General features: G+C 69.8%; 44 protein-coding genes and 1 tRNA gene (2 of these 45 running past the window's edge). 21 read left to right on the forward strand and 24 right to left on the reverse strand.

Annotation, left to right across the window (positions count from 1 at the left end; all coding sequences use genetic code 11):
- The 4 genes in view from EOE66_RS10310 to EOE66_RS10325 are tightly spaced (at most 9 nt apart) and all read left to right on the forward strand, a layout consistent with a single transcriptional unit that may run on beyond the window.
- On the forward strand, positions 1-5,611 hold the 3' end of the coding sequence (locus EOE66_RS10310; RefSeq protein ID WP_164885069.1) for a YDG domain-containing protein. It extends 8,480 nt beyond the left edge of the window; 5,611 of the gene's 14,091 nt are visible here — the last part of the coding sequence; its start codon lies beyond the left edge, outside the window; the stop codon is at positions 5,609-5,611.
- A 9-nt stretch (positions 5,612-5,620) separates the two neighbouring features.
- On the forward strand, positions 5,621-7,036 hold the full coding sequence (locus EOE66_RS21790) for a hypothetical protein (RefSeq protein WP_164885070.1): 1,416 nt from the start codon (positions 5,621-5,623) through the stop codon (positions 7,034-7,036).
- 8 nt (positions 7,037-7,044) lie between these two features.
- Positions 7,045-8,265, forward strand: coding sequence for a CsgG/HfaB family protein (locus EOE66_RS10320; RefSeq protein ID WP_128228606.1), 1,221 nt, complete (start codon positions 7,045-7,047; stop codon positions 8,263-8,265).
- Positions 8,262-9,659: a hypothetical protein gene (locus tag EOE66_RS10325; RefSeq protein WP_128228607.1), complete on the forward strand. Its 1,398-nt coding sequence runs from the start codon at positions 8,262-8,264 to the stop codon at positions 9,657-9,659. Before EOE66_RS10320 ends, EOE66_RS10325 begins: the two co-directional genes overlap by 4 nt.
- Here the strand turns inward: EOE66_RS10325 and EOE66_RS10330 are convergent, their stop codons facing one another.
- The 4 genes from EOE66_RS10330 to cysQ all read right to left on the reverse strand — a co-directional run bounded on the left by EOE66_RS10330 (position 9,660) and on the right by cysQ (position 13,781).
- Positions 9,660-10,841, reverse strand: a complete 1,182-nt coding sequence (locus EOE66_RS10330; RefSeq protein WP_128228608.1) for a cystathionine beta-lyase — start codon at positions 10,839-10,841, stop codon at positions 9,660-9,662.
- A gap of 20 nt (positions 10,842-10,861) precedes the next feature.
- Positions 10,862-12,280 (reverse strand): 30S ribosomal protein S12 methylthiotransferase RimO, encoded by a 1,419-nt coding sequence (rimO, locus tag EOE66_RS10335; RefSeq protein WP_128228609.1) that lies wholly within the window; start codon positions 12,278-12,280, stop codon positions 10,862-10,864.
- Between the two features lie 49 nt (positions 12,281-12,329).
- Entirely contained in the window at positions 12,330-12,899 is a 570-nt protein-coding gene (phaR, locus tag EOE66_RS10340) for a polyhydroxyalkanoate synthesis repressor PhaR (protein ID WP_128228610.1), read from the reverse strand.
- Between the two features lie 93 nt (positions 12,900-12,992).
- A complete protein-coding gene (gene cysQ, locus EOE66_RS10345; RefSeq protein WP_128228611.1) occupies positions 12,993-13,781 on the reverse strand; it encodes a 3'(2'),5'-bisphosphate nucleotidase CysQ in 789 nt (262 codons plus the stop codon).
- 186 nt (positions 13,782-13,967) lie between these two features.
- Here cysQ and EOE66_RS10350 point away from each other — a divergent pair, with 186 nt between their 5' ends.
- Positions 13,968-14,156, forward strand: coding sequence for a hypothetical protein (locus EOE66_RS10350; RefSeq protein WP_128228612.1), 189 nt, complete (start codon positions 13,968-13,970; stop codon positions 14,154-14,156).
- On the opposite strand, the gene EOE66_RS10355 is transcribed toward EOE66_RS10350, so the two are convergent.
- The 7 genes from EOE66_RS10355 to EOE66_RS10385 form a co-directional block, all read right to left on the reverse strand.
- Positions 14,135-17,353, reverse strand: coding sequence for an efflux RND transporter permease subunit (locus EOE66_RS10355; protein ID WP_128228613.1), 3,219 nt, complete (start codon positions 17,351-17,353; stop codon positions 14,135-14,137). The genes EOE66_RS10350 and EOE66_RS10355 overlap by 22 nt on opposite strands.
- A gap of 9 nt (positions 17,354-17,362) precedes the next feature.
- A complete protein-coding gene (locus EOE66_RS10360) occupies positions 17,363-18,571 on the reverse strand; it encodes an efflux RND transporter periplasmic adaptor subunit (protein WP_128228614.1) in 1,209 nt (402 codons plus the stop codon).
- Positions 18,572-18,730: 159 nt separating this feature from the next.
- Positions 18,731-19,705 carry a branched-chain amino acid ABC transporter permease gene (locus tag EOE66_RS10365; protein ID WP_205702673.1) on the reverse strand — a complete coding sequence of 325 codons (975 nt, stop codon included), beginning with the start codon at positions 19,703-19,705 and terminating at the stop codon, positions 18,731-18,733.
- Between the two features lies 1 nt (position 19,706).
- Positions 19,707-20,591, reverse strand: coding sequence for a branched-chain amino acid ABC transporter permease (locus tag EOE66_RS10370; protein ID WP_128228615.1), 885 nt, complete (start codon positions 20,589-20,591; stop codon positions 19,707-19,709).
- 25 nt (positions 20,592-20,616) lie between these two features.
- Positions 20,617-21,831 carry an ABC transporter substrate-binding protein gene (locus tag EOE66_RS10375; RefSeq protein WP_128228616.1) on the reverse strand — a complete coding sequence of 405 codons (1,215 nt, stop codon included), beginning with the start codon at positions 21,829-21,831 and terminating at the stop codon, positions 20,617-20,619.
- 47 nt (positions 21,832-21,878) lie between these two features.
- Positions 21,879-22,583, reverse strand: a complete 705-nt coding sequence (locus EOE66_RS10380; protein WP_128228617.1) for an ABC transporter ATP-binding protein — start codon at positions 22,581-22,583, stop codon at positions 21,879-21,881.
- Positions 22,583-23,356 carry an ABC transporter ATP-binding protein gene (locus tag EOE66_RS10385; protein WP_128228618.1) on the reverse strand — a complete coding sequence of 258 codons (774 nt, stop codon included), beginning with the start codon at positions 23,354-23,356 and terminating at the stop codon, positions 22,583-22,585. The genes EOE66_RS10380 and EOE66_RS10385 overlap by 1 nt, the downstream gene beginning before the upstream one ends.
- 174 nt (positions 23,357-23,530) lie before the next feature.
- Here EOE66_RS10385 and EOE66_RS10390 point away from each other — a divergent pair, with 174 nt between their 5' ends.
- Positions 23,531-23,914 carry a TraR/DksA family transcriptional regulator gene (locus EOE66_RS10390; protein WP_128228619.1) on the forward strand — a complete coding sequence of 128 codons (384 nt, stop codon included), beginning with the start codon at positions 23,531-23,533 and terminating at the stop codon, positions 23,912-23,914.
- Between the two features lie 34 nt (positions 23,915-23,948).
- Entirely contained in the window at positions 23,949-24,329 is a 381-nt protein-coding gene (locus tag EOE66_RS10395; protein ID WP_128228620.1) for a hypothetical protein, read from the forward strand.
- A gap of 34 nt (positions 24,330-24,363) precedes the next feature.
- Here the strand turns inward: EOE66_RS10395 and EOE66_RS10400 are convergent, their stop codons facing one another.
- Entirely contained in the window at positions 24,364-24,774 is a 411-nt protein-coding gene (locus EOE66_RS10400; protein WP_128228621.1) for a PRC-barrel domain-containing protein, read from the reverse strand.
- A 177-nt stretch (positions 24,775-24,951) separates the two neighbouring features.
- Here EOE66_RS10400 and EOE66_RS10405 point away from each other — a divergent pair, with 177 nt between their 5' ends.
- A complete protein-coding gene (locus EOE66_RS10405; RefSeq protein ID WP_128228622.1) occupies positions 24,952-25,365 on the forward strand; it encodes a DUF2177 family protein in 414 nt (137 codons plus the stop codon).
- Between the two features lie 76 nt (positions 25,366-25,441).
- On the opposite strand, the gene EOE66_RS10410 is transcribed toward EOE66_RS10405, so the two are convergent.
- The 3 genes from EOE66_RS10410 to EOE66_RS10420 form a co-directional block, all read right to left on the reverse strand.
- Positions 25,442-25,518, reverse strand: a tRNA-Val gene (locus tag EOE66_RS10410).
- 68 nt (positions 25,519-25,586) lie between these two features.
- Positions 25,587-27,854 (reverse strand): RelA/SpoT family protein, encoded by a 2,268-nt coding sequence (locus tag EOE66_RS10415; RefSeq protein ID WP_375137472.1) that lies wholly within the window; start codon positions 27,852-27,854, stop codon positions 25,587-25,589.
- The gene (locus tag EOE66_RS10420) at positions 27,851-28,717 is read right to left on the reverse strand and encodes an alpha/beta fold hydrolase (protein ID WP_128228623.1); all 867 of its coding nucleotides are present in this window, start codon (positions 28,715-28,717) and stop codon (positions 27,851-27,853) included. The genes EOE66_RS10415 and EOE66_RS10420 overlap by 4 nt, the downstream gene beginning before the upstream one ends.
- A gap of 65 nt (positions 28,718-28,782) precedes the next feature.
- Between EOE66_RS10420 and EOE66_RS10425 the strand changes: the two genes are divergently transcribed.
- Positions 28,783-29,553, forward strand: a complete 771-nt coding sequence (locus EOE66_RS10425) for a 3-hydroxybutyrate dehydrogenase (RefSeq protein WP_128228624.1) — start codon at positions 28,783-28,785, stop codon at positions 29,551-29,553.
- 15 nt (positions 29,554-29,568) lie between these two features.
- Here the strand turns inward: EOE66_RS10425 and EOE66_RS10430 are convergent, their stop codons facing one another.
- On the reverse strand, positions 29,569-30,345 hold the full coding sequence (locus EOE66_RS10430; protein ID WP_128228625.1) for an SIMPL domain-containing protein: 777 nt from the start codon (positions 30,343-30,345) through the stop codon (positions 29,569-29,571).
- A gap of 162 nt (positions 30,346-30,507) precedes the next feature.
- Between EOE66_RS10430 and ompR the strand changes: the two genes are divergently transcribed.
- Genes ompR through EOE66_RS10450 form a run of 4 tightly spaced genes read left to right on the forward strand, consistent with a single transcriptional unit; the run spans position 30,508 to position 33,389 of the window.
- Complete coding sequence (gene ompR / locus EOE66_RS10435; protein WP_054139894.1) at positions 30,508-31,242, forward strand: osmolarity response regulator transcription factor OmpR; 735 nt, start codon at positions 30,508-30,510, stop codon at positions 31,240-31,242.
- Positions 31,243-31,283: 41 nt separating this feature from the next.
- A complete protein-coding gene (locus tag EOE66_RS10440) occupies positions 31,284-32,633 on the forward strand; it encodes an ATP-binding protein (RefSeq protein ID WP_245478989.1) in 1,350 nt (449 codons plus the stop codon).
- A gap of 31 nt (positions 32,634-32,664) precedes the next feature.
- Positions 32,665-33,123, forward strand: coding sequence for a DUF2778 domain-containing protein (locus EOE66_RS10445; protein ID WP_128228626.1), 459 nt, complete (start codon positions 32,665-32,667; stop codon positions 33,121-33,123).
- Positions 33,120-33,389: a hypothetical protein gene (locus EOE66_RS10450; RefSeq protein WP_128228627.1), complete on the forward strand. Its 270-nt coding sequence runs from the start codon at positions 33,120-33,122 to the stop codon at positions 33,387-33,389. The genes EOE66_RS10445 and EOE66_RS10450 overlap by 4 nt, the downstream gene beginning before the upstream one ends.
- Positions 33,390-33,392: 3 nt before the next feature.
- On the opposite strand, the gene ispF is transcribed toward EOE66_RS10450, so the two are convergent.
- Entirely contained in the window at positions 33,393-33,896 is a 504-nt protein-coding gene (gene ispF, locus EOE66_RS10455) for a 2-C-methyl-D-erythritol 2,4-cyclodiphosphate synthase (protein ID WP_128228628.1), read from the reverse strand.
- A 19-nt stretch (positions 33,897-33,915) separates the two neighbouring features.
- On the reverse strand, positions 33,916-34,620 hold the full coding sequence (gene ispD, locus EOE66_RS10460; RefSeq protein ID WP_128228629.1) for a 2-C-methyl-D-erythritol 4-phosphate cytidylyltransferase: 705 nt from the start codon (positions 34,618-34,620) through the stop codon (positions 33,916-33,918).
- A 125-nt stretch (positions 34,621-34,745) separates the two neighbouring features.
- Between ispD and mfd the strand changes: the two genes are divergently transcribed.
- Positions 34,746-38,186 (forward strand): transcription-repair coupling factor, encoded by a 3,441-nt coding sequence (gene mfd / locus EOE66_RS10465; RefSeq protein ID WP_128228630.1) that lies wholly within the window; start codon positions 34,746-34,748, stop codon positions 38,184-38,186.
- Positions 38,187-38,235: 49 nt separating this feature from the next.
- Here mfd and EOE66_RS10470 read toward each other — a convergent pair whose 3' ends face one another.
- Positions 38,236-38,646 carry a VOC family protein gene (locus tag EOE66_RS10470; protein WP_128228631.1) on the reverse strand — a complete coding sequence of 137 codons (411 nt, stop codon included), beginning with the start codon at positions 38,644-38,646 and terminating at the stop codon, positions 38,236-38,238.
- 142 nt (positions 38,647-38,788) lie between these two features.
- Between EOE66_RS10470 and serB the strand changes: the two genes are divergently transcribed.
- Positions 38,789-39,526, forward strand: coding sequence for a phosphoserine phosphatase SerB (serB, locus tag EOE66_RS10475; RefSeq protein WP_128228632.1), 738 nt, complete (start codon positions 38,789-38,791; stop codon positions 39,524-39,526).
- 33 nt (positions 39,527-39,559) lie between these two features.
- Here serB and EOE66_RS10480 read toward each other — a convergent pair whose 3' ends face one another.
- The 5 genes from EOE66_RS10480 to EOE66_RS10500 form a co-directional block, all read right to left on the reverse strand.
- The gene (locus EOE66_RS10480; RefSeq protein WP_128228633.1) at positions 39,560-40,588 is read right to left on the reverse strand and encodes a hypothetical protein; all 1,029 of its coding nucleotides are present in this window, start codon (positions 40,586-40,588) and stop codon (positions 39,560-39,562) included.
- 124 nt (positions 40,589-40,712) lie between these two features.
- Positions 40,713-42,782 carry an alpha/beta hydrolase family protein gene (locus tag EOE66_RS10485; protein WP_128228634.1) on the reverse strand — a complete coding sequence of 690 codons (2,070 nt, stop codon included), beginning with the start codon at positions 42,780-42,782 and terminating at the stop codon, positions 40,713-40,715.
- An 88-nt stretch (positions 42,783-42,870) separates the two neighbouring features.
- Entirely contained in the window at positions 42,871-43,929 is a 1,059-nt protein-coding gene (locus EOE66_RS10490) for an extracellular solute-binding protein (protein WP_128228635.1), read from the reverse strand.
- Positions 43,930-44,061: 132 nt separating this feature from the next.
- Positions 44,062-47,997, reverse strand: coding sequence for an ATP-dependent RNA helicase HrpA (gene hrpA, locus EOE66_RS10495; protein ID WP_128228636.1), 3,936 nt, complete (start codon positions 47,995-47,997; stop codon positions 44,062-44,064).
- Positions 47,998-48,036: 39 nt separating this feature from the next.
- Positions 48,037-48,420 (reverse strand): VOC family protein, encoded by a 384-nt coding sequence (locus EOE66_RS10500; RefSeq protein ID WP_128228637.1) that lies wholly within the window; start codon positions 48,418-48,420, stop codon positions 48,037-48,039.
- A gap of 115 nt (positions 48,421-48,535) precedes the next feature.
- On the opposite strand from EOE66_RS10500, the gene argA reads away from it, so the two are divergent.
- The 6 genes from argA to rpoD form a co-directional block, all read left to right on the forward strand.
- On the forward strand, positions 48,536-49,873 hold the full coding sequence (argA, locus tag EOE66_RS10505) for an amino-acid N-acetyltransferase (RefSeq protein ID WP_128228988.1): 1,338 nt from the start codon (positions 48,536-48,538) through the stop codon (positions 49,871-49,873).
- A 14-nt stretch (positions 49,874-49,887) separates the two neighbouring features.
- A complete protein-coding gene (locus EOE66_RS10510; protein WP_128228638.1) occupies positions 49,888-50,160 on the forward strand; it encodes an oxidative damage protection protein in 273 nt (90 codons plus the stop codon).
- Between the two features lie 93 nt (positions 50,161-50,253).
- Entirely contained in the window at positions 50,254-50,568 is a 315-nt protein-coding gene (locus tag EOE66_RS10515; RefSeq protein WP_128228639.1) for an H-NS histone family protein, read from the forward strand.
- 58 nt (positions 50,569-50,626) lie between these two features.
- Positions 50,627-53,713 (forward strand): putative bifunctional diguanylate cyclase/phosphodiesterase, encoded by a 3,087-nt coding sequence (locus EOE66_RS10520; protein WP_245478990.1) that lies wholly within the window; start codon positions 50,627-50,629, stop codon positions 53,711-53,713.
- Positions 53,714-53,722: 9 nt separating this feature from the next.
- The gene (dnaG, locus tag EOE66_RS10525) at positions 53,723-55,567 is read left to right on the forward strand and encodes a DNA primase (RefSeq protein ID WP_128228640.1); all 1,845 of its coding nucleotides are present in this window, start codon (positions 53,723-53,725) and stop codon (positions 55,565-55,567) included.
- Positions 55,568-55,806: 239 nt separating this feature from the next.
- Positions 55,807-57,671: the 5' portion of an RNA polymerase sigma factor RpoD gene (gene rpoD, locus EOE66_RS10530; protein WP_128228641.1), read on the forward strand. 478 nt of this gene lie beyond the right edge of the window; only the first 1,865 of its 2,343 coding nucleotides appear in the window; it begins with the start codon at positions 55,807-55,809; the stop codon falls past the right edge of the window.

Raw genomic sequence — 57,671 nt, forward strand, 5'->3', positions numbered from 1 at the left:
GCCAGTCACGGTGGCCGGCCTGAGCCTGAGCGGTGCCGATGCGGGCAACTACAGCATCAATGGCAGCCAGGGCGTCACGGTCAACATCACGCCGCGGCCGCTGACTGCGGTGTACACCGGCATCAGCCGCGAATACAACGGCGGTGTCAGTGCCGCCGTCAGCGTGGCTTCGCCCGATGCCGTGGCCGGCGACGTGCTCACCTACACGCAGAACGCCATCTACACCGGGCTGGACGCGCGCAACGTCGGCACCAACAAGCCCATCGCGGTGACGAGCATCGTGCTCGGCGGAACCGACGCCGCGAACTACAGCCTGCTCAACACCTCGGCCAGCACCACCGGCAGCATCACGCCCAAGGGCATCACGGTCAGCTACACGGGGCTCTCGCGCGCCTACAACGGTCTGGCCGACACCAGTGCCAACGTCACCGGCACCTCCTCGGGCCTGGTGGCGGGTGACCAGGTCGGCTTCTCGCAGACCGCCACCTTCGCCGGCAACGGCGCCGTCGGCACGGGCAAGGCCGTCAACGTGAGCGGCATCACGCTCACGGGTGCGCAGGCGGCCAACTACAGCGTGCTCAACAGCACCGCCACCACCACCGCCAGCATCACCCCGCGCCTGATTGGCGTGACGGGCGTGCTGGCCACCAGCCGCGTCTACGACGGCACCCTCACCGTGCAGCTCAGCACCGCCGGCGCCACGGTGCTGCCCAGTGGCGTGCTGGCCGGTGACACGGTGAGCGTGGTGCTGCCCTCCGGCGGCATCACAACGGGCACGATGGCCACCAAGGATGCCGGCACGAACAAGCCCGTGACGATCTCGGGCCTCACCCTGACCGGCGCGTCGGCCGCCAACTACGCGGTGGGCGGAGAAGGCCTCACCGTCAACATCACCCCGCGCCCGCTGACGGCCACCTACAGCGCGCTCGATCGCGTCTACAACGCCGGCACCACCGCCACCGTGACCGGCACGTCCGCCGACATCCTGGCCGGCGATGTTGGCGCACTCACCATCGTCGCCAGCGGCGCCTTCACCGACGGCAAGAACGTCGGCACAGGCAAGGCGGTGGCCGTCAGCGGCGGCTTCCTCAGCGGAGCCGAGCGCAACAACTACAGCCTCGTCAACCCGACAGGCACCGCCACCGCCAGCATCACGCCGCGGCCGCTGACTGCGAGCTACACCGGTGGCACCCGCGTCTACGACGGCAGCGTCACCGCGCCAGTGACGGCCAGCGACGCCGCAGTGCTGGCCGGCGACCAGCTCGGCTTCACGCAGACCGCGGTTTTCACCGGCGCCGGCGCCAAAAACGTCGGCAACGGCAAGGCCATCGCCATCAGCAACATCGCGCTCACGGGGGCCGATGCGGCGAACTATGTGCTGCTCGGCACCACCGCCAGCGCGAGCGGCCGCATCACGCCCAAGCCGATCAGCATCGACGGCATCACCGGCGCCACGGCCACGCCGCGCGTCTACGACGGCACCACCACGGTGGCCGTGGTGGTGAGCGGCGGCGGCACCATCGCGCCCAGCAGCGCAGACATCGTGTCGGGTGACACCGTCACCATCAACCTGCCGGCCGGCGGCATCACCACCGGCACCATGGCCAACAAGAACGCCGGCACCGGCAAGGCCGTGGCGGTGGACGGGCTCACCCTCACGGGCGCCGATGCCGGCAACTACGTGGTGGCAGCCACCACCGGCATCACGGTGGACATCGCTCGCAAGGCGCTGAACGCCGCCTACACCGGCGTGAACCGTGTCTATGACGGCAGCACCGTCGGCAGTGCCACGGGCACATCGGCCGACATCGTCTTCGGCGATACCGTGAACATCACCGCGACCGGGGTGTTCACGGGGGACGGTGCACGCAACGTCGGCACGGGCAAGACGCTCAGCCTGCTCAACGGCACGCTGACGGGAGCCGACGCCGCCAACTACGCGCTCGTGAACACCTCCGGCAGCACCACCGCCAGCATCACGCCGCGGCCGGTGACACCGGCCTACACCGGCCTGGCCAAGGTCTACGACGGCACCACCAGCGCGCTGGTGCAGGCCACGGGTGCGGGCTTCATCAGCGGCGACGCGGTGCAGCTCAGCCAGACGGCCGTGTTCACCGGCAACAAGAACGTGGGCACGGCCAAGCCCATCGCCGTGAGCGGCATCACGCTGCAAGGCGCCGATGCGGCCAACTACAGCCTCACTGCCACCTCGGCCGCCACCACCGGCAGCATCACACCGAAGCCGCTGCGCATCGACGGCCTGACCGGCGTGAGCGCCACCGACCGCGTGTACGACGGCAGCACCACCGTCAACGTCGTCGTCAGCGCCAGCGGCCCGATCGCACCCAACCCGCAGGACGTGGTGGCTGGTGATGTCGTCACCGTCACCGCACCGCCCACCGGCAACACCACGGGCACGATGGCCGACAAGCACGTGGGCAGCAGCAAGCCCGTGGCCGTGGCCGGGCTCAACCTGGGTGGCGCCGATGCGGCGAACTACAGCATCACCGCCACCAGCGGCGTCACCGTCAACATCACGCCGCGCCCACTGACGGCCGTGTACACCGCCACCACGCGCGAGTACGACGGCAGCACGGCGGTGGCCGTCACCGGCAGTTCGGCCGACATCGTGGCGGGCGACACGCTCACCATCGCGGGCACGGGCGCCTACACCGGCAACGGCGCACGCAATGCAGGCACGGGCAAGACGGCCAACGTGCTGAGCATGGCTTTCAGCGGTGCGGATGCGGCCAATTACAGCCTCGTCAACCCCACCGGCACCGCCACCGGCACCATCACGCCGCGCGCGCTGGTGGTCAGCTACAGCGGCGGCACCCGCGTCTACGACGGCACCACCGCAGCCCCCGTCAACGGCAGCGTCGACCGCCTCGTCGCCGGCGACGACGCGCGCCTGACGCAGACCGCCGTGTTCACGGGCAATGGCGCGAAGAACGTCGGCACCGGCAAGGCCGTGGCCGTGAGCAACATCGCGCTGACCGGCACCGATGCAGCGAACTACACGCTCAACGTCAGCAGCAGCAGCACTGCGGCGAATGTGACGCCCCGCCCGCTGCGCATCGACGGCTTCACCGGCGTGGTGGCCTCAGACCGGGTCTACGACGGCACCACCGCGGTGGCCATCACCGTGCAGGGCGGTGGTTCGCTCGGCGCGAACGCGGCCGACCTCATCACCGGCGACGACGTGACCGTGGTCGCGCCGCCCAGCGGCAGCACCGCCGGCACGCTGGCCGACAAGAACGTCGGCACCAACAAGCCGGTGACGGTGGCTGGCGTCACGCTCAGCGGTGCCGATGCCGGCAACTACACGGTGGCCGCGGCCACGGGCGTGACGGTCAACATCACGCCCCGGCCGCTGACCGCGGTGTGGACCGGCCTGAGCCGCGTCTACGACGGCAGCACGGCCGCCAGCCTCAGCGGCAGCTCGGCCGACATCCTGGCCGGCGACGTGCTCACCTTGTCGGCCACCGGGCAGTTCACCGGCAATGGCGCCCGCAACGCCGGCATAGGCAAGAGCATCAGCTTCAGCAATGCCCTGCTGGCCGGTGCAGATGCACTGAACTACCTGCTCACCAACCCCAGCGGCACCGCCACGGCCGACATCACGCCGCGCACCCTGAACATCAGCTACACGGGCGGCACCCGGGTCTATGACGGCACCGCAGTGGCCCCGGTCAGCGCCACGCTGGGCGGGCTGGTGGCAGGTGACACCGTGGCCACTGCGCAGACCGCGGTGTTCACAGGCACGGGCGCGAAGAACGTGGGCGACAACAAGGCCGTGCAGGTCAGCGCCATCACCCTGCAGGGCGCCGACGCCGGCAACTACGCGGTGGCCAGCGACACGGCCAGCGCCACGGCGAGCATCACCCCGCGGCCGCTGAACGTCAGCGGCCTGTCGGGCCTGCAGGCGGTGAACCGGGTCTACGACGGCACGCGCGACGTGCAGATCACCGGCACGCTGGTGGTGGGCAGCACCTCCGGCAACGTCATCCCGGGTGATGACATCAGCGTCAACCTGCCCGGTGGCAGCGTCAACACCGGCACCATGGTCGACAAGAACGCCGGCAGTGGCAAGGCCGTGGCGATCAGCGGCCTGTCGCTGGGCGGTGCGGATGCCCTCAACTACCAGATCACCGGCACCGCGGGCCTCACCGTCGACATCGCGCCGCGCCCGGTGGCCCTGCTGGGTGTCGCGGCACTCAACCGCCTCTACGACGGCACCCGCGTAGTGGCCCTGGACACCAGCGGCGGCAGCCTGCAGGGCGCGCTGGCTGGCGACAACCTGCAGTTGCTCACCAGCGGTGTCACCGGCACCGTGGCCGACAAGAACGCGGGCACCGGCAAGGCCGTCACGGTCTCGGGTGCCGGCTTCGGGCTCGGCGGCAGCGACGCCCCGAACTACAGCCTGCTGGCCAGCGGCCTGACGGTGGACATCAGCCCGCGCAGCGTGGTCGTCACGGCCACGGGCGTGGACAAGGTCTACGACGGCAACAACCTGGCCCAGGTGGTCTATGGCAACGATGCACTGGCCGGCGACGACCTTCGCGTCAGCGCCGCCAGCAGCCGCTTTGCCAGCGCGAACGCCGGCAACGGGGTGGCCATCGCGGTCAACGGCCTCAGCCTGGGCGGCGCCGATGCCGGCAACTACCGCATCGACACACCCACGCTCGGCACCAACGCCAACATCCTGCGCAAGGCCGCCACGCTCACGGCCAACAGCCCGCCTGACAAGGTCTACGGCGAGACCATGGGCCTGCCCGGCTCGGCCTTCAGCGTCTCGGGCCTGGTGCAGGGCGAGAGCCTGGGCAGCGTCACGCTCAGCAGCGCCGGCGCCGAGGCCCGCGCCAACGTGGGCAGCTACGCCATCACGGCCAGCAACGCAGGGGGCGGCAACGTCAACCTGGACAACTACCTGCTCAGCTACGTGCCGGGCACGCTGCGCGTCACGCCCCGGCCGCTGACCGTGGCGGCCAACAGCGTGGTGCGCTTCGACGACGGGCAGAACCCGTCGAGCTACGGCTTCAGCACCAGCACCGGCGGCCTGGTCAACGGCGACAGCATCGGCGCCGTGGCCGTCACCGCACCGGCCGCCAGCCAGGGCGCCAAGGGCGTCTCGGTGTTCACGCTGCAGGCCGCCGGCGCGCAGTTCAGCAGCGGCAGCGCCAGCAACTACAGCATCAGCTACGGCAACGGCCTGCTGCTCGTGCTGCCCACGCCGCCGCGTGTGGACGACGTCAATGCCGGCGGCGGCGATGGCCCGCAAGGCCTGGCCGTGCTGGCCGACCCCGTGGCGGTGGCGGCGGCAGAAAAGCTGCTCACCCAGCTGGCGGCCCAGATCACCGCGCCTGCAGAGGGCACAGGCGCCCGCCCGGCCACCGGCGGCGGCCCCGGCGAAGCCGCTCAGCCCCTCACGCCCGAAGCGGCCACCGCTGCGGCCCAGGCCGTCGCCGCGCTGCTTTCGGGCGACCCGGCGCGTGTCAATCTGCCGGCGCTGCAAGGCCTGCCGCTGCTGAGCTTCGAGCCCAGCCTGCGCAGGCTGCTGGCCGGCGCCGCCAGCTTCCGCAACCCGCCTGCGACGCCGCCCGCCCCCTGAAGGCCCGCCATGCCCCTGAACGTCATGCCCGAACCGTCGCACGCCAACCCGATGACCGCCCACCCCCTGCCTGCACCCGGCCTCGGTGCCCTGCCCTCGGCGCGACGGCGCCTGGCCCGCCTGGGCCTGGCCTGCCTGCTCCCCCTGCTGCAGGCGCTGCCGCTGGCCGCGGAGGCCGCACCGCTGGACGACCTGCGCCGTCAGGTGGAAGCGGGGCAGTTCGAGCAGGCCTACGCCAGCGCCCAGGCCCAGCCGCAACTGCTGGGCGACGTGCACTTCGATTTCCTCTTCGGCGTGGCTGCCGTCAACACCGGTCGCATCCCCGAGGGCCTGCTGGCACTGGAGCGCCACCTCGCCGCCGTGCCAGCCAACGACCGCGCACGGCTGGAACTGGCGCGCGGCTACTTCCTGCTGGGCGAATACACCCGGGCGCGCAGCGAGTTCGAGTTCGTGCTGCGCTACAACCCGCCGGCGGGCGTGCGGGGCAACATCAACGGCTTCCTGCAGGCCATGCAGTCGCGCGAGGCGGCCGACCGCCGCGCCAGTGCCCGCCTGTATGCCGAGGTCGGGCTCGGTCATGACAACAATGTCAACGGCGGCACCTTCCGCGATGAACTGCAGCTCGTCTTCGGCACCATCAGCCTGGAAGGCAGCCCCTCGCGCCAGGTGGCCGACAGCTACGGGCAGGTGGCGCTGGGCGGCCAGCACCAGACGCGTGTGACGCCGCGGCTGTCGGTCTTCGCGGGGGCCGACCTCGACCACCGCGGCAACGCCGACGAAACCGCCTACAACCTCACCAACGCCGGCGTCTACATCGGCTTCACGCAACTGAGTGCCGGCGCCTTGTGGCGGCTGACGCTGGGCAGCAGCACGCTGCAGGTGGGCGGCAACCGCTACCGCAGCACCACGCAGCTGGGGCTGGAGAGCAACCTCTCGCTGGCGGCCGACCTCTCGATGCTGGCCTTCTCGCAGTACGCCGAGTTCCGCCATGCCGAGGCCGACCGCGTGCGCGACGCCCGCGCCACCACGCTGGGCGTGATGTTCACCCAGGGCTTCCCGCAACTGCCCGGCGCGCCTTCGGTGGGCCTGCGCCTGAGCTGGACGCACGAGGACAACCAGCGCCTGCGCGCCGACCTCGACCGCCACGTGCCGCTGGTGCGCGTGTTCGGCGCGATGACTCCGATGCCGGGCATGCGCCTGAGCGTGGGGCTCACCGCCTACCGCCAACTCTTCGGCGGCACCGACATCGGCTTCGGCACCGAGCGCAAGGACAGCGCGCTGGCCGCCGACCTGGTGGCCAGCTATGCACTCGACGAACGCTGGTCGGTGCGTGGCGACGCCGTCTGGTCGCGCAACCGCTCCAACCAGGGCCTCTACGACAGCAGCCGCAAAGCGGTGTCGCTGAAGCTCCGCTACCAGTACTGAGGACAGCGATGACCCGCCTCATGAGTTTCCGCAGCACCCCTCTGTACGGTGCCCTGCTGTTGGGCCTGGGCACCGGCCTGGGCCTGCCGTCTGCACTGGCACAGACTGCTGCCGCAGCGCCTGTGGTTCAGCCCGTCGAAGTGCTGCTGGTGCAGACCCAGGGCGATGTGCGCATCAATGGCACGCCCGCCCGCACCGGGGCCCTGCCACCCGGGGCACTGGTGCAGACAGGCTTGGACGGCCGCGTGCAGATGCGCACCACCACGGGCGCGCTCATCGCAGTGCCTGCCGGCAGCGAAGTGCGCCTGGCCGAAACCAGCAACACCGTCACGCTCAACGCCGGCGGCCTGCGGCTGAGCACCGGCAGTGCCGAGTGGCGCGTCGCGATGCCGGAACGCAGCATCCGCACGCGCGGATATCTCAAGCTGCAGGCCTGCCAGGCCGGGTGCACGCTGCCCCCGGGGCTCTACGGGCGCATCGCCTTGGGCGAGGCGGTGCTCGAATACCAGGGCGGTCGTTCGGTGCTGCGCACCCGCGCCTTCCGCTGGGCCGATGCCGCCAGCCGCCCGGAAGTGCTGGCCGATGCGCCCGCGCTGCTGGACGACGGCAACACCCAGGCCGAGGCCACCCGCGTGCGCACCGAGGTGGCGGCCACGCTGCAGGCCGGCATTGCTGCCTTCCGCGACGGCCAGGACGCTGCCGCCACGCAGGCCTTCGAACGCGTGCGCGCCCTGGCGCCGGGCGAGACACTCGTGCCGTACTACCTGGGTCTGCTGGCCTTGAAGCGCGCCGACAACGCAGCAGCCCTGCAGCTGCTGCAGCAATACGCCCGTGAAGACCCCGAAGGCGCTGCAGCGCGCGAAGTGCCGCAGACATTGACGCTGCTGTCCAGCGTGCAACTGCAGCAGGAAGTGGCCAGTGCCGTGGCGCGCGAGGCCGAGGTCGCGGGCTCGCCGCCCGAGCCCGGCAGCATCGCCGTGCAGGCTTTCGTGAACAAGGGCGACGCCAACTTCCGGGCCATGGCCAAGGGCTTGGCCGCGATGATCATCGCCGACCTCAGCAAAGTGCCCGGCCTGAAGGTGCTGGAGCGAGAGAAGGTCCAGCTGCTGGTCAACGAGGCCAAGCTCGGCGACAGCGGCCTGGCCGACACCGCCTCGGCGGTGCGCTCGGGGCGCCTGATGCGCGCCGAGAAGGTGGTGGTGGGCAATTTCGAGGTGCAACAGCCATGAAGACCGTGCAGACACGTGCCGCCGCAGCGGCCACCGCGCTGGCCCTGGGTGCGCTCTGCGCCTCGCAGGCCCACGCGCAGACGGCGCCAGCAGCAGCCCCAGCGGCGGGCTTTTCGCTCGAAGGCGCCGTCATCGACAGCCGCAACGCGCGCAGCCTGGGTGTCATCAACGAGCGCGGCGACATCAACGCGCTCTTCCGCGCGCAGAAGGCCATGACCTTCGGCATCCTGCGCGCAGCCGGCATCCCGCTGGACCAGCTCTCGCCCGAGGTGCGGGCGCGCATCGAGCGCTTCGCCACCACCAACCTGGAGGCCTTCCGCGCTTTCTCGCAGGGGCTGGACCTGAAAGACCAGGGCCGCTTCGCCGAAGCCAAGGCCGAGTTCGCACGCGCTGCGCAGCTCGACCCCGGCTTTGCACTGGCGGCCGAGCAGCAGCAGGCCATGCCCGAGGTGAGCCTGGGCAGCGGCGTGCAGACCCGCGCCGTGCTGATGGCCGCCGCCGGTGCGGCGGTCGACCGCGGCCGCGCCGCCTTCGCGGTGGACACCGCGCGCGCCGTGGCCGCACTGGCCGCAGGGCAGACCGTGGTGACGGTGCCGCTGGCCAGCACCGCCGAGCAGGCGCGCACCAGCGACTTCAGCACCACGCCGCCGGGTTCGGGCACGCAGTTCGTGCCCAACATCGTGGCCGGCATCGCCTACACGGCGCAGCTGCCCGGCCTGGGCACGGCGCAACTGTCCACCTTGGGCGAATGGCGCTCTGACAGCTTCCGCGTCAGCACCGGCACCAACGGCACGGTGCTGGAAGCGCTGGGCAGCACAGCCAACCCTGTGGCGCAGATCGGGGGCGCCACGGCGCAGCCGCTGGGCAACGCCACCTTGGCCGACGGCAGCGTGGCCTACTGGGGCGCCTGGTCCTCGGCACCGGGCGCGAGTGCCACGGTCACCGTCAGCGGCACCCCGCTCGTGGCGCCACAGCTCGGCCCGGTGAGCTACCTGCTGGCCGACGCCACGCGCACCATGCCCGGCACGGGCACGGCGGTGTTCTCTCCGCGCGGTGGCACGCTGGGCAACGCCACCGGCACGGTGGCGGTGAACTTCGCCACCCGCGCGGTGGAACTGCGCAACCTGGGCTTCAACATCGGCACGCTGAACTTCAGCGGCTTGAACGGCAACGCCACCTTCGACACGCGGATCGCGTCGGGGGGCTTCGGCGGCAACTACAGCAGCGGCCAGTGCACGGGCTGCAGCGCCTTCACGCCGCTGTCCAGCAGCTTCAGCGGCAACTTCGTCGGCCGCGATGCCGATGGCTTGGCCTTCGCCACCTTCCTGCTCACGGGCGGGGGCGGCACCGCGGCCGGCGTGCACCTCTTCACGCGGCCACCAGCGCAGCCCTGATCAGCGCAAGGCGCGCTCCAGCGCCTGCGCCAGATCGGCCTGCAGGTCGGCCACCGACTCCAGGCCGATCGAGAAGCGCACCAGGTGGCCGTGCAGGTGCGGCTGATGCGCGGCGGACGCGCTGCGCATGGCGGTCAGCTCATAAGGCACCACCAGGCTCACCGGCCCGGCCCACGAATAGCCGATGCGGAAAAGCTGCAACGCATCCACGAAGGCCTCCACCTGCTGCGTGCTGTAGCGCTCGTGCAGCATGACCGAGAACAGCCCGGCCGCGGCCGTGCAATGGCGCTGCCAGTGTTCATGACCCGGGCTGCCGGGCAGCGCCGGGTGCAGCACCTGCGCCACCTCGGGCCGCTGGCCCAGCCAGGTGGCCAGCGCGCGCCCGGCGGCGTCTTGCGCGGCGTAGCGCAGCGGCATGGTGGCCAGCGAACGCAGCACCAGTTCGGCGTCGTTGCCCGCCACGCCCAGGCCCAGGCGCATGTGCGTGAGCTTGATGCGTTCGTGCAGCGCCGCGTCGCGCGTGACCACGCTGCCCATCAGCACGTCACCGCCACCGCTGGGGAACTTGGTCAGCGCCTGCATCGCAATGTCGATGCCGTGCTCGAAGCCGCGCAGCGCGATGCCGGCGCCCCAGGTGTTGTCGAGTGCCGTGGCCACGCCGCGTGCCTTGGCGGCCGCGGCCAGCGCAGCCAGATCGGGGAACTCCATCGTCACCGAGCCCGGCGCTTCCAGCCACACGAGCTTGGTGTTCGGGCCCAGCAGTGCGGCAAAGCCCGCCGCATCCATCGGGTCGTAGAGCCGGTGCGTGATGCGCCAGCGCGCGAACTCGCCCCGGGCCAACTGCAGGCTGGGGCCGTAGACGTTGTCGGGCAGCAGCACCTCGTCACCAGCCGACAGCAGCGCCTGCCCCACCAGCGCCACCGCGGCCAGGCCGCTGGGCGCGAGCACGCATTCGGTGCCGCCTTCCAGCGTGGCGATGCGCTCTTCCAGCGTGAAGGTGGTGGGTGTGCCGTGCAGGCCGTAGGTGTAGCCGTTCTTGTTTCGCCAATCGCGCGCGCGCAAGGCGGCCACGTTCGGGAAGACCACCGTGCTGGCCTTGTGCACGGGCTCCTGCGGCGCCGCGAAGCCCGCTGGTGGCTTGTAGGCGTGGTGGATGAGTTCGGTACTGAGGTCGCGGGCCATGCTGTCGTGTCGCTGCTGGCTCAGACCGGCACGCCGACGAGGTCGTGCCCCTCGGCCGCCACGATGCGGGCGCGCGTGAACTCGCCCACCTTCAGCGTCTTGCTGGCCTTTTCGGGCGGCAGCAGCCGCACCACGCCGTCGATCTCGGGCGCGTCGGCATAGCTGCGGCCCACGCCGCCCTTGCGGCCGAGCGCCGGCGCGTGGTCCACCAGCACCTGCATGGTGGCGCCCACGCGGCGCTGCAGGCGTTGCGCCGAGACGGCTTCGGCCACCGCCATGAAACGTGCGCGGCGCTCTTCACGCACCTCTTGCGGCAGCATGCCGGGGATGTCGTTCGCCGCCGCGCCCTTCACGGGCGAGTAGGCGAAGCAGCCGGCGCGGTCGATGCCCGCTTCTTGCACGAAATCGAGCAGGGTCTGGAACTCTTCCTCGGTCTCGCCAGGGAAGCCCGCGATGAAGGTGCTGCGCACCACGATCTCGGGGCACAGCTCGCGCCAGCGCTGCAGACGTTCGAGGTTTTTCTCGCCGCTGGCCGGGCGCTTCATGCGCTTGAGCACATCGGGGTGGGCGTGCTGGAAAGGCACGTCCAGGTAGGGCAGCACGCGGCCCTGGGCCATCAGCGGCAGGATCTCGTCGACGCTGGGGTAGGGATAGACGTAGTGCATGCGCACCCAGGCGCCGAAGGGTTCGGCGATCTCGCCCAGGCGCGTGGCCAGTTCGAGCAGCCGCGTCTTCACCGGCTGGCCGTCGTGGAAGCCGGTGCGGTACTTCACGTCCACACCGTAGGCGCTGGTGTCCTGGCTCACCACCAGCAGTTCCTTCACGCCGCTCTCGAAGAGCGCGCGGGCTTCGTTCAGCACGTCGCCGATGGGGCGCGAGACGAGGTCGCCGCGCATGCTGGGGATGATGCAGAAGGTGCAGCGGTGGTTGCAGCCCTCGCTGATCTTCAGGTAGGCGTAGTGGCGCGGCGTGAGCTTGATGCCGGCCACACCGCGAGCCTCGGGCACCAGGTCGATGAAAGGGTCGTGCGGCTTCGGCACGTGCAGGTGCACGGCGTCCATCACCTCCTGCGTGGCGTGCGGGCCGGTGACGGCCAGCACCTTGGGGTGCACGGCCTTGACCAGGTTGCCGCCGTCGTCGCCGGCCTTTGCGCCCAGGCAGCCGGTGACGATCACCTTGCCGTTGGCGGCCAGCGCCTCGCCAATGGTGTCCAGGCTCTCCTTCACCGCGTCGTCGATGAAGCCGCAGGTGTTGACGATCACCAGGTCGGCGCCGGCGTAGGTCTTGGAGGTTTCGTACCCCTCTGCGCGCAGTTGCGTGAGGATGAGTTCGGAATCGGTGAGCGCCTTGGGGCAGCCCAGCGAAACGAAACCCACGGTGGGCGCCTTGGCGGCGTTCTGGGCGCTGGCGTTACCGGCGTCGGTGGTGGAAGCATTCATCGCGCGATTTTCATGCATCGCGCTGCCGCTGCGCCGCGGCCGGCGTGCCTTACTTCTTCGGCGGCGCAAAACCCGGCATGCCGGGGAAGAGCCCACCAGCGGCCTGCAACTGCTCGAAGACGCTGCGGCTCTGCTCCAGGTAGCTGCCCATGATGTTCTGCAGCGCCGGGGCCTGGCCGGTCATGAACTGCGTCCAAACCTCGGGGCTCAGGTGCTTGGGGTCGTACAGGCCCTTGCTCTGGTTCAGGAACTGCGCCTGCAGTTCGCTGAAGGCCTGCAGGTTCTTCTCGATCATCGTGCCCATCACGCCCTGCATGGCATGGCCGTAGAAACGGATGATCTGCGCCAGCGCCGGCGTGGTGAACATCGGCACGCCGCCCGACTCTTCTTCCAGGATGATCTGCAGCAGGATGCTGCGCGTGAGGTCTTCGCCGGTCTTGGCGTCACGCACCTCGAACTCCTCCGACGAGAGCACCATCTGCTTCACATCGGCCAGCGTGATGTAACTGCTGGTGCGCGTGTCGTAGAGCCGCCGGTTGGGGTACTTCTTGAGCGTACGCACCGGGCTCGCTGCGGCCTTTTCGGAGGCGGGGGCCTGGGTGCGGCGGCTGGACGGCATGCGGGCGTTCCTCGGGGCTGGCGCTTCGAAGCGCGTCCCCGGCATTCTAGGAGTCGGCCTCTTCAGCCCAGCCGGGGGCTTACCCCCGCGACCTCAGGCGGGGCCGCTCCCCGCCCAGGCCACGAAATGCGGGTTCTCGTAGCCGGGCTTGCCGTAACGCAAAGGCGCGCCGTCCAGCGTGCAGACGCGGCCGCCGGCAGCGGCGAGCACGGCATGACCGGCGGCGGTGTCCCACTCCATGGTGCGGCCCAGACGCGGATAGACGTCGGCCTGGCCGCAGGCCAGCAGGCCGAACTTCAGCGAAGACCCCGCATTCACACGATCGGCCACCGGCAGGCCACCAGCCACTGGGGCCAGGCCGCTCTGCAGCCAGGCCTGCAGAGCGGCCTCGTCGCCGTGCGAGCGGCTGGCAGCAAGGCGCCAGCCCGCCGCCGGCACCGCCTGCACCTGCAAAGCGCGCCTCTGCCCGGCCTGCTCGCACCAGGCGCCCTGCCCTGCGATCCCCGCGTAGAGCACGTCGCCCACGGGCTGCAACACCACGCCGAGCACCGGTTCGCCTTCGTGCACCAGCGCGATGTTCACCGTGAACTGGCCGTTGCGCTGCACAAACTCTCGCGTCCCGTCCAAGGGGTCGACGAGCCAGAAAGTGCGCGCTGCGGCCGGAGCTTGCCCGCGCGCAGCAGCCTCCTCGGCCACCACCGGCCACGCCGGCGTCAGCGCCTGCAGCGCGGGGGTGATGAGCGCCTCGGCCCGCTCGTCCGCCAAGGTGACGGGCGAGGTGTCGGCTTTTGCGCCCACGTCGAAATCGCTGGCATAGACCTCGAGAACCAGGGCCCCGGCTGCACGCGCCAAGGCCTCGACATCCGTCAGCAGGCGGGTCATCCCGGCGCTGCTGCTCGGCAGGGTCCAGGCCGGGTCCCGTGGACCCTCATTCAGGGGGGAAATCATCGAAACCGCCTCCGGCCGTGGGGCTGCGTGGGAATTCGTCACGGCCGGGCGGGGCCCGATTTCACCGCAAGGACACAGGGCTGTGTCCCAATCCCGTATACCTTGAAACGAGTACCGAACGTGAACAACGGAACTGCCATCGCTCCCCTGCCGCCCGTTCGTCGCCAACGCCCGCTGCCCACCGAACCCATCGTGTTCGCGCTGGCGCTGACCCTGCTGACACTGGCCATCAACCTGCAGCCGCAGGCCGAGCGCACCAGCACGGCCAAGGCCCCGGCGCCCACCACTCAGGTGGCCACGGCGCGCTGACGCCCGTTGCGCTTGCCGCCCGGCCCGAAGCCGAGCACACGCGCCACCAGGCGCCACACGAGGCGCAGCCCCACCAGCGTGGCCAGGGCCTCCAGGAAGGTCACGACGAAGGCGAAGAACGGGTTCCAGCGCGCCTCGCGCTGCCTGTACTTGGACACCATGTTGTCGCGCGACACCTCGATGCTGTCGTAGAAGCTCGGCACCACCAGCAGCGTGAGCAAGGTGCTGGTGATGGTGCCCCCGATGATGGCCACGGCCATCGGGCGGTAGAACTCGCCACCCTCACCCACCCCGATGGCCACCGGCAGCATGCCGGCCACCAGGGCAAAGGTCGTCATCAGGATGGGCCGCAGGCGCTTGCGGCCGGCGGTCATCAGGGCCTCCTCGCGGTTCACCCCTTCCGCCTCCAGCACGCGGGCCGCATCCAGCAGCAGGATGGCGTTCTTGGCCACCAGGCCCATGAGCATGATCACCCCGATGAAGCTCATCAGGTTCAAGGTGCCCTTGGTCATCAGCAGCGCCACCACCACGCCAATCAGCGACAGCGGCAGCGAGAGCATCACCGCCAGCGGCGCCGTGAAGCTGCTGAATTGCATCACGAGCACGAGGTACATCAGCGCGATGCCCGAGACCAGCGCGATGCCCATCTGCTTGAAGACCTCCTGCTGGTCTCTCGAAGCGCCGGCCAGTTCCAGCCCGTAACCGGGCGGGTAGTTCATCGCGCGGGCCAGCTTCAAGGCCTCGGCCGTCACCTCGCCGGGTGAACGACCCTGCACGTTCGCGGCCACGCTGATCGTGCGCTTGCCGTCGTTGTGCTGGATCTGGCTGGGGCCCTTGCCCATGGTGACGGTGGCGATCTGCTCCAGCGGCACCATGCGGTTGCTGCCGCTCACGGCGATGGGCAGTCGCTCGATGTTGCCGGCGTCCACGCGGTCTTGCGGATGCAGGCGCACGGCCACGTCGCGCGTCTCGCCGCTCGGATCGACCCAGTCGCCTACTTCCACACCGGCGAAGGCCACGCGCAGCGCCTGCGCCGCATCGTTCACGCTGATGCCCAAGGTGTTGGCCAGCCCGCGGTCGAGCTCGATCTTCATCTCGTCCTGCGGGTCTTGTTCCGACAGGCCCACGTCCACTGCACCCGGCACGGTGCGCAGCTTGTCCATGAACTGGCCGGTGATCTCCAGCAGTTGCCGCGTCTCGGGCCCGGTGAAGCGGATCTGCACCGGCTTCTGCGCGCCGTTGTTCAGGTCGTCGAGCACCACGTACTCGGCGCCCACCAGGCGCGCCGTGATCTTGCGCAGGTCGGCCGCGATGGCCTGCGCGCTGCGCTGGCGCTGCGTGCTCTTGCCCACGTCGACATAGATGCGCCCGCCGCCCGGGTTGACGAAGCTGTTGGTGGCCTTGGTCTCGGGAAGCGTGCGCGCCAGCGCGGCGGCGGCTTCCACCTTCAGGCGCGCGTACTCCAGGCTGCTGCTGGCCGGGGTGCGCACATCGATGGCCACCGTGCCGGCGTCCGAGGCCGGCAGAAAGCTGGAGCCGCCCCACTTGACCTGCAGGCCGATGGCCGCGACGAAACTGAGGAAGGCGAACACCGCCATCCAGCGCCGGTGGTGCAGCGCCCAGGCGATGACGCGGCCGTAGCGGTCGGCCTGGTGGTCGAACCACAGGTTGAAGCGCTCCAGCACGCGGCTGATGCCGCGCTTGGGCGCCTTGTGGTGGCCCACCGGGTCGCCCCAGTAGGCCGAGAGCAGCGGGTCGAGCGTGAAGCTGATGAACAGGCTCACCATCACGGACGCCACCACGGTCAGTGCGAAGGGCCGGAACCACTCGCCGCTGACGCCGGGCATGAAGGCCACCGGCACGAACACCGCCACGATGCTGAAGGTGGTGGCCGCCACCGCCAGACCGATCTCGGCGGTGCCGTTGAGCGCCGCCGTGCGGCGGTCTTCACCCGCCTCCATGTGCCGCACGATGTTCTCGCGCACGACGATGGCGTCGTCGATCAGCACGCCGATGGCCAGGCTCAGGCCCAGCAGGCTCATGAAGTTCAGCGTGAAGCCGCACAGCCACACCGCGATGAAGGCCGCGATCACGCTGGTGGGCAGGCTCAGCGCGGTGATGAGCGTGCTGCGCCACGAGTTCAGGAAGATGTAGACGACGAAGATCGTCAGGCCAGCGCCGAAGACCAGCGCATGGATCACGTTGTAGAGGCTGTTGGCGGCGTTCTCGCCGCCGTCCTGCGTGACCTCCAGCTTGGTGCCGGCGGGCAGCGTCTTGTTGATCTCCGCCACCATCTTGCGGATCTCGTCGGCCACGCTGACGGTGCTGGCCTCGCGCGTGCGCGTGACCGACAGGCCCACGTTGGGGTTGCCGCTGCGCACCGAGAAACTCGTCAGCTCGGCGAAGCCGTCCTTCACCTCGGCCACCTGGGCCAGGCGTACGAGCTCGCTGCCGCGGCGCTTGATGACGATCTGCCCGAACTCGCCCGGGCTCTCGATGCGGCCCACGAGGCGGATGCTCTGGTCCTGCAGCGTGCCGCGCACCTTGCCCACGGGCGCGGTGGCGTTCTGCGCGCGCAGCGCGGCCACCACCTCGGTGACGCTGACCTCGTACTCGCGCAGCTTCTCGGCGCGCAGCAGCACGCTGAGTTCGCGGCGCAACGCGCCATTGACGTTGACCACCGCCACGCCGTTGACGCCGCGGAAGCGGTCGGCCAGCTCGTCTTCGGCCAGGCGCGAGATCTGCGCGTGGGTGAGCGTGGTCGACGACAGCGCCATCTGCATGATGGGCTGGGCTGCCGGGTCGACGCGGCGCAGGATGGGCTCGCGCATCTCCACCGGCAGCTTGTAGCGCACCGAGGCGATGGCGTTGCGCACCTCGTCGGCCGCCTCGATCATGTTCTTGTCGAAGTTGAAGATCAGCAGCAGCTGGGCGCTGCCTTCGCTGCTGGTGCTGCGCACGTCGGTCACGCCGGCGATACCCTGCAACGCCTTCTCGATGCGGTTGACGACCTCGCGCTCCACCGTGTCGGGGCTGGCGCCGGGGTACGGGATCTGCACCACCAGCAGCGGTTGCTCGACATCGGGCGTCTGGTTGACGCGCAGCTTGCTCAGCGCCAGCAGGCCCAGCGCCATCAGCGCCAGGATGATGACGATCATCGCCACCGGGCGCTTGATGCTGAATTCAGAGAGGAACATCGCCCGACCTCACTTGGCCGCAGAGGCCGTTGCAGCCACCGCCGAGGGCGCGGCCCCCGCAGCGGCCAGGGGCTTGGCGAATTCGAACTTCTGGCCGTCCACCAAGGAGCTGCCGGGCGCGCGCAGGATGCGGTCGCCGGCCACCAGGCCCGAAAGCACCGGGCTTTCGCCCGTGCGCGGGTCGCGCTCGCCCAGGCGCAGCGCCACCTTCGAGAGGCTGTTGCCGTTCAGCTTCCAGGCGTGGGCGAGTTCGCCCGACCGCACCACGGCCTGGCCGGGCAGGCTCAGGCCTTCGGTGCCGCCCGTCTCCACGCGGCCCTCGGCAAAGAGGCCTGCCACCCGCGGCGCCTGCGCCGGCGTGGCGAAGGCCACGATCACCTCCACCTGCCGCGTGACGGCATTGGCCGCGGCCTCGATGCGCTGCACCTTGCCCGTGAAATCGCCCTGCGCAAAGCCGTTGACGCGGAAGCTGACCGGCTGCCCGAGCTTCAGCTCGTGCATGCGGTCGGCCGACACCAGGCCCTCGAAGCGCATGCTGCGCGGGTCGATCACCTTCACCAGTTCGCGGCCGACCTGCACGGTGTCGCCCACCGAAGCCTTGCGCTCGCTCACCACACCGGCAAACGGTGCGCGCACCACGGTGCGGGCCATCTGCTGACGTGCGGAGACCACGCGCGCCCGCGCCGCCACCAGGTCGCTCTGTGCGTTGTTGCGGCGCACCTCGGCGTCTTCCAGCGCCTGGGTGGAGGTCATGCCCTGGGCCTGCAGCGTCTTCAGCCGCGCGACCTGGCGCTCCACCTGCTCGAAGGCCTGGGTGGACGCGCGCAACGCCTCTTCGGCCGAACTCAGGCTGTCGCGGATGGCGGTGTCGTCCAGCTTCATCAGCGTGTCGCCGGCGTTGACGGTGTCGCCGTTCTCCTTCATCACCTGCAGCACCACAGCGGCCACCTCGGCGCGCAGGTCGGCGCGGCGTTCGGGTTGCAGCGAGCCGCTGATCACGGGCCCGCTGGCCAGGCGGCTGGGCTGCAGCGTGAGCAGGTCTTCCGGGGCCAGCAGCAGCACGGGCGCGGCGGCCTTGGCCGCCGAGGCCCCCGAGGCCGCAGCCGACGGGCCACCGGCACCGGGCTTGCCGCATCCCGCCAGCGTGGCGGCCAGGGCGGCGGCCAGGGCGATGGCGAGGGCTCGTTGACGAACGGGGGCTTGCAGGTTGGGGCGCATGGCTTCAAAGGCACGCGCAGGCGTGCCGGCAGACAGGTCAGAAGCCGCGAGCGTAACGGCGCCCTGCCCCTGCGGGCAGGGGTCTGCGACGAAAGGGGCGCTGGGCGGGGCGAATGGTGAAGCCGAACGACGGGCGCCCGGGCATCAGGCCCGATGCCCTCAGGGCTGCTTGGGTTGTCGGCGCCTGAGCCAGGCCAGCAGTTCGCCGACGAAGCCGCGGCGGAAGCCGACGACGCAGACGACGAAGATCACGCCGATGATGACGGTGACCCAGGAACCGACGCGGTCGGCCAGGAAGTTCTGCAGACCGATGATGGTGAAGGCGCCCACCACGGGGCCGGCGAAGGTGCCCATGCCGCCCAGCAGCGTCATCAGCACCACCTCGCCCGAGAGCGACCAGTGCGCATCGGACAGCGTCGCGAAGCCCAGGGCCACCGTCTTCAAAGCACCGGCCAGGCCGGCCAGGGTGGTGCTGAGCACGAAGGCCAGCAGCTTGTACTTGTCGACGTCGTAGCCCAGCGAGATGGCGCGCGGCTCGTTCTCGCGGATGGCCTTCAGCACCTGGCCGTAGGGCGAATGCACGATGCGCACCACGCCCAGGAAAACGCCCACGAAAGCGGCCAGCACCACGAAGTACATGACGAGGTCGCTCTGCAGCGGAATCAGCCCGAACAGCGTGCCGCGCGGCACGCCCTGCAGGCCGTCTTCACCGCCCGTGAAGGGTGCCTGCAGCCAGACGAAATAGATCATCTGCGCCATGGCGAGCGTGATCATCGCGAAGTAGATGCCCTGGCGGCGGATGGCGATGAAGCCGACGATGGCGCCCAGGACCGTGCCCGACAGTGCGCCGGCCAGGATGCCCAGCTCCGGCGAGAAGCCCGCCGAGCGCACCAGCCAGCCGGTGACATAGGCCGCGGCGCCCAGGTAAGCCGCGTGGCCGAAGCTCAGAAGCCCGGTGTAGCCGAGCAGCAGGTTGAAGGCGCAGGCGAAGATGGCGAAGCACAGCGCCTTGATCATGAAGATCGGGTAGACGCCCAGGAAGGGCGCAGCGATCAGCAGCGCCAGGCCCACGCCCCAGGCGATCTTGCTCCAGCGCTGGATGTCCACGCCACCGCTTTCGGAAGAAGTGCTCATCTCACTTCTCCTTTCCGAACAGGCCCGCCGGCCGGATCATCAGCACGATGGCCATGATGACGAAGACGACGATGCTGGAGGCCTCGGGGTAGAACACCTTGGTCAGCCCTTCCACCAGGCCCAGCACCAGCCCGGTGAGGATGGAGCCGAGGATGGAACCCATGCCCCCGATCACCACCACCGCGAAGACGATGATGATCAGGTTGCTGCCCATCAGCGGCGTGATCTGGATGATGGGCGCGGCCAGCACCCCGGCCATCGCGGCCAGGCCGGCGCCGGCGCCGTAGGTCAGCATCACCATCATCGGCACGTTGACGCCGAAGGCCTGCACGAGAGACGGGTTCTCGGTGCCGGCCCGCAGGTAGCTGCCAAGGCGCGTGCGCTCGATGATGAACCAGGTCACCAGGCAGATGAACAGCGACGCGAAGATCACGAAGCCGCGGTAGTTCGGCAGGATCATGAAGCCGAGGTTGGTGGCGCCCTGCAGCAACTCAGGCACCGGGTACTGCTGGCCCGAGACGCCGAACTGGTCGCGGAACACGCCTTCGGCGATGAGCGCAAGGCCGAAGGTGAGCAGCAGGCCGTAGATGGGGTCGATCTTGTACAGCTGCTTGAGCAGCGTGCGTTCGATCACCACGCCCAGGGCGCCCACCACCAACGGCGCCAGCAGCAGGCTCCACCAGAAGCCGATGCCGGCGTACTCGGCGCCCAGCCAGGCGACGTAGGCGCCGATCATGTAGAGCGCCCCGTGCGCGAAGTTGACGATGCCCAGCAACCCGAAGATCACCGCCAGCCCGAGGCTGAGCATGGCGTAGAACGAGCCATTCACCAGGCCCAGCAGCAGCTGGCCCATGAAGGCCTGGATCGGGATGCCGAAGATTTCCATCGCGCGCGGGGTTCAGCTCAGGCGGTCACTTCCACAGGGGGCACTTCGATTCGGCCTTGGTCGTCCAGGCCTCTTCACCCTTGAAGGTCTGCACCACGTTGTAGTAGTCCCAGGGCTCGGTGCTCTTGTCGGGGCTCTTGACCTGCATCAGGTACATGTCGTGGACCATGCGGCCGTCACCGCGGATGAAGCCGCCCTTGGCGAAGACGTCGTTGATCTTCGTTGCGCGCATCTTGGCCAGCACCTTGTCGGCGTCGTCGCTGTTGATGGCCTTCACCGCCTGCAGGTAGTTCAGCGCGGCCGAGTAGTCACCGGCCTGGATGCTGCTGGGCATGCGCTTGAACTTCTCGAAGAACTTGCGGCTCCAGGCGCGCGTCTCGGCGTCGCGGTTCCAGTACCAGCTGTCGGTCAGGTACATGCCCTGCGTCGTCTTCAGGCCGAGGCTGTGGATGTCGTTGATGAAGACCAGCAGGCCTGCCAGCTTCATCGTCTTGGTGATGCCGAACTCGTTGGCCGCCTTGATGCTGTTGATGGTGTCGCCACCTGCGTTGGCCAGGCCCAGGATCTGCGCCTTGCTGCCCTGCGCCTGCAGCAGGAAGCTGCTGAAGTCGCTGGCGGCCAGCGGGTGCTTCACGGCGCCGACGATGGTGCCGCCGGCAGCCTTGACGACGTTGCTGGTGTCGTTCTGCAGTTGCGCGCCGAAGGCGTAGTCGGCCGTCAGGAAGTACCACGTCTTGCCGCCCTGCTTCACCACGGCGTTGCCCGTGCCCTTGGCCAGCGCCACGGTGTCGTAGGCCCAGTGCACCGTGTAGGGGTTGCACTGCTCGTTGGTCAGCGCGGCCGTGGCCGCGCCGATGGCGATGAAGACCTTCTTCTTCTCGGCCGCCACCTTGGCCATGGCCAGCGCGGTGCCCGAGTTGGTGCCGCCGATCAGCATGTCCACGCCTTGCGTGTCGAACCACTCGCGCGCCTTGGCAGCGGCCACGTCGGCCTTGTTCTGGTGGTCGGCGTAGAGGACCTCGATCTTCTTGCCGGCGATGTTGCCGCCCATGTCGGCCACGGCCATGCGGATGGCCTCGACGCCGCCCGCGCCGTCGATGTCGGAATACAGGCCCGACATGTCGGTGATGATGCCGATCTTGATCGTGTCACCCGAGATCTGCGCCTGGGCAGGCGCAACAGCGCCCAGCGTGGCGGCACAGGCCAGGGTGCAGGCGGCAGCGATCTTCTTCAGTTGCATGTGAGTCTCCTCTTGGCGGGTCAGGGAAGGCGGCGCCCAGCGTGGGGCTAGACGCCGAGATACTCGTGCAGGCGCTCCATGCGCGAAGGCAGTTCGGCCTGCGTGAAACTCTGGATCACCTCGCCGTGTTCGACGACGAGAAAGCGGTCGGCCAGCGGCGCCGCGAAACGGAAGTTCTGCTCCACCATCAGGATGGTGTAGCCCTGCTTCCGCAGCGTGCTCACCATCTCGGCGAGCTTCTGCACGATCACCGGGGCCAGGCCCTCGGAGATTTCGTCCAGCAGCAGCAGGCGCGCGCCAGTGCGCAGGATGCGCGCCACGGCCAGCATCTGCTGCTCACCCCCGCTCAGCCGCGTGCCCTGGCTTTGTGCCCGCTCCTTCAGGTTCGGGAACATCGCGTAGATCTGATCCACGCTCATGCCACCGCTGCCCATCGTGGGCGGCAGCATCAGGTTCTCTTCGGCCGACAGGCTGCTGAAGATGCCGCGCTCTTCGGGGCAGTAGCCGATGCCCAGGCGCGCGATGCGGTGCGTGGGCATGCCGATGGTCTCGGTGCCGCGCACCTGGATGCTGCCCTTGCGGCTGCCGATGAGCCCCATGATGGCGCGCATGGTGCTGGTGCGGCCTGCGCCGTTGCGGCCCAGCAGCGTGACGACCTCGCCCTCGTGCACGTCGAAGCTGATGCCGTGCAGGACGTGCGATTCGCCGTACCAGCCGTGCAGGTCTTTCACCGAGAGGAAAGGCGTTCCCATCAGTGGGCTCCTTTCAGTTCGGTGTTGGCGCTGCCCATGTAGGCCTCGATCACGGCCGGGTTCTTCGAGACCTGCTCGTAAGGGCCCTCGGCCAGCGTCGCGCCGCGCTGCAGCACGGTGATGGTGTCGGCGATGCTGGCCACCACGCTCATGTTGTGTTCCACCATCAGCACGGTGCGGCTGGCCGCCACCTTCTTGATGAGCTGCTTGATGCGGTCGACGTCTTCCAGGCCCATGCCCTGGGTGGGCTCGTCCAGCAGCATCAGCTTGGGCTCCATCGCCAGCGTGGTGGCGATCTCCAGCGCGCGCTTGCGGCCGTAGCTCAGTTCCACCGCGGTGAGCGCGGCGTACTTGTCCAGGTCCACCTGGGCCAGCAAGGCCATGGCCTTGTCGTTCAGGCTGTCGAGCGAACGCTCGGAACGCCAGAACTGGAAGGAACTGCCAAGGTGGCGCTGCAAGGCCACGCGCACGTTCTCCAGCACCGTGAGGTGAGGGAACACCGACGAGATCTGGAAGGAGCGGATGACGCCGCGGCGGGCGATGTGTGCCGGTGTCTCGGCGGTGATGTCGTGGCCGTCGAAGAGGATCTGCCCCGAGGTGGGCGTGAGGAACTTCGTCAGCAGGTTGAAGCAAGTGGTCTTGCCCGCGCCATTCGGGCCGATCAGCGCATGGATGCTGCCGCGCTGCACCTTCAGATTCACCTGGCTCACGGCCACGAAACCCTTGAACTCCTTGGTCAAGGCGCGGGTCTCGAGGATCACGGCGTCGGTCATGCGGGCGGGGGCAGGTGGTCGGCTTCGGCGGTGCATCTTACGGTCCGCTGTAGGGCTTTTCTGCACTGCACAACGCTTGCCCTGTTATCCAAAACCCTAGGCTTCTTGATGCGGCGCAAGGTGTCGGCGGCGGCCGGAGCGCAAGCTCTGAGCCGCATCAGGAGACAACGCACCATGAGCCCCACCCTCACCGCCGGCCAACACGCCTGGCTTCAAGCCATGCTCAAGCAGCGCCAGCACACCCTGGAGGCGCAACTGAGTTCGCACCTGCATGGCCTCAGCGCCGCCGAACGCGCAGCCGAAGTGCTGGCACAGGACGGCGACGACGCACCGCAGCGCTTGCCCGAGCGCGACATCGCAGCCGCGCTCACCGCCGCCGAGCAGCGCGAGCTCCAGGCCACGGGTGCCGCCCTGCAGCGCCTGACGCAAGGCGCCTACGGCTTGTGCAGCGACTGCGGCACCACCATCCCCTTCGACCGGCTGAAGGTCGAACCGTCGGCCTTGCGCTGCGTGCCCTGCGAATCCACGCACGAGGCCGCCCGAGGCTCGCGCGCCTGAGCCCTCATCCATCCACACCCAAGGAGTTGCCCTCATGACCACCTTCCACGCCGTGCTGCGCATCGACCACCAGAATGCCGAGGTGCTGCAGTTCGATGCCGAACACCTGCAAAGCCAGCGCATCAAGGCGCACACGCACCACACCGCCCAACACGCCAGCGGGGTGCGCAGCGAGCACGAGTTCTATGCCGCGGTTTGTGAAGCGCTGGCCGAGATCCCGGAGGTGCTGGTGGCGGGCTCCAAGACGGCCCTGGCCGACTTCCGCCACTATGCCGAGAAGCACCGCCCGGCGCTCGTGCCCCACCTGGTGGGCTACGAGACCATCGACCACCCGACGGCGCCGCAGCTGGTGGCGATGGCGCGCAAGTTCTTCCTGCGCTACGACCGCATGGCCGGCACGCCGACGCCGGCCTGAGACAGACCGCGGGCCGCAATCCCGCGGCCCGCGCTCACTCGGCCGGGTAGGGCGTGCCGTAGAACTTGTGCACGCCACTGGCCCAGGCGCGATCGGACATCGCCGGCCAATGGTCTGGGTCGAAGCCCGGCGCGTCTTTCAGGGTGGCCTTGGGCACGTCGAGCGTGAAGCGCTTGTTCGCGGTGTCCAGCTTGAGCGCGGCCCAGGGCACGGCGAAGAGCTTGTCGCCCATGCCGAGCAGGCCACCGAATGAAAGAACAGCGTAGGCGACCTTGCCGGTGCTCATCTCGATCATGAACTCCTTGATGTCGCCCAGGTCTTCGCCGTCCTTGTTGCAGACGTCGTTGCCCAGCAGGGTGTTGGCGCCCATCAGGGCCGGCCCTGGCCCGCTGCTGCTGTCCGTGGGCAGGATGACGGGGCTGCGTGTGTTGTCGATGGTGTTCATGCGGTGTCCTTGGCGGTGGGTGTAGGCAGCCCAGAACCGGGTTGGCCCTGGCGCTAGCCACCGACCATAGGCACCGAGCTGGTGAAGGTCTGTGGGCCAACGCACCCCGGCCGCTTCCAACCTGGCCCCATGATGTGCGGCAGGGGCCTGCGCGCATGGGCCCGCAACGAGGCCTGCATGAAGAGATTCACCACCGCCTACGCCGGCACTGCCGCCGTGATGCTGCTGCTGGACGCGCTGTGGCTCGGCCTCATTGCGCAGCCTCTGTACGCCCAGCAGCTCGGCCACCTGCTGGCCGACGAACCGCGCTTCGGCGTGGCCGCGCTGTTCTACCTGCTGTACGCGCTGGGCGTGGTGATCTTCGCCGTGGCGCCGCACAGCGGCGGCGCCACGCGGAAGACGACCCTCGGCCGGGCCGCGCTTTTCGGTTTCTTCGCCTACGCCACCTACGACCTCACGAACCTGGCCACGCTGCGCGACTGGCCACTGGGCCTGAGCCTGATCGACATTGCCTGGGGCACCGTCATCAGCACGGCCTCGGCAGCAGGCGGCAAGGCAGCGATGGACAGGTGGGCGCGGGTGGCGGGCTGAACCAGCGCGGACGCTCGAACCGGCCAAGAAAAAGCACCTGGCGTTGCCGCGAGGTGCTTTTTTCTTCTACCGAATTTGGTAGGCGCGATTGGACTCGAACCAACGACCCCCACCATGTCAAGGTGGTGCTCTAACCAGCTGAGCTACGCGCCTGGGGAAGCCTGTGACTATACATCAAGTTTTTCAGGGCTCCAGCGCCCGGGCCTGAGGCCCCCGGCCCTTCAACGCCGCCGCGCGTGACGCACGCCCGGCACGCGCGCCAGGTGCGCCAGCACCGGGCCCAGGCGCGCCGCGTCGGTGGCTTCCACGGTGAAGGTCATCCACGCGGTGCTGCCGTCCTTGGCGCTCTGCGTGTTGACGCCCGTCACGTTGACCTTCTCTTTTGCGAACACCTCGCCGATGTCGCGCAGCAGCCCGCCGCGATCGGCGGCTTCGATGACCACGTCCATGGGGTAGACCGCGGCCTTGTCGCCGCCGGGCTTGCCCCAGGCGACCTCGATCACCCGACCCGGCGAGGTCTGCGCCATCTGGCGCAGGTTGCTGCAATCGGCGCGGTGCACGGCCACGCCCTTGCCGCGGGTGACGAAGCCGCAGATGGCGTCGGGCGGCGCGGGCCGGCAGCATTTGCCCAGCGTGGTGAGCAGCGAATCCATGCCCACCACCAGCACGCCGCCGCGGCCGCCGCCGGCCTCGGCGCGCGAGCGGTGCAGGTGCAGCTTGTCGTCTTCCGGGCCGGGCTCGGCGGGCTTGAGCAGGTTCTCGATGTTGCGCAGCGAGTACTCGTCCTTGCCCACCACCTCGAACAAGGCCTCGGCGCTCTTGAAGCCCAGGCGCTCGGCCAGCGCCTGGCGCTCCAGCGCCGTGCTGCCCAGACGCTGCAGCAGCTTTTCCACCGCCTCTCGACCGCGCGCGACGGTCTGCGCCATCTGCTCGGCGTTGAACCAGGCGCGCACCTTGGCCTTGGCGCGCGGGCTGGCCAGGTAGTGCAGTTCGGGGTTGAGCCAGTCCATCGACGGCCCGCCCTCCTTCACCGCCACCACCTCCACGGTCTGGCCCGATTGCAGCGGCGTGCTCAGCGGCACCATGGCGCCGTCGACCTTGGCACCGCGGCAGCGGTGGCCCAGGTCGGTGTGCAGCGCGTAGGCGAAGTCCACCGGCGTGCCGCCCACGGGCAGGTCGATGATGGTGGCCTGCGGGGTGAAGACGTAGATGCGGTCGCTCTCCACGCCCCGCGCCGCGGCGCCCCCGCTTGCCGCCTGGCCTTGCCCCTGCGCGGAGAAGTCTCGCTCCCAGGCCAGCAGTTCGCGCAGCACGGCCTTGCGGGCCTCGGCCACGCGGTCTTCGAACTCGCCCGCCGCGCTGACGCCGGCGTAGCCCTTCACGCCCGCTTCCTTGTACATCCAGTGCGCGGCAACGCCGTGCTCGGCGTGCTCGTGCATGGCGCGGGTGCGGATCTGCACTTCGAGCGGCCGGCCGTCAGCGCCGCGCACCACGGTGTGCAGGCTCTGGTAGCCGTTGGGCTTGGGGCGTGCGATGTAGTCGTCGAACTCGCCGTCCACCGGCGCCCAGGCCTCGTGCACGCGGGCCAGCGCCATGTAGCAGGCCGGCACGTCGTCCACCACCACGCGCAGTGCGCGTGTGTCGAACACCCGCTCGAAGGGCAGTTGCTTGCCCTGCATCTTCTTCCAGATGCTGTACAGGTGCTTGGGCCGGCCCTGCACATCGGCACGCAATCCTGCACCGGCCAGCAGCGCGGCCAGCGCCTCGCGCGCGGCGGCCACGCCTTGCTCACGTTCGGCCCGTTTCTCGTCCACCAGCTGCGCGATGCGCTGGTACTCCTGCGGCTGCAGGAAGCGGAAGGACAGATCCTCCAGCTCCCACTTGATCTGCCAGATGCCCAGCCGGTTGGCCAAGGGCGCAAAGACCTGCAGGGATTCGGTAGCCAGCGCCTCGGGGCAAGGCCGCTTGCTGGCGGCATGCCAGCGCAGCGTCTGCAGCCGCGAGGCCAAGCGCAGCAGCACCACGCGCAGGTCGCGGCTGAAGGCCAGCAGCATCTTGCGCACGCGCTCGGTCTGCTGGCCCTGCAGGCCCTCACCCGGCGGCGCATTGCGCGCAGCCCGCTGGATCTGCACCAGCTTGCGTGTGAGTGTCACCAGGCTGGCGTAGCTTTCGCCGAAGGCCTTGTGCACCACCTCTTCGGGGCGCTGCAGGAAGTCACCCGCGTAGACGAGGTAGGCCGCCGCGCACAGCGCCGGCCCGCCGCCAATGTGGCGCAGCACCTCGGCCGTGCCGTCGGCATGCGCGTAGGCGTCTTCGCCGGTGTCCAGCACCTGACCGGCCAGCAGCGGCTCGGCAAAGGCGCGGGCGCGCTGCACGGGGTCGGCCATTCCCTCGGTCATTCCCTCGGTCATTCCCTCGGGCAGCGCACCGCTGGCCAGGTGCACGATGGCCGCGGCACCGCCGGGCGTGGCGGTGTCGTCGGTCTTCACGGGCCGAGCAGGAAGGCGCGCACCACGGCGCGCTGGTCGTCGGCCACCAGCGTGGGCGCGTGGCCCACGCCGGGCAGCGTGTGCAGTTGCGCGCGCGGGCCGCGCTGCGTCATCGCCAAGGCGGTTTCGGGCGACAGCAGGTCGCTCTCGGCACCGCGCAGCAACAGGGTCGGCGCGGTGATGCGGTCGTAGGCGGCCCAGAGCGCGGCTTCGCCGGCAGCGGCCACCTCGCCCGTGACGGCGCGGAAGGGCACGGCAATGCCCGGGTCGTAGTGCGGCTTGAAGCCGGCACCGTCGGCCTTGAGCTGCGGGCGCGTGAGCGCCAGCCACTGCTCGCGCGTGTGCGGGCCGAAGCCCTGCGAGATGGCCCACAGCGCATCGGCCGCGGCCTCCACCGTGGGCCAGTGCGCCGGCACACCCACATAGGTGCCGATGCGCTGCAGCGCGCTGGCCTGCAAGGCCGGGCCGACATCGTTGAGCACCAGGCGCCGCACCGGGCTGCCGGGCAGCGAAGCCAGCATCAGGCCGATGAGCCCACCCATGGACGTGCCCACCCAGTCGACCTGCGGCACGTTCAGGCGCGCCACCAGCGTCACCATGTCGGCAACGTAGGTGGGAATGCCGTAGCCGGCGGGGTCGGCCAGCCCATCGCTTTGCCCACGGCCCACCACGTCGGGGCAGACCACGCGGTACTCGCTGCTGAGTTCGCGCGCCAGGGTGTCGAAGTCGCGCCCCTGGCGCGTGAGGCCGTGCACGCAGACCAGCACACGCGGGTTGTCGGCCGCGCCCCATTCCCAGTAGGCCATGCGGTGCAGGCCACGGGCACTCAGGCATTGCACATGGGCCAGGCGCGGTTCGGTCATGGTGGGGTCAGGCGGGCATGGGAATAATGGCTTCATCGTATCAACCACCGCTCAAGGCCCCCAGCATGCTCAACGGAAAGACCGCCCTCGTCACCGGCTCCACCAGCGGCATCGGCCTGGGCATCGCCAAGACCCTGGCGCTGCACGGTGCGCGCGTGATGATCAACGGCTTCGGCGATGTCGAAGCGGCGCTGGCCCAGGTGCGTGAACACGACCCCGAGGCCGCCTACCACGGTGCCGACATGAGCAAGCCGGCCGAGATCGAGGCCATGGTGCGTGCCTGCGAGCAGCAGCTCGGCAGCTGCGACATCCTCGTCAACAACGCCGGCATCCAGTTCGTGGCGCCGGTGGAAGATTTCCCGGTGGAACGCTGGGACGCCATCATCGCCATCAACCTGAGCTCGGCTTTCCACACCATGCGCGCCGCCCTGCCCGGCATGCGCGCGCGCAACTGGGGCCGCATCATCAACGTGGCCTCGGCCCACGGCCTGGTGGCCTCGGCCAACAAGAGCGCCTACGTGGCCGCCAAGCACGGCATCGTTGGCCTGACCAAAGCCGCGGCGCTGGAGACGGCCACCACCGGCATCACCGTCAACGCCATCTGCCCGGGCTGGGTGCTGACCCCGTTGGTGCAGAAGCAGGTGGACGCGCGCGCCGCCGCCGAGGGCGTCAGCAACGAAGAGGCCAAGCGCCGCCTGCTGGCCGAGAAGCAGCCCTCGCTGCAGTTCACCACGCCGGAAGAGCTGGCCGAGCTGGCGGTCTTCCTTTGCAGCCCGGCGGCGCAGAACGTGCGCGGCCAGGCCTGGGCGGTGGACGGGGGGTGGACCGCGCAGTGAAGGCGCCCTGCCCGCTCACTTCACCAGCTGCACGCTGCCGCTGACGGTGGCGCTCACCAGCTGCTTGCCGGCTTCCACCGGCAGCGCGGCGTCTTCCATGTTCACGGCGCGCGCGCTGAAGGCGCGCGGCGCAGCGGCCATGGCCATGGGCTGCGAGCCGTCGCTGCCCACGTTCACCTCGCGCAACGTGTAGCTGCCGAAGCCGAACTGCCGGCTCACCGATTCGGCCCGCGCGCGGAAGCTGGCGATGGCCTGGGCGGCCACCTCGCCTTCCACCTTGTCGCGCGCCTCGCGCGAGAGCGAAAAGCCCACACGGGCGATGGTGAGCGACTGCACGCGCGAGGTGAGTTGCGCGATGGCCTGCACGTCGCGCCCTTCGACGATCAGCTCGGTGCGGCCCTGCCAGCCGTTGATGGCGCCGGGCATGCCGGGCGTCCTCGGGTTGGGCGGCGCATAGCGCGGCGTGAGCGAGAAGCTGCCGGTCTGCACCTGCACCTGGCCGGGCTTGGCCGATTTGCGGGCCTCGACCAGCGCCGCATCCAGCGCCTGCTTGAGCTGTGTCTGCACTGCTGCAGGGTCGGTGCCCTCACGCGTGGTGGAGAACACCACCGTCAGCCAGTCCATCGTCACCTCCACGCTGGCCGTGGCCGAGAGGTTCACCACGTTCTGCGGCGGGGGCAGCACCTGCGCCTGGGCCACGCCGCCCAGCAAGGCCAGGCTGCAGGCGGCCAGCGCACGGGCGCGGCGCGGGGTGGCGGTGAACAAGGCAGGCAGGGTCGAGTTGGTCTTCATGGTTTCCTGGAAGGGCCCAGGCCGGGCCGTTGGTGACGCTGCCGCTTGGAGCGCGCGGGCGTCGATTGGTGCGCCGAAAGACTTGTAACAGATGGTCAGGCCCCCGCCGGACCCGCCGGCCGAGCCCCCCACAATGCGGCTGTTACAAATTCGGGAGCTCCCATGACCCCACCCGCGAACGCCAGGCCTGACCGCATCGTGGTCGTCGACGACGACGCGCGCATCCGCGACCTGCTGCGCCGCTATCTGGCGCAGGAAGGCTTCGACGTGCTGCTGGCCGAGGACGCCAAGGCGCTGAACCGGGTGCTCACGCGCGAGACGGTCGACCTCATCGTGCTCGACCTGATGCTGCCGGGCGAAGACGGTCTGAGCATCTGCCGCCGCCTGCGCGCCGCCAACGACCAGACGCCCATCATCATGCTCACGGCGAAGGTAGAAGACGTCGACCGCATCGTCGGCCTGGAGGTGGGCGCCGACGACTACCTGCCCAAGCCCTTCAACCCGCGCGAGCTGCTGGCGCGCATCCACGCCGTGCTGCGCCGCCGCCCTGCGCCCGAGGCCCCCGGCGCGCCCAGCAAGGAAGCCCAGGTCGTCAACTTCGGGCCCTTCGAGTTCGATCTCAGCCTGCGCCGCCTCAGCAAGAACGGCGAGCAGATCGCACTCACCACCGGCGAGTTCAGCATGCTCAAGGCCCTGGTGCGCCACCCACGCCAGCCGCTCAGCCGCGACAAGCTGGCACAGCTGGCACGCGGCCGCGAGTTCGAGCCCTTCGACCGCAGCCTGGACGTGCAGATCAGCCGCCTGCGCAAGATGCTGGAGCCCGACCCGGCGCAGCCGCGCTACATCCAGACCGTGTGGGGCGTGGGCTATGTCTTCGTGCCCGATGGCGCCAACTGAACCCGGCCCTGCCGGGCTGACCCTGAGCCGCTGACGCCACCGTGGCACGCCGCAAACCGCTGGGCCTGAGTCTCTTCTGGCGCACCTTCTTCCTGCTGGCGCTGCTGCTCGCTGGGGGGGTGTTCGCGTGGCTGCAGACGCTGCGCGCGCTGGAGCTCGAGCCGCGCGCCGTGCAGGCCGCGCAACAGACCGCGGGCCTGGTGAACCTGGCGCGCGCAGCGCTCAAGACGTCGGACGGCATCAGCCGCGTGGCCTTGCTCAAGAGCCTGACGGCCGAAGACGGCGCGCGCGTCACGCCCCGCGAGCCCAAGGACACCTGGGAGACCTTCGAGACCGACCGCTTCTCGCGCCGCGTGGGGCAGGAGCTGCGCAGCGTGCTCGGCGAAGACGCCATCGCCGCACGCAGCGTCAACGGCGTCAAGGGCTTGTGGGTGGGCTTCTCCATCGAGCGCGAGCGCGACAAGACGCGCGATTTCTTCTGGCTGCAGGCCGGCCCTGCGCACGAGGCCGGGGTCAACCGCGAGACCCTGCTCACCTGGACGGGCATTGCCTTCTTGGCCACGCTGGTGGGCTCGGTGGCCATCGCCAGCCTGATCAACCGGCCGCTGAAGCAGCTGAGCTTCGCGGCCAGCCGCATCCGCGAAGGCGACCTCGATTCACGCCTGGACGAAAACACGCTGACCAGCGAGATCCGCGAGGTCAACATGGGCTTCAACCGCATGGCGCGTGAACTCGCGCGCGTGGAGGAAGACCGCGCGGTGATGCTGGCCGGCATCAGCCACGACCTGCGCACACCGCTGGCGCGGCTGCGGCTGGAAACCGAGATGAGCGTCGAGGACGAAGAGGCCAAGCGCAACATGGCCATGGACATCGACCAGCTCGACGCCATCATCGACAAGTTCATGGACTACGCGCGGCCCGGCGATTCGCAGCTGCGCCCGGTGCTGGTGTCGCCGCTGATCGACCGCGAGGCCTCGCTCTTCCGTGACCCGAGCCAGATCCGCATCACCTCGCGCGTGGCCATCGACCTGCAGGTGCTGGCCGACGAGACCGAACTCGCGCGCGTCTTCCTCAACCTCTTCGAGAACGCCCGCCGCTACGGCCGCGGCACCGACACCGGCGTGGCCGAGGTGATGATCACCTACGTGAAGACCGGCCCCTGGGCCATCATCAGCGTGCGCGACCACGGCTCGGGCGTGGCGCCCGAAAAGCTCTCGCAGCTGACCACGCCTTTCTTCCGCGGCGACGCCGCGCGCACGGCCGCCACGGGCGCCGGCCTGGGGCTGGCCATCGTCGAGAAATCGATGCAGCGCATGGGTGGCACGCTCGAACTCGCCAACGCCTCCGACGGCGGGCTGGTGGCCCACCTCCGGCTCAAGCGGGCGATCTGACGCGCCCTGGGCCGCAAGCGGAGAGATTGCGATGCTGATCTGCAGCTTTGTCCTGAATGGCAAGCCCCTGACGAAGTTGCGCATCGGCGCCAAGTCCTTCGATGCCTTCTCGGGCATGGGCGCCTATGTCAACCAGCGGCAGCACGCTTGCGTGCAGGGCCGCGGGCCGATTCCGCCGGGCAGCTACTACATCATCGACCGCGAGTCCGGCGGCCTGCTGGGGCCACTGCGCAACCTCTTCAGCGACCGCAGCGAGTGGCTGGCGCTGTACGCCGACGACGGCAGCGTGGACGACGTGGTGAAGTGCGACGACATCGCGCGCGGCAACTTCCGCCTGCACCCGAAAGGCCCGCTGGGCATCAGCGAAGGCTGCATCACGATCGAGAAGCCCATCGAATTCAACCTCGTGCGCAGCCTCATCCGCAGCGAGAAGCTGCAGGCCATCCCGGGCAGCACGCTCAAGGCCTACGCCAAGGTGCTGGTGACATGAAGCGCTGGGCCGCCCACGCGGCCAGCGTGGCGGCCGCTGCGGTGCTGGCGCTCTTGCTCGCGCGCTACTGGTACGCGCGGCCCGAACACTTCCCAGCGCCCTTGCGGCAGCTGGGCCAGCAATTGCTGGAAGCGCATGAAGCCCGCGGCGCCGAAGCGGCGGCGGATATGGAAGCGCTGTTCATCGCCGCCGTGGCCTTCGTGCCGGCCTTGGCCGCGGTGCTGCTGCTGCGCTGGGCCTGGCGGCGCTGGCGCGGCGCGCGCTGAAGCTCAGCCTGTCACCGGCGGCTCGCGCCACAGCAAGGCGACAGCGCGCGTCTCGATGGCGCGGCCCTCGCCCACCGGGCCCATCTTCTCGGCCGTCTTGGCCTTCACGTTCACCGCGTCCAGGCCCAGGCCCAGCGCCTCCGCGATGCGCTGGCACATGGCCGGGATGTGCGGCGCCATCTTCGGCGCCTGCGCGACGATGGTGCTGTCGACGTTGACGATCTGGTAACCCGCCTCGCGCACTCGGCGCGCGGCCTCGGTGAGCAGCACCACCGAATCGGCACCCCGGAACTCGGCCGCGGTGTCGGGGAAGTGGCGGCCGATGTCGCCCAGGGCCGCGGCACCCAGCAAGGCGTCGGTGATGGCGTGCAGCAGCGCGTCAGCGTCTGAATGGCCGAGCAGGCCGTGCGTGTGCGGGATGGTCACGCCGCCCAGCACCAGCGGGCGGCCGGTGACGAGCTGGTGGGTGTCCCAGCCTTCGCCGATGCGGAGTTGGAGCGGGTTCATGCGGGGGCCAGGGTGCGGTTCAGGGGCGGCTCGCCAGCAGGCGCTCGGCCAGGGCGAAATCGGCCGGCCAGGTGAGCTTGAAGTTTTCCAGCTCACCGGGCACGAGCTGGGGCGCCAGGCCCAGGGCTTCGATGGCGCTGGCTTCGTCGGTCACGTTCACGCCGGTGGCGGCGGCCTCGTGCAGCGCGCGCTGCAGCAGGCCCAGGCGGAACATCTGCGGCGTCTGCGCCAGCCACTTGGCGCTGCGGTCCAGCGTGGCGTTGACTCGGTCATCGGGGCCGGCGGCCTTCAGCGTGTCGGCCAGCGGCAGGGCCAGCAGGCCGCCGATGGCGTCGCCCACGCAGGCTTCGATCAGGCGCTGCACGGCGGCCGGCTGCAGCAGGCAGCGGGCGGCGTCGTGCACCAGCACCCAGTCGTGCTCGGCCACGCCTTGCGCACGCAGCGCCTGCAGACCGGCGGCCACGCTGTCGGCACGCGTGGCGCCGCCGGTGCGGGTGATCCAACCGGCGAAGTCAGGGGCGTGGGCTTCGAACTGCGTGTCTTCCGGCGAGAGCACCACCAGCGTCTGCGCCAGTTGCGGCACGGCGGCCAGCGCGGCCAAGGTGTGCGCCACCACGCTGCGGCCGGCCACGGTGCTGTACTGCTTGGGCCCGCCCTGCCCGGCCCGCAGGCCGACACCTGCGCAGGGCACCAGGGCAAAACAGCGGGCAGCCAGCTCGTTCATGGGGGCGGATTCTAGAATTGGCCCCATCCAAGCCCCGCCATGCCCGCTGCGTTCAAGCCCCGCAGCGGCGTGCCGGGGCTGCTGCCGTTGACGGGCCCCTTTTTCCGAGCATTTCCGCGAGCCACATGCACATCCCCCACATCGCGCCAGGCAAACGCTTCAGCCTGCCCCGCCCCACGGGCAGCGCCGACGCGCTGCTGCTGGCCCGCGCGGCGCAACGCCACGCCGAGGCGAAACGCCTGCTGGCCATCTTCACCGCCGAGCCGGCCGACACCCAGCGCCTGGCCGACGAACTGCCGTTCTTCGCGCCGGGCCTGCGCGTGGCCGTCTTCCCCGACTGGGAGACCCTGCCCTACGACACCTTCAGCCCGCACCAAGACCTGATCAGCGAGCGCCTGGCCACGCTGTGGCGCATCCACAGCGGCGAGGTCGACGTGGTGCTGCTGCCGGCGAGCACGGCGCTGACGCGGCTGTCGCCGCCGTCCTTTTTGGCCGGCACCACCTTCCAGTTCAAGCAGAAGAGCCGGCTCGACGAAGCCAAGCTCAAGAGCCAGCTCACGCTGGCCGGCTACCAGCACGTGAGCCAGGTGGTGAGCCCGGGCGAGTACGCGGTGCGCGGCGGCCTGATCGACCTCTTCCCCATGGGCAGCCTGGTGCCCTACCGCGTGGACCTGTTCGGCGACGAGGTCGACAGCATCCGCACCTTCGACCCCGACAGCCAGCGCAGCCTCTACCCCGTGCCCGAGGTGCGCCTGCTGCCCGGCCGCGAGTTCCCGATGGACGAGGCCGCGCGCAAGGCCTTCCGCGCGCGCTGGCGCGAGCAGATCGAGGGTGACCCCACGCGCTGCCGCGTCTACAAGGACATCGACACGGGTCTCGCCAGCGGCGGCATCGAGTACTACCTGCCGCTGTTCTTCGACAGCCCCGGCACCATCTTCGATTACCTCGGCGAGAACGCCGCGCTGGTGCTGCATGGCAACGTCGACGAGGCGCTGGAAGGCTGGTGGAAAGACACGCGCGAGCGCCACCGCTTCCTGCAGCACGACCCGGAGCGGCCCATCCTGCCGCCGGCCAGCCTCTTCATGCCGGCGGAAGAGTTCTTCACGCGCACGCAGGCCCACGCCACGCTGGCGCTGCGCGGCAAAGAGCCCGTGGAGTGGGCCCGCCCGCTGCCCGACCTGAGCATCGACCGCGGCGCCACCGAGCCGCTGCACAAGCTGCACCAGCACATCAACCTGGGCGCGCACCGCGTGCTGCTGGTGGCCGAAAGCGACGGCCGCCGCGAGAGCCTGCTGGAGCTGCTGCGCGACAACAAGCTCAGCGTGCCGGCGGCCGATTCGCTGCAGGAGTTTCTGGACGGCCCCGAGAAAGTGGCCATCGCCACCACGCCGCTGGCCGAAGGCTTCCACTGGCACGACGCCGAGGCCGGCGTGTCGGTGCAGTTCGTCACCGAGACCGAACTCTTCGCCACCACGCGCGAAGCGCGCCGCCGCCGCAAGCAGGAGCAGACCAGCAGCGTCGATGCACTCATCAAGGACCTGTCGGAGCTGAAGGTCGGCGATCCCGTGGTGCACATGAACCACGGCATCGGCCGCTACCAGGGGCTGAAGAACATCGACCTCGGCGAAGGCCTGTCGGAGTTCCTGCACCTGGAGTACGCCGACAAGGCCACGCTGTATGTGCCGGTGAGCCAACTGCACCTGATCAGCCGCTACACCGGCGTGAGCGCCGAAGAAGCGCCGCTGCACAAGCTGGGCAGCCCGCAGTGGGACAAGGCCAAGCGCAAGGCCGCCGAACAGGTGCGCGACACCGCGGCCGAGCTGCTGAACCTCTACGCCCGCCGCGCCGTACGCGAGGGCTACGCACACCGCTTCAGCGCGCACGACTACGAGGCCTTCGCCACCAGCTTCGGCTTCGAGGAGACGGCCGACCAGCGTGCCGCCATCCACGCCGTCATCCAGGACATGGTGAGCCCCCGGCCCATGGACCGCCTGGTCTGCGGCGACGTGGGCTTCGGCAAGACCGAGGTCGCCTTGCGCGCAGCCTTCGTCGCCGTGATGAGCGGCAAGCAGGTGGCCATCCTCGCGCCCACCACGCTGCTGGCCGAGCAGCACTACCAGACGCTGGTCGACCGCTTCGGCAAGTGGCCGGTGAAGATCGCCGAGATGTCGCGCTTCCGCACACCGAAGGAGGTGAAGGCGGCCATCGACGGCATCACCGACGGCACGGTGGACATCGTCGTCGGCACGCACAAGCTGCTGAGCCCCGACGTCAAGTTCAACCGCCTCGGCCTGCTCGTCATCGACGAAGAGCACCGCTTCGGCGTGCGCCACAAGGAGGCGATGAAGGCCTTCCGCGCCGAGGTGGACGTGCTCACGCTCACCGCCACGCCCATCCCACGCACCTTGGGCATGGCGCTGGAAGGATTGCGTGATCTCAGCGTGATCGCCACCGCGCCGCAGCGCCGCCTGGCCATCAAGACCTTCGTGCGCAGCGAGGGCAGCAGCGTGATCCGCGAGGCCGTGCTGCGCGAGCTCAAGCGCGGCGGCCAGGTCTACTTCCTGCACAACGAGGTGGAGACCATCGAGAACCGGCGCCAGAAGCTGCTGGAGCTGCTGCCCGAGGCGCGCATCGCCATCGCGCACGGCCAGATGCCCGAACGTGAACTGGAAAGCGTCATGCGCGATTTCGTGGCCGGGCGCCACAACGTGCTGCTGTGCTCGACCATCATCGAGACCGGCATCGACGTGCCGAGCGCCAACACCATCGTCATCAGCCGCGCCGACAAGTTCGGCCTGGCTCAGCTGCACCAGCTGCGCGGGCGCGTGGGCCGCAGCCACCACCAGGCCTACGCCTACCTGCTGGTGCCCGACGTGGAAGGGCTCACCAAGCAGGCCGGCATGCGGCTGCAGGCGATTCAAGACATGGAAGAACTGGGCAGCGGCTTCTACCTCGCCATGCACGACCTGGAGATCCGCGGCGCCGGCGAGGTGCTGGGCGAGAACCAGAGCGGCAACATGATGGAGGTGGGCTTCCAGCTCTACAACGAGATGCTCAGCGAGGCCGTGCGCAGCCTCAAGGCCGGCAAAGAGCCCGACCTGCTGAACCCGATGTCGGCCACCACCGAGATCAACCTGCACGCGCCCGCGCTCTTGCCCGACGCCTACTGCGGCGACGTGCACACGCGCCTGAACCTCTACAAGCGCCTGGCCTCGGCCGAGAAGCCCGAGACCATCGACACGCTGCTCGAAGAGATCACCGACCGCTTCGGCAAGCTGCCGCCGCAGGGCCAGACACTCTTCGACACGCACCGCCTGCGCGTGCTGGCCAAGCCCTATGGCGTGCAGAAGATCGATGCCGGCCCGAAGCTGATGAACATCACCTTCCGGCCGCAGGCGCCCATCGACCCGCAGCGCATCATCGAGCTGGTGCAGAAGAACCGTGTGATCAAGCTCGCCGGCAACGACAAGCTGCGCATCGAGCGTGAGATCAGCCAGCCTGCCGACCGCGCGCACTACCTCCGCGACCTGCTCAAGCACCTGGGGCCGGTGCGGGCGGCGGCCTAGGCCGCAGGCGCCCAGGCCGGCAGCGCAGCCTGGGCAAGCGCCCGGGGCGTCAGAACTGTGCGGGTGCCGCGGCTTCGTCCATGTAGAACACCTCCCACTGGTGGCCGTCGGGGTCGGCGAAGCCGTGCTGCACCATGAAGCCCATGTCCTGCTTGTCGTTGGGCACGGTGCCGCCGGCGGCGCGCGCTTTCGCGACAACTTCGTCCACTTCGGCGCGGCTGTCCACCTGCAGCGCCAGCAGCACCTCGGTGGTGGCGGTGGCATCGGCCACTGGCAGCTTCGTGAAACCCTGGAAGAAGGGCCGCTGCAGCAGCATGCAGGAGAGGTGCTCGTTCACCACCAGGCAGGCGGCCTGTTCGTTGGTGAAACGCTCATTGAAGCCGAAACCCAGGGCGCTGAAGAAGGCCTGGCTGCGCGGCAGGTCGGCCACGGGCAGGTTGACGAACAGGCTGCGGATCATGTGCGGGGCTCCTTCGGGGCATGACGACCAGACGCCCGGCACCTTCAGCGGCGACGGTGAGGCTTGACGATAGCGCGCCGCGCATCCTGCGCCGGTCTGGCCGTGCCGCCCACCCCGGTCTATCCACTAGCATCGCGCCGCCATGTCAGAAGCCACCGCCCCCACCCTGCCCGCCACCGAAATCGAGCCCGGCCTCTTCGTGCGCGGCCTGCAGCCCCCGCTGCGCCTGCGCGATTTCCGCCTGGTCGCCTTCGACATGGACAGCACGCTGATCAACATCGAGTGCATCGACGAGATCGCGGCCGCCGCCGGCCGCAAGGCCGAGGTGGCCGCCATCACCGAGGCCGCGATGCGCGGCGAGATCGCCGATTACACCGAGAGCCTGCGCCGCCGCCTGGCGCTGCTGCGGGGCGTGCCCGAGCAGGCGCTGGAAGAGGTCTATGCGCAGCGACTGCAGTTGAACCCGGGCGTGGAGACCTTCGTCCAGGCCTGCCGCGCCGCCGGGCTGAAGACCTTGCTGGTCAGCGGCGGCTTCACCTTCTTCAGCGAGCGCATCCACGAACGCCTGGGCCTGGACTTCTCTCGGGCCAATGTGCTGCAGGTGGCCGACGGCCGCCTCACGGGCGAACTGGTGCCGCGGCCCTGGGGCACGGTGGTGGACGGCGCCGAGAAGCGGCGCGTGTTGCTGGAGGTGGCCGAGCTGATGGGCATCGGCCCATCCCAGGCCATCGCCGTGGGCGACGGTGCCAACGACCTGCCGATGATGGGCGCGGCCGGCTGTGCGATCGCGTTCCACGCCAAGCCCAAGGTGCAGGCGCAGGCCCATATCGCCATCACGGCCGGCGGCATGGAGCGCGCCTTGGCGGTGCTGCAGGCCTGATCAACCCCGCCCGGTGGTGCGGGCGGACGCGGCCTACTCGCCGAAGACGAGCTGCACGCGGTGCACGCGTGCGGCGGGCAGCGGCTCGAAGCGCCAGCGCTCCAGGGCCGAGATCACATAGCGGTGCCAGCTGCGCGGCACCGAGGACACGAGCGACACGGAGATCACGCTGCCGTCCTCGCGCAGGAAGAGGTCGGCCAGCACTTCGTTGACGCGCGGGCCGTCGATGAGCACGCGCGTGGGAATGTCGGGCTCGACCATCTTCACCAGGCGCGGTTGAACGGCCGCCGCTGGGGCGGCAGCGGGCTCAGGCCGCGAGATAGCAGGGGCCGCGACCGTGGCCGCCGCCGGCGCCGCCAGGCTGCGGGACAGCGGGGGCGTGGAGCCCGCACCAGCGGCGCCCGCGCCAGCCACCGGCGGGGTGACGGTCGGCACGGGTTCGCTCGAGGCCGGGGCAGGCTGCGCCACCACGGCCGCGCTGGCCGGCGAAGTGAGGGGCACGGCCGGTGCCGCGCTGGCCGGTGCCGACGGGCTCGCGTTCGCTGCGCCGTTGCCCGCCGGTGCAGCCGCCAGTGCAGCGCCTACAGGTGGCGCTGGAGCGCGCTCGGCCAGCGCGGTAGCGCCCAGGGCGGCGGCAATCGGAGCGGCCGCCGGTGTTGCCACAGGGGTGGCGCTGGCCGTGACGATGGGCGGTGTCGCAGGGGCACCGCCGGCTGCCGCTGCACCCAGCGAACGCGTGGCCACGGCCGCAGGGGCCACCACCGCGCGCGCAACAGGACGCACAGGCTCAGGGGCCGCCACGGCAGCAGCCTCGCCCTCGGCCCCACGCCGGCGGATCTTGCTGGCGTTCATGATGACCTTCATGGGGTTGGCAGCCATGCGCTGGGCACGCTCCATCGCCGCCGCGGCTTCAGCGCTCTCGGGCTTGGCGCCCTCGGCCTTCGCGGGTTCGGCCTTCGCGGCTTCGGGCTTGGGAGCAGGCGGTGGTGTCTGCGCCTGGCCGTGGGCTGCCCCGTCGGCGAGTAGCAGAACGCCAAGCAACAAGGCAGCACGCAGGGTCACGAGGTCCTCCGGGACACATCAAGGCGGATGGCCGACAGTCGGGTTCGGGCTTGGGGTGGTAAGCCAGAGCCAGTGCAACCCGCCATTCTAGGGAGCGCCTCGCGCAGGTCTGCAGGGTCTCCCCTTACTTGAGGTGGAGGGCCAGGAAGCGCTCCAGCCGCTGCGCGAAGTCAACGCGGTTCTCCAGGCGCACCCAGCTGTGCCCCTCGTCGAGGTAGACCACGTACTCGGGTTCGCGCCCGGCCTTGCGCAGCGCCTCGCGCATGCGCTCGCCATGCACGATGGGCACACGCCGGTCTTCGGCCCCGTAGCCCAGCAGCAGCGGCGCACGGATCTTGTCGGCGTGCAGCACCGGGCTGATGGCGTCGAACATAGCGGCGTCCTTGACACGGTCGCCCACCAGCAGCGGCAGGGTGAAGAGTCGCGATTCGTCGTCGATGTCGCTGTCGAAACGCCAGTCGTAGCGCACGCGCGGGTCGCTGGGGGCCACCCAGGCGGCGCCGCAGCGGTAGAGCTCGGGGTGGCGGATCAGGCCCATCAGCGTGGAATACCCGCCATGGCTGCCGCCGGCAATGCACACGCGCCGGCCATCGACCTGCCCGCTCTTCACGGCCCAGAGCACGGCGTCGGCGATGTCGTCCTGCATGGCCTGGCCGAACTGCTTCCAGCCGGCGCGGTACAGGCGCTGGCCGTAGCCGGTGCTGGCGCGGTACTCGGGTTCGATCACGGCGTAGCCGCGCGAGGCCAGGAACTGCGGGTAGGCGTCCCACTCCCAGTAACGGCCCCGCACCCAAGGGCCGCCATGCACCAGCACCACGGCCGGCAGCGCGCCCTGGGCGCCGGCGGGGCGGGTCACCCACACCGGGAACTCCAGCCCGTCGCGGGCCTTGATGCGGTGGAAGTCGGTGGTGGCCATGCGGGCCGGGTCCACGCGCGGGCGCACGGCGCCCAGCGCGCGCCAGCGCTTCTGCGCCGGCCAGTAGACGCCGATCTGGCCGGGATGGCGGTCGGAATAACTGCGGACCAACACCGTCATCTCGGGGCCGCTGCAAGGGCTGCAGCTCAGTCGGTTGATGAGGCCCGGCAGGCGTTGGTCGAGCTCGGCCTGCACCGCCGCCATGCCGGCGTCGAACCACACGGTGGTCTGCGCGTCGGTGGTGACGCGCAAGCCCAGAGCGCGCCCACCATCGCCCTCGGTGACGAGTTGCCCCGTGAAGTCGAAACCCGGGGTGTCGAGCACGGGCGTGGCTTCGGGTGCGCCGGTCTGGAAATTGAAGCGCGTGAGTTGCGCGCGTGACTCGGCCCCTGCACTGCGCGTGATCCACAGCGCGCCGCTGGCGTCCACGAAGCGCGGCACCCAGGGCAGCTCGAAGCTCGGCGCGTCCAGAAGCTGGCGCCACTGCGCCTGGCCGGCATCACGCCACAAGAAGCGGCTGCGCCCCTGGTGGCGCGTCATCACCGCACGCGGTTGGCCATCAGGCTCGAACCACCAGTCCTGCACGTGCGGCGGCAGGCCTTGCGAGAGGTTGGTGGTGCGGCCGCTCAGCACGTTCAGGCGCTTGGCCAGGGTACCCTGCGGTTGGCCAGACTCGGAGTAGAGGTCTTCTCCGACGATCACCTCTTCGCCAGGGCCCGGCGGCACGTGCAGCAGGCTGTGGCGCGGCGACAGCGCGCGCGAAGGCAGCCGGCCGCTGCCGACCTCTTGCTCCCACTGCGTGCGGATCAGCTCACGCAGGCCCTGGCCGTTGCGGTTGACGCTGAACAGCCCGGCACCGAAACGCTGGTCGCCGCTGCCAGCCTGGCTGTCGATCACGCTGAAGACCAGCACCTCGTCGTTGACCCAGTGGAACTCGGAGATGTCGGCGTCGCGCATGCGCGCGGCCACGCCCAGCGGCTTCCAGGCCTGCAGATCGAAGATGACGAGCCCGGTGCGGGTGCTGCCTGCACGCGAGCCCAGCGCCATCCAGCGGCCCGAGGGCGAGAGCTTGGCCTCGCCGAGCTCGGGCCGCTCGAAGAACAGGGCAGGCGGCGGCAGTTCGGCGGCCGATGGCGCGGTGGCCGGGGCCGGTGCTTGCGCCCTGGCGGCCCCAAAGGCCAAGAGTGCGGCAACGGCCGTGAAGATCTTGAAGGTGCTGCAGGCCTGGCCCAGCAAGCCGCCGGCCCGTCCGGCCCCGATGGGAGCGGTGCGTGTCATCGTCGTCCTCCTCTTGTCGATCGTGACGACGCAAGGATAGTGCGCGCGACAGCCCGGCCGGCCGGCGGGACTTCAGCCCTTCATCTCTTCACTTGAAGCCGACGCGGTCGAGCATCTGCTGCACCTGCGCGGTGTTGGCGCCGACCTTGGCGATGGGCACCGTCTCGGCCTTGAAGCGGCCCAAGGCGGTGAGCGCGGCGTTGGCCGGCACGGAAGCCACCACCGGGTACTCGTTGTTGCCGTCGGCGAAGTAGCGCTGCGCGCTGTCGCTGGCCAAGTACTCCAGGAACTGCACCGCGGCCTCGCGGTTCTTGGCGTTCTTCGCCACCGCGGCGCCGGCGATGTTGACGTGCGTGCCCCAGCTGGCCTGGTTGGGGAAGACCAAGCCCACCTTCTCGACCACGGCGCGGTCTTCGGGCTTGCTCGAACGCGCCATGCGCGCGAAGTAGTAGGTGTTGGTGATGGCCACGCCGCACTCGCCGCTGGCCACGCCCCTGATCTGGTCGGTGTCGCCGCCTTTGGGTTGGCGCGCCATGTTGGCCACCAGGCCCTTCAGCCAGGCTTCGGTGCCGGCCGCGCCCAGGTGCTCGAGCATGCTGCCGAAGAGGCTGAGGTTGTAGGGGTGCGAACCGCTGCGCACACACAGCTGGTCCTTCAGGCCGGGCGCGGCCAGCTTTTCATAGGTGTCGACATCGCTGGCCTTCAAGCGGGCCTTGTCGTACACCACCACGCGGCCGCGGGTGGAGATGCCGAACCACTGCGCGCCCTGGGCGCTGACACCCCCGCGAAACTGCGCCGGGATGCGCTGCTCGAGCACGGCCGACTTCACGGGCTGGAACAGGCCTTCCTGCTCGCCGCGCCACAGGCGCGCGGCATCCACCAGCAAGATGAGGTCGGCGGGGCTGGCCGAGCCTTCGGCCTTCAGGCGCGCCAGGATGCCGGCGTCGTCGGCTTCCACGCGGTTGATGCGGATGCCCGTGGCCTTGGTGAAGTTCTCGTACAGCGCTTCGTCGGTCTGGTAGTGGCGTGCACTGTAGAGGTTGAGCACCTTCTCTTGCGCCTGCACGGCAGGTGCGAGGGCGGCCACGGCCAGCGTGGCGGTGGCCAGGCGGCAGAACGATCGGGCGACGGAACGGACGAGGGACATGGTCGGGTGCGGCAGCGCCGCCAGAGCCTGAAGAGACGCATATCTTAATGCGAATGATTCGCAGAAAGCTTTGACCATGCTCAAAGATCCGGGAAAACGCGGCCCCGGGCGGCGCAGCCGACGGGTGGGCGTTCAAGCCTCGATCTGCGCCCAGGCTTTGTCCAGCCGCTTCACGCTGACGGGCTGCGGCGTGCGCAGCTCCTGCGCGAATAGGCTCACCCGCAGCTCTTCCAGCAGCCAGCGGTACTCGTCCAGCCGTGCGTGCGGCGCGCCGCGCAGGTCGGCCAGCTTGCGCTGCCAGCGCTGCTGCAAGGGCCGCAGCTCGGCCAGGCGGGCGGCGTCACGGGCCGGGTCGGCCCGCAGCTTGTCCAGGCGCAGCACCACGGCCTTCAGGTAGCGCGGCAGGTGCTGCAGCGCGGCCCAGTCGGTGTCCATCAGGAAGCGTTTGCCGACCAGGCGCTGCAGCTGTGCGGCGATGTCCTCCTGCACCTCGCGCGGCGGTTTGCTGTCTTTCAGCTTGCGCTGCGCCGCGGCATGTTCGGCCAGCACCACACCGGCCTGGCGCGCCACCTCGGCCGCGATCAGGTTCAGGCGCGTGCGGCCTTCGGCCACGCGCGCGTTGAAGCTGCGCTCATCGGCCGGCAGCGGGTCGGCCAGGAAGGCGCGGTCGACCGCCAGGTCGATGATCTGCTGGCGCAGCTCTTCCAGCGTGCCCAGGCTCAGGTAGGCGCCGCCCATGGCGGTGAGCCCGGGGATGTTCTTTTCCAGGTACTTCAGCGGTTCCTTGATCTGCAGGGCCACCAGCCGGCGCAGCCCGGCGCGGTGCTGGGTGGCCGCGGCTTCGGGCTCGTCGAAGACCTCGATCTCGACGTGCGTGCCCTTGTCCAGCAGCGCCGGGAAGCCGATCAGCGTCTGCGCGCCGCGCCGCACTTCCATCAGCTCGGGCAGTTCGCCGAAGGCCCAAGTGGTGTGCTTCGCTGCAGCGGCTGGTGCTGCGGGCGGCGGCGGGGCCACGGCGGCCTGCACGCCGCGTGTGGCCGGCGCTGCCGCTGCGGCCGGTGTCGGGGCGGCCGCGGCGGGGCTCGCGGCCTTCTTCAACACCGCCAGCGCCTGGAAAGCCGTGCGTGCCAGGCCACCCAGCTCGGCCTTCAGGTGCGCCAGATCGCGCCCCATGCCGAGCTGCCGGCCGTGCTCGTCGACGACGCGGAAGTTCATGAACAGGTGCGGGCTCAGCTGCTCCAGCTTGAAGTCGTTGCGCTGCACGGCGATCTGCGTGCGTTCGCGCACGGCCTTCAGCAGCACCTCCATCAGGCTGCCTTGGCCGAAGGTGCTGAGCTCGCAGAACTCGGCCGCGTAGTCGGGCAGCGGCACCAGGCGCGAGCGGGGGCGCTGGTGCAGGGTCTTGCACAGGGCCAGCACCTTGGCGTGCAGCATGCCGGGCACCAGCCATTCGCAGCGCTCGTCGTTCACCTGGTTCAAGGCGTAGATGGGCACCGTCACCGTCACGCCGTCTTTGGCGTCACCCGGTTCGTGCAGGTAGGTGGCAGCGCAGTCGATGCCGCCCAGGCGGATCGCTTTCGGAAAGCTGTCGGTGGTGATACCTGCGGCCTCGTGGCGCATCAGCTCTTCGCGCGTCAGCTGCAGCAGTTGCGGCTGCTTCTTGCTCTCTTCCCGGTACCAGCGCTCCAGGCCCGCGCCGCTGCACACGTCTTTCGGCAGCTGCTGGTCGTAGAAGGCGTGGATCAGTTCGTCGTCCACCAGCACGTCCTGCCGGCGTGCCTTGTGCTCCAGCTCCTGCACCTGCGCGATGAGCTTGCGGTTGTGCGCCAGGAAAGGCAGCCTGGTCTCCCACTCGTCGCCGACCAAGGCCTCGCGGATGAAGATCTCGCGCGCCGCCACCGGGTCGATGCGGCCGTAGTTCACCTTGCGGTTGTTGTAGATGACGATGCCGTAGAGCGTGGCGCGCTCCAGCGCCACCACCTCGGCGGCCTTCTTCTCCCAGTGCGGTTCCAGCAGCTGGGTCTTCAGCAGGTGGCCGGCCAGCGGCGGTATCCATTGCGGCTCGATGGCGGCGATGCCACGTCCGAAGAGCCGCGTGGTCTCCACCAGCTCGGCCGCGACGATCCAGCGCCCGGGCTTCTTGCTCAGGTTCACGCCGGGGTGGCGCCAGAACTTGATGCCGCGCGCGCCGAGGTACCAGTCTTCGTCGTCGCTCTTGCAGCCGATGTTGCCCAGCAGGCCCGCCAGCAGCGAGAGGTGCACCTGCTCGTAGGTGGCCGGCGCCTCGTTCAGGCGCCAGCCGTGTTCGGCCACCACCGTCAGCAACTGGCTGTGGATGTCGCGCCACTCGCGCACGCGGCGCGGGCTGATGAAGGCATCGCGCAGCCTTTGCTCTTGCTGGCGGTTCGTGAGCTTGTGGCTGTCGACCTTGGCCTCGCGTTGGTTCGCGTGGCCGTGCGTGCCACGCCCCTCTTCAATCCACTTCCACAGCTTCAGCGTGCCCATGAACTCGCTGCGCTCGTCGTCGAAGGGCTTGTGGCGTTCGTCGGCCAACTGCGCGCGGTCTTGCGGCCGGTCGCGCACGTCTTGCCCGCTCAGCGCTGCGGCGATCACCAGCACCTCGCTCAGTGCCTGGTGCTTGCGCGCCTCGAGGATCATGCGACCCACGCGCGGGTCCAGCGGCAGGCGGCTGAGCTCCACGCCGATGGGCGTGAGCTCGTTGTCGTCGTCCACGGCGCCCAGCTCGGCCAGCAGCGCGTAGCCGTCGGCAATCGCCTTGCCCGGCGGCGGCTCGACGAAGGGAAAGCTCTCCACCGCGCCCAGGCGCAGCGCCTTCATGCGCAGGATCACGCCGGCGAGGCTGCTGCGCAGGATCTCGGGGTCGGTGAAGCGCGGCCGTCCCTTGAAATCGTCTTCGCCATAGAGGCGGATGCACACGCCGTTGGCCACGCGCCCGCAGCGGCCGGCGCGCTGGCTGGCTGCGGCCTGGCTGATGGCCTCGATCTGCAGCTGTTCGACCTTGTTGCGCCAGCTGTAGCGCTTCACGCGCGCGGTGCCGGCGTCGATGACGTAGCGGATGCCCGGCACCGTCAGCGAGGTCTCGGCCACGTTGGTGGCCAAGACAATCCGCCGGCCGTTGCCGGCTTCGAACACGCGGTCTTGTTCCTGCTGGCTCAGGCGCGCGAAGAGCGGCAGCACTTCGGGCTGCGGCCCACCGTTGGCGTGCTGCAGCAGGTGGCGGCGCAGGTGGTCGGCGGCTTCGCGGATCTCGCGTTCGCCGGGCAGAAACACGAGGATGTCGCCCGGGGCGATGCGCCAGAGTTCATCCACCGCCTCGGCAATCGCGTTGTCGAGATCGAACTCGCGGCTTTCTTCGTAGGGCCGCCAGCGCTGCTCCACCGGGAAGAGCCGGCCGCTGACCATGATCACCGGCGCCGGGCCTTGCCGGCCGGCGAAGTGGTTCGCGAAGCGCTCGGCGTCGATGGTGGCCGAGGTGACGATCACCTTCAGATCAGGCCGCTTCGGCAGCAGCTGCTTGAGGTAGCCGAGCAGGAAGTCGATGTTGAGGCTGCGTTCGTGCGCCTCGTCGATGATGATCGTGTCGTAGGCGCGCAGCAGCGGATCGCGCTCGGTCTCGGCGAGCAGGATGCCGTCGGTCATCAGCTTGACGCTGGCCCCGGGCTGCAGGCGGTCCTGGAAGCGCACCTTGTAGCCGACCACGTCACCCAGCGGGCTGTTCAGCTCTTCGGCGATGCGCTTGGCCACGCTGCTGGCCGCGATGCGGCGCGGCTGCGTGTGGCCGATCAGCCCGCTGCCGCCCTTCTCCCAGTTGCCCAGGCCGCGGCCGAGTTCCAGGCAGATCTTGGGCAGCTGCGTCGTCTTGCCCGAGCCGGTTTCGCCGCAGACGATGACGACCTGGTGCTGCGAGATCGCGCGCGCGATCTCGTCGCGCCGGCTGGAGACCGGCAGCGACTCGGGGTAGGTGATGGGCGGGATGGGCCGCGGCGGCACGCGCGTCGGCGCGCGCGGGGCTGCGGCCGCGGCCGGCTGGGAGGGGGGCGGGTTCACGGGCGGCGGATTATCTCCGCGCCCGGCCCGCGCTGCCGGTCAGCCGGCGCTGTAGGTCATGACGCTGAACACGGCGCCCTGGGGGTCTTGCAGCACCGCCATGCGGCCGACCGTGGGCACGTCCATCGGCGGCACCAGCACCTTGCCGCCGAGGGCCACGCACTTCTCGGCGCTGGCATCGGCATTGTCGACGGTGATGTAAACGCCCCAGTGCGGTGGCGCTGCGGGTGCGCCCGGAAACGGCGCACAGATACCCGCGACCATGCTGTCGCCCAGCGTCGCCAGGCGGTACTCGCCCATGTGCGGGTCGGGGTCCTTGACGGCCCAGCCGAGCAACTCGCCATAGAACGCGGCCGCGGCCGCCGGGTCGGGGGTCGTCAGCTCGCTCCAGCTGAAGGCACCGTGGGTCTTGTAGACGTCCATCGTGAGCTCCTGGGGTCGGTGTCGGCAGGCCCGGCGGGCCGTGCGCGCGGGTGGAGAGGCAGGCATGCTGCTGCACAATCACCGCAGTTGTCGACCCCCTGATGTCGACCCGCCCATGAGCCTCGTCTTCCCGCACACCTTCGTTCCGTGGTTCCGCGCCGTCGCGCCGTACATCCACGCCTACCGCGGCAAGACCTTCGTGGTGGCGCTGGCCGGCGAGGCCATCGCCGCCGGCAAGCTCAACACCTTCGTGCAGGACCTGGCCATCCTGCACGCCATGGGCATCAAACTCGTGCTGGTGCACGGCTTCCGGCCGCAGGTGACCGAACAGCTTGCGGCCAAGGGCCATGTGTCGCGCTACCACCGCGGCATCCGCATCACCGACCCGGTGGCACTCGACGCTGCGCAAGAAGCCGCCGGTCAGCTGCGCTTCGAGATCGAGGCGGCATTCAGCCAGGGCCTGCCCAACACGCCCATGGCCAACGCCACGGTGCGCGTGGTCTCGGGCAACTTCCTCACCGCGCGGCCGGTGGGCATCGTCGACGGCATCGACTTCATCCACAGCGGCCTGGTGCGGCGCGTCGATTCGCTGGCCATCCGCCGCGCCATCGACATCGGCGCGCTGGTGCTGCTGTCGCCCTTCGGCTTCAGTCCCACGGGCGAAGCCTTCAACCTGACGATGGAAGACGTGGCCACGGCCACCGCCATCGCGCTGCAGGCCGACAAGCTGGTCTTCATGACCGAGATGCCCGGCATCCGCGAAGACCAGGCCGACGCCGAAAGCAGCATCGACACCGAGCTCGCGCTGGTGGATGCCAAGCGCCTGCTGGCCGCCCTGCCCCCGCCCACGCTGCCCACCGACACGGCCTTCTACCTGCAGCACTGCGTGAAGGCCTGCGAGGCTGGCGTGGAGCGCAGCCACATCCTGCCCTACGCCACCGACGGTGCGCTGCTGCTGGAGGTGTTCACGCACGACGGCGTGGGCACCATGGTGGTCGACGAAAAGCTGGAGAGCCTGCGCGAGGCCACGAGTGATGACGTCGGCGGCATCCTGCAGCTCATCGAACCCTTCGAGCGCGACGGCACGCTGGTGCGCCGCGAGCGCACCGAGATCGAGCGCGACATCAGCTACTACAGCGTGGTCGAGCACGACGGCATCATCTTCGGCTGCGCCGCGCTCTACCCCTACCCCGAGGCCAAGACCGCCGAGATGGCAGCGCTGACGGTGTCACCGCTGAGCCAGGGCCAGGGCGATGGCGAAAGGCTGCTCAAGCGCATCGAGCAGCGCGCCCGCGCCGGGGGTTTCGACAGTATCTTCGTGCTCACCACGCGCACGATGCACTGGTTCATCAAGCGCGGTTTCACGCCCGTCGACCCGGAATGGTTGCCGGAAGCGCGCAAACGCAAATACAACTGGGACCGGCGCTCGCAGGTGCTGGTCAAGAAACTCTGAAGGAAGAACGTCTCATGGCCCGCATGGTGCAGTGTGTGTATCTCAAGAAGGAAGCCGAAGGCCTGGGTTTCTCGCCCTACCCCGGCGAACTCGGCAAGCGCATCTACGAAAACATCTCGAAAGACGCGTTCGAGGCCTGGAAGAAGCACCAGACGATGCTCGTCAACGAAAACCGCCTGAATCTGGCCGATGCACGCGCCCGGCAATATCTGGCGCGGCAGATGGAGCAGTTCCTGTTTGGCGGTGATGCCGACAAGCCGGCGGGGTATGTGCCACCGGCGGCTTGAGTTTCCGGCGGCCTTCGCAGGGAATATCGGGCGGCGCCGCCGAGGCGCCAACGCGTATATTCCGGTGTCCCCACCTGAACGGAGCTTGCGACCATGGCCCAAGACACCCTGAGCGAATTGCTCGCGCAGAAAGCTGCGCTCGAGCGTCAGATTGCCGAATACCAGCGCGAGCAGCGCAGCGAAGCCATCGCCAAGGTCAGGGCGCTGATGGCGGAATATGGCCTGACGCTGGCCGACATCGGTGCCGCCAAACCCCTGGCGCCGGTGAAGAAGGCCGCCGGCGGCAAGGTCGCCGCGAAGTACCGCAACCCGGCCACCGGCGACAGCTGGAGCGGGCGCGGCCTCAAGCCCAAATGGCTGAGCACCGCCTTGGCGGGTGGCGCCCAGCTCTCGGACTTCGCGGTCTGAGCGCGCGCCCGCCCCTGGGGCGGGTTTGCCAGCGGGCCTGCAACGGCCCCCGTCGCACTTGAACGAAGAGCCCACCCTCGCCTCCCGCGACGCCGGCCCGCTGCCGCTGCGGGTGGCGACCTGGCACGCACGCGCCCTGATGCTCCTGCGCGGCGCGGGGCTGGCCATGGCGTCCCTGCTGATGGCCTTTGCGGGCGCGCTGGCCCTGCCCTCGCTGGCCCCCTGGTCGGCCGTGGCCCTGCCAGCCGGCCTGGCCCTGGCCGCACGCTGGCGGGGCGGCCTGGCCGCCTGGGGGGGCAGCCTCATCGGCCTGCTGATGGCGCTGCCGAGCCTGGGGCAGCCGCCGCTGCTCAGCCTGCTGTGCACGGCGGCCGTGGCTGCCGGCACCGCCGCCGGCTGGCTGGTGCTGCGGCACCTGCGCTTCGACATCCGGCTGGACCGCGCGCACGACGTGGCCGCGCTCGTCAGCGTGGTGCTCAGCGTCGTGGCGCCGCCGGTGGCGCTGGTCACCGCCGCCTGGCTGGGCGTGCTGGCCGGCGCGGGGTCCAGCGCGGGCCGCACCGGCACCTGGCTGGCCCAGACGGGCGCTGGCTGGCTGGCCATCAGCCTCGGCACGGTGGCCGCTGCTGCCGCGGCCCTGGCGCTGGACCGCAGCCTGCTCAACACCCCGCAGCGTGTGCTGCCCGGCTGGCGCACGGCCCGGGGCCTGCTGGGCCTGGCACTGGCGGCCGCGCTGGTCTTCTGGGCCGCCGAGACCCGCTCGCCTGCACTGGTGGCCCTGGCGCTGGTGGGGGCCCCGGTGGTGCTGGCTCTGCTGGCCTTGCGCGAACAGTTCACCTGGGCGAGTTGCGGCGTGCTGCTCGTGGGCTTGCTCGCGGCTGGCGGGCTCGGGGGCGGGCCCCCGGCGGGGCCGGGCCCCGCCGGCTGGCCCGCCGGCATCGCGCACGCGGTGCTGGCGGTGTGGCTGGGCGGCACCTTGGGCCTGGTGCTGCTGGCGCATGCCAACACCGTGCAATGGCGCGCGCGCTCGCAGCGCTGGGAATGGGCGCTGGACGGCTCACGCCTGGGCGTGGCCGACTGGCATCTCGACAGCGGCGAGAGCTTCGCCTCGGCCGCGTGGCGCACGCTCAGCGGGCACGCCAGCCCCCTCTGGACACCCGCCGCCTGGCGTGCCCATCTGCACCCGGAAGACCAGCCGCTGCTTGATGAGGCCGTGCGGGCACTGAGCAGCGGCGCCGCCGGCCGCCGCGAGCTGGAACTGCGCATCCCTGGCAGTGGTGGCTGGCGCTGGGCCGAAGCCACGCTGATGGTCATCGAGCGCGACGGCGCGGGCCAGCCGCTGCGTCTGCTGGCAACACTGGCCGACACCCATGACAAGCGCCAGGCCCTCGAGCGCCTGCGCCTGTCGGCCAGCCTCTTCCAGCACCTGCACGAAGGCCTGCTGATCACCGACCCCGACCTGCGCGCGCTGGATGTCAACCCCGCCTACACGCAGATCCTGGGCGTGCAGCGCGAAGAGCTCATCGGCACCGTGCCTTCGCTGCTGCTCCCGGCGCCTGAAGACCCGCTGGCCCGTGAGCAGCGTGCCGCGATGTGGGCCAGCCTGCGCGACCACGGCCACTGGCGCGGCGAACTGCTCGAGCGCCGGCGCGACGGCACGGCGTGCATGCTGCACGCCACCATCAGCACCGTGCCGCCACCGGCCGGCAGCACCGACACGCGGCGTTACCACGTGCTGGTGATCAGCGACGTGACCGAGCAGCACAGCCAGCGCGACCAGCTCGAACGCCAGGCCCACTTCGACGCGCTGACTCGACTGCCCAACCGCACGCGCCTGTCGGCGCTGATGGACCAGGCCATGCAGTCCGCAGACCGCGACGGCTACCTGCTCGTGGTGTGCTACCTCGATCTCGACCGCTTCAAGCCCGTCAACGACCGCCACGGCCACGCGGCCGGCGATCGCCTGCTGGCCGAACTGGCCGACCGCCTGCGCAGCGCACTGCGCAGCCGCGAGCACTGGACCGACATCGCCGCGCGTCTGGGCGGCGACGAGTTCGTGATGCTGCTGCGCGCCGGCACGCTCGAAGAAGCCCGCCTGGCGGTGGAACGCGTGCTGCGCGTGGTCTCGCAGCCCTATGTGGTCGACCCCACGCAGGAGCCCGTCTTCATCACGGCCAGCATGGGCGCCACCGTCTACCCCATCGACCGCAGCGACGCCGACACGCTGCTGCGCCACGCCGACCACGCGATGTACGGCGCCAAGCAGGCCGGTCGCAACGGCTACCTCTTCTTCGACCCCGAGCACCGCCGCCGCGCCGAGCAGCGCGTGATGGCGCTGGGCCGCATCCAGGAGGCGCTCGACCAGCAGGAGTTCGTGCTCTTCTACCAACCCAAGGTCGACATGGCCACCGGCGCGGTGCTCGGTTTCGAGGCGCTGCTGCGCTGGGAGCACCCGCAACAGGGCCTGGTGGCGCCGCTGCAGTTCCTGCCGCTGATCGAGACCACGGGGCTGTCGTCGAGCGTGGGCGACTGGGTGCTCTCGCGTGCGCTCGAGCACCTGGCGAGCTGGCGGCGCGACGGCTTCGATTTCTCGGTCAGCGTCAACGTCTCGGCGCGCCACCTGCAGGAGCCCGACTTCGCGCAGCGCCTCACCGAGCTGCTGGCGCGCCACGCCGAGCCGCTGGCGCCCCACCTCGAGCTGGAAATGCTGGAGACGGTGGCCCACGCCGACATCGAGGCCACCTCGGCGCTGGTGGCCCGATGCCAGGCCGCGGGCGTGAAGTTCGCGCTCGACGACTTCGGCACCGGCTACTCGACGCTGGCCTACCTGAAGCGCCTGCCGGTGGACGTGCTGAAGATCGACCGCAGCTTCGTGCACCACATGCTCGAGGACACGCAGGACCGCGCCATCGTCGAAGGCGTCATCGGCCTGGCGCGCACCTTCGGCTGCACCGTGGTGGCCGAGGGCGTGGAGCACGAAGACCAGGCGCGCACGCTGCTGGAGCTGGGGTGCCGCATCGGACAGGGCACAGGCATTGCGGCGCCCATGCCGGTGGAGCAGGTGGCCGCCTGGGTGCGCGGCTACAAGGGCATCCTGCCGATGCAGGCGGCAAAGCCGGAGGAGCCGGCGCATGCCCATCGCTAGACTCGGCGGGTGATCCCTGCCGGCTTCCTGCAAGAACTGCTGTCCCGCGTCGACATCGTCGACGTGGTGGGCCGGCACGTCGAGCTCAAGCGCGGCGGCGCCAACTTCATGGGGCTGTGCCCCTTCCACGGCGAGAAGTCGCCCAGCTTCTCGGTCAGCCCCTCCAAGCAGTTCTATTACTGCTTCGGCTGCGGCGCCAGCGGCGACGCCATCCGCTTCCTCACCGAGCACCTGGGGCTGAGCTTCGTCGAGGCTGTGCGCGACCTCGCGCAAGGCGTGGGCCTGGCGGTGCCCGAAGAGCAGGTCAGCCCCGAAGAACGCCAGAAACGCGACACGCTGCGCGAGCGCCGTCTCTCGCTGGGCGAGGTGCTTCAGCGCGCGGCCGACTTCTACCGCGGCCAGCTCAAGGCCCACCCGCGCGCCATCGACTACCTGAAGAAGCGCGGCCTCACCGGGGTGATCGCCGCGCGTTTCGGACTCGGTTACGCACCGCCGGGCTGGCGCACGCTGGCCGGCGTGTTTGCGAACTACGACGACCCACTGCTGGAAGAGGCTGGCCTCGTGCGCCTGCGCGAGGGCGACGACAGCGGCGGCACGCAAGCTGCAGGCGGTGCCAGCGAAGGCAGCCGCTACGACTGGTTCCGCGAACGCGTCATGTTCCCGATCCGCGGTGTCGACGGCAAGGTCATCGGCTTCGGCGGGCGCGTGCTCGACGACAGCAAGCCCAAGTACATGAACTCGCCGGAGACACCGGTGTTCAGCAAGGGCCGCGAGCTCTACGGCCTGTTCGAGGCCCGCCAGGCGCTGCGCGACAAGGGTTACGCGCTGGTGGTGGAGGGCTACATGGACGTGGTGGCGCTGGCGCAGAGCGGCTTTGCAAACGCCGTGGCCACGCTGGGCACGGCCTGCACGGCCGACCACATGCAGAAGCTCTTCCGCTTCACCGACAGCGTGGTCTTCAGCTTCGACGGCGACAAGGCCGGCCGCCGCGCCGCCGCGCGCGCGCTGGAGGCCGCCCTGCCCCATGCCACTGATCTGCGCAGCGTGAAGTTCCTCTTCCTGCCGCCCGAGCACGACCCCGACAGCTACGTGCGCGAACTCGGCGCCTCGGCCTTCGAGCAGCAGGTGCAGCAGGCGGTGCCGCTGTCGCGCCAGCTCATCGAACTGGCCTCGGAAGACGTCGATCTCTCCAGTGCCGAAGGCCGCGCCCGCATGCTGGCGCAGGCCAAGCCGCTGTGGATGGCGCTGCCTGACGGCGCGCTCAAGCGACAGCTGCTGCCCGAGCTGGCCCGGCAGGCGCAGCTGGAGCTGGCCGACCTGTCTTCGCTGTGGGGCGGCGCCGCCGTCACCGCACCGGCTGCGCAGCGCCCGCGCAGCGGGCCGCCGCTGCTGCAGGCGCCCCTGCGCCGGGCCGGCCGCCGTGCGCCGGCCGGACCGGCCGACCTGGCCCTGCGGCTGCTGCTGCGCCACAGCGACTGGTGGGAACGCCTCTCGCCGGCCGATCACGAACTGCTGCACGGCTTCGGCGGCGCGCATGGCGAGGCCGTGGCCTGGCTGGAACGCCAGCTCACCGAAAACGGCCCCCAGACCTGGGCTGCGCTGGACACTGCCCTCGCCCCGGAGGCCTGGGCCGATGTCGCCCGCGCCTGGGTGGCCAGCGCTGCCGCCGACGAGGAACAGGGCTTCGAAGACCTGCAGCGCGTGATGCAGCGCCTGTGGATCGAACAGCTCGGCCAGCAGGCCCAGGCCCTGGTTGCGGCCGGCGCCACCACCGCCGAAGACCTGCAGGGTCTGCGCGCCCTGCACGAGCAGATCGCGCGGCTGAAGGCCGCGTTGGCGGCCTCCGGCGGCTGAGCCGAAGGGGTTTGCAAACCGGGTCCCACCGAGGGTGGCCGGGTATAATCCGCGGTTTGTCGCGCAGGCGCCCCCCGCGCCGTTCTGTGCCAAGGGGTGCTCCAAGGGGTACGCCAGCCCCTTGCGCCGCCAGATCCAGCCACCAGCCCCAGCCGCCAGCCCTGCCGTTCGCTGCCGTCTGGCCAGCGGCCCTGGAGCCCGCCCCCGCGACAGCTGCCCATCACGCACCAAGGAAACGCATGACCGCCAAGAAGCCCGCTGCCAAGACCGCTGCCGAACCCGCTGCCGAGAAGGCCACGAAAGCGGCGAAGACCGCTGCGGCGCCGGCTCCGGCCGCCAAGACGAAGGCGGCTGCAGAGGCCAAGGCGGACACGGCCAAGGCCAGCAAGGCCGCGCCGGCCAAGGCCGAGGCCAAGCCGGCCAAGGCAGAGGCGAAGGCGGGCAAGGACACCAAGCCGGCTGCCAAGGCTGCCGCGAAGACCGCCGCCAAGGCACCGGCCAAGGGCAAGAAGGGTGCTGAGGCGAAGGCCGCCCCGGAAGAAGACGTCGACCTGGCCGACATCGACGCCGAGCTCGAAGGCGAAGCCGACCCGGAAGCCGAGGGCGAAGCCGACGGCGCCGAAGGCGCTGACGGTGGTGATGGCGAGAAGGCCGTCAAGGCCAAGCCGCTGCGCATGAAGGTGTCGCGCGCCAAGGAGCGCGCGCTGATGCGCGAGTTCGGCCTCGAAGAGACCGCGCTCACCGAGGAAGAAGCCACCAAGCGCCGCCAGGAGCTGAAGACGCTCATCAAGATGGGCAAGACGCGCGGCTTTCTCACGCACCAGGAAATCAACGACCACCTGCCCGAGAAGCTGGTCAACGAGGAAATCCTCGAAGCCATCGTCTCGATGCTCAACGACATGGGCATCGCGGTCTACGAGCAGGCCCCCGACGCCGCCACGCTGCTGGTGGCCGGCGGCGGTGCCACCACCGCCACCGAAGAAGAAGCCGAAGAAGCCGCCGAAGCCGCGCTGTCCACCGTGGACAGCGAATTCGGCCGCACCACCGACCCGGTGCGCATGTACATGCGCGAGATGGGCACGGTGGAACTGCTCACGCGTGAAGGCGAGATCGAGATCGCCAAGCGCATCGAAGGCGGCCTGCAGGCCATGATGCTGGCGATCAGCGCATCGCCCACCACCATCGCCGAGATCCTGTCGATGGCCGACAAGATCGCCGCCGGCGAGATGCAGATCTCGGAGGTCGTCGACGGCTTCATCAGCAGCGACGAGGCCGACGACTACGTGGCCGAAGAAGACTTCGACGAGTTCGACGAGGAAGACGACGATGACGGCGCCGGCGGCAGCAAGGCGCTGACCAAGAAGCTCGAAGAGCTGAAGAAGCAGGCGCTGGAGAAGTTCGAGGCCCTGCGCGGCCACTTCGACCGCATGCGCAAGGCCTACGAGAAGGAAGGCTACAAGAGCCCGGCCTACAACAAGGCGCAGCACGCCATCAGCGACGACCTGATGACGATCCGCTTCACCGTCAAGACCATCGAGAAGCTGTGCCACATCCTGCGCAGCCAGGTGGACGACGTGCGCCGCTACGAGCGCGAGATCCGCAAGATCGTGGTCGACAAGTGCGGCATGCCGCAAGACCACTTCATCAAGAACTTCCCGCCCAACGTGATGAACCTGAAGTGGGCCGAGAAGGAAATCGCGGCGGGCAAGCCCTACAGCCCGGTGCTGCAGCGCAACCTGCCGGCCGTGCAGGAACTGCAGACCAAGCTGACCGACCTGCAGAGCCGCGCCGTGGTGCCGCTGGAAGACCTGAAGCTCATCAACAAGAAGATGAACGAAGGCGAGAAGGCCAGCCGCGATGCGAAGAAGGAGATGATCGAGGCCAACCTGCGCCTGGTCATCAGCATCGCCAAGAAGTACACCAACCGCGGCCTGCAGTTCCTCGACCTCATCCAGGAAGGCAACATCGGCCTGATGAAGGCGGTGGACAAGTTCGAATACCGCCGCGGCTACAAGTTCTCGACCTACGCCACGTGGTGGATCCGCCAGGCCATCACGCGCTCGATCGCCGACCAGGCGCGCACCATCCGCATCCCGGTGCACAT

Source organism: Rubrivivax rivuli (assembly GCF_004016505.1).
Lineage (GTDB): Bacteria > Pseudomonadota > Gammaproteobacteria > Burkholderiales > Burkholderiaceae_C > Rubrivivax > Rubrivivax rivuli.

Excerpts from the sequence above, each read along its gene's own strand:
- EOE66_RS10390 (WP_128228619.1), top strand. The coding sequence starts at position 23,531 with ATGAGCCCCACCCTCACCGCCGGCCAACACGCCTGGCTTCAAGCCATG.
- EOE66_RS10330 (WP_128228608.1), bottom strand. The coding sequence starts at position 10,841 with ATGGCCCGCGACCTCAGTACCGAACTCATCCACCACGCCTACAAGCCA.
- ispF (WP_128228628.1), bottom strand. The coding sequence starts at position 33,896 with ATGAACCCGCTCCAACTCCGCATCGGCGAAGGCTGGGACACCCACCAG.
- EOE66_RS10515 (WP_128228639.1), top strand. The coding sequence starts at position 50,254 with ATGGCCCAAGACACCCTGAGCGAATTGCTCGCGCAGAAAGCTGCGCTC.
- EOE66_RS10370 (WP_128228615.1), bottom strand. The coding sequence starts at position 20,591 with ATGGAAATCTTCGGCATCCCGATCCAGGCCTTCATGGGCCAGCTGCTG.
- serB (WP_128228632.1), top strand. The coding sequence starts at position 38,789 with ATGTCAGAAGCCACCGCCCCCACCCTGCCCGCCACCGAAATCGAGCCC.
- EOE66_RS10510 (WP_128228638.1), top strand. The coding sequence starts at position 49,888 with ATGGCCCGCATGGTGCAGTGTGTGTATCTCAAGAAGGAAGCCGAAGGC.
- cysQ (WP_128228611.1), bottom strand. The coding sequence starts at position 13,781 with ATGACCCGCCTGCTGACGGATGTCGAGGCCTTGGCGCGTGCAGCCGGG.
- ompR (WP_054139894.1), top strand. The coding sequence starts at position 30,508 with ATGACCCCACCCGCGAACGCCAGGCCTGACCGCATCGTGGTCGTCGAC.
- EOE66_RS10405 (WP_128228622.1), top strand. The coding sequence starts at position 24,952 with ATGAAGAGATTCACCACCGCCTACGCCGGCACTGCCGCCGTGATGCTG.
- EOE66_RS10385 (WP_128228618.1), bottom strand. The coding sequence starts at position 23,356 with ATGACCGACGCCGTGATCCTCGAGACCCGCGCCTTGACCAAGGAGTTC.
- EOE66_RS10380 (WP_128228617.1), bottom strand. The coding sequence starts at position 22,583 with ATGGGAACGCCTTTCCTCTCGGTGAAAGACCTGCACGGCTGGTACGGC.
- EOE66_RS10500 (WP_128228637.1), bottom strand. The coding sequence starts at position 48,420 with ATGGACGTCTACAAGACCCACGGTGCCTTCAGCTGGAGCGAGCTGACG.
- EOE66_RS10490 (WP_128228635.1), bottom strand. The coding sequence starts at position 43,929 with ATGTCCCTCGTCCGTTCCGTCGCCCGATCGTTCTGCCGCCTGGCCACC.
- EOE66_RS10420 (WP_128228623.1), bottom strand. The coding sequence starts at position 28,717 with ATGACCGAACCGCGCCTGGCCCATGTGCAATGCCTGAGTGCCCGTGGC.
- argA (WP_128228988.1), top strand. The coding sequence starts at position 48,536 with ATGAGCCTCGTCTTCCCGCACACCTTCGTTCCGTGGTTCCGCGCCGTC.
- EOE66_RS10425 (WP_128228624.1), top strand. The coding sequence starts at position 28,783 with ATGCTCAACGGAAAGACCGCCCTCGTCACCGGCTCCACCAGCGGCATC.
- EOE66_RS21790 (WP_164885070.1), top strand. The coding sequence starts at position 5,621 with ATGCCCCTGAACGTCATGCCCGAACCGTCGCACGCCAACCCGATGACC.
- EOE66_RS10375 (WP_128228616.1), bottom strand. The coding sequence starts at position 21,831 with ATGCAACTGAAGAAGATCGCTGCCGCCTGCACCCTGGCCTGTGCCGCC.
- EOE66_RS10485 (WP_128228634.1), bottom strand. The coding sequence starts at position 42,782 with ATGACACGCACCGCTCCCATCGGGGCCGGACGGGCCGGCGGCTTGCTG.
- phaR (WP_128228610.1), bottom strand. The coding sequence starts at position 12,899 with ATGCCGTCCAGCCGCCGCACCCAGGCCCCCGCCTCCGAAAAGGCCGCA.
- EOE66_RS10430 (WP_128228625.1), bottom strand. The coding sequence starts at position 30,345 with ATGAAGACCAACTCGACCCTGCCTGCCTTGTTCACCGCCACCCCGCGC.
- EOE66_RS10400 (WP_128228621.1), bottom strand. The coding sequence starts at position 24,774 with ATGAACACCATCGACAACACACGCAGCCCCGTCATCCTGCCCACGGAC.
- EOE66_RS10450 (WP_128228627.1), top strand. The coding sequence starts at position 33,120 with ATGAAGCGCTGGGCCGCCCACGCGGCCAGCGTGGCGGCCGCTGCGGTG.
- EOE66_RS10445 (WP_128228626.1), top strand. The coding sequence starts at position 32,665 with ATGCTGATCTGCAGCTTTGTCCTGAATGGCAAGCCCCTGACGAAGTTG.
- EOE66_RS10325 (WP_128228607.1), top strand. The coding sequence starts at position 8,262 with ATGAAGACCGTGCAGACACGTGCCGCCGCAGCGGCCACCGCGCTGGCC.
- EOE66_RS10355 (WP_128228613.1), bottom strand. The coding sequence starts at position 17,353 with ATGTTCCTCTCTGAATTCAGCATCAAGCGCCCGGTGGCGATGATCGTC.
- EOE66_RS10470 (WP_128228631.1), bottom strand. The coding sequence starts at position 38,646 with ATGATCCGCAGCCTGTTCGTCAACCTGCCCGTGGCCGACCTGCCGCGC.
- ispD (WP_128228629.1), bottom strand. The coding sequence starts at position 34,620 with ATGAACGAGCTGGCTGCCCGCTGTTTTGCCCTGGTGCCCTGCGCAGGT.
- EOE66_RS10365 (WP_205702673.1), bottom strand. The coding sequence starts at position 19,705 with ATGAGCACTTCTTCCGAAAGCGGTGGCGTGGACATCCAGCGCTGGAGC.
- EOE66_RS10320 (WP_128228606.1), top strand. The coding sequence starts at position 7,045 with ATGACCCGCCTCATGAGTTTCCGCAGCACCCCTCTGTACGGTGCCCTG.
- mfd (WP_128228630.1), top strand. The coding sequence starts at position 34,746 with ATGCACATCCCCCACATCGCGCCAGGCAAACGCTTCAGCCTGCCCCGC.
- EOE66_RS10360 (WP_128228614.1), bottom strand. The coding sequence starts at position 18,571 with ATGCGCCCCAACCTGCAAGCCCCCGTTCGTCAACGAGCCCTCGCCATC.
- EOE66_RS10395 (WP_128228620.1), top strand. The coding sequence starts at position 23,949 with ATGACCACCTTCCACGCCGTGCTGCGCATCGACCACCAGAATGCCGAG.
- rimO (WP_128228609.1), bottom strand. The coding sequence starts at position 12,280 with ATGAATGCTTCCACCACCGACGCCGGTAACGCCAGCGCCCAGAACGCC.